Raw genomic sequence first — 57,671 nt, forward strand, 5'->3', positions numbered from 1 at the left:
GGGCCAGCCGCTGGCGGACCCTGTGGCATCTGCGTGTGCCCGCCGCCCTGCCCGCCTTTGGCGCTGGTTTGCGGGTGGCGGCCGCCGTCGCCCCCATCGGGGCGGTGGTGGGTGAATGGGTGGGGGCTTCCGCCGGGCTGGGCTATCTGATGCTGCATGCCACGGCGCGGGTGCAAACCGATCTGACCTTTGCCGCCCTGCTGCTGCTGGCACTGATGGCGGTCTGTCTTTGGCTGCTGGTTGATGCGGGGCTGCGCCGCGCCCTGCCCTGGCTGCCCGATACCCATTTGAAGGAGGAATGAGATGAAGATGCGCCAATGGCTGGGCACAGCCGCTCTTGCCGCCGTAATCAGCCTGTCCGGCCTGCCGGCGCAGGCCGCTGACAAGGTAACCGTGCTGCTGGACTGGTTCGTCAACCCAGACCATGGCCCGCTCTATGTGGCGCAGGAACTGGGCTATTTCCGCGATGCCGGGCTGGAGGTGGAGATGATCGCCCCGGCTGATCCCAACGACCCGCCGCGTCTGGTTGCCGCCGGGCGCGGGGATATCGCCGTTTCATACCAGCCGCAGCTTCATCTGCAGGTGGATGCCGGCTTGCCGGTCGCCCGCATCGGCACCCTGGTCGCCACGCCGCTGAACACGGTGATCGTGCTGAAGGATGGGCCGATCAAGTCCCTGAAAGACCTCAAGGGCCGCAAGATCGGTTATTCCGTCGGCGGGTTCGAAGAGGCTTTGCTGGGCGGCATGCTGGAAAAGCATGGGCTCAGCCTGAAGGACGTCACGCTGGTGAATGTCAATTTTGCCCTATCCCCGGCCCTGTTTGCCGGGCGGGTAGATGCCATTGTCGGCGGCTTCCGCAATTTCGAGCTGAACCAGATGGCAATTGAAGGCAAGCCGGGCCTGGCTTTCTTCCCCGAGGAGGAGGGAGTACCTGCCTATGATGAACTGATCTTCATCGCCGCCAAGGATAAGGTGAACGATCCGCGCCTGGGCCGTTTCCTGGACGCCGTGGAACGGGGCACCGCCTATCTGATCAACCATCCCGACGATGCCTGGTCCCTGTTTATCAAGGGGCGGCCCGATCTGGACAATGCGTTGAACAAGCGCGCCTGGGCCGACAGCATCGCCCGCTTCGCCCACAGCCCCCGTGCATTGGACCGCAACCGCTATCAGCGTTTTGCCCAGTTCCTCCAGCAACAGGGCCTGATCAAGCAGGTGCCCGATGTGGCCACCTATGCGGTCGAGGTGAAGTGAGGAAAAGCCGGTGACCGCGAAGCCTGTCATCATCGCCCATACGCCCCTTTCCCCCTGGCTGCGTCGGGGGCTGGAACAAAGCTACGATTTGTGCGACGCCGGGGCGGAAATGGCCAGGGACGCGACCGTCCTGGTTACCAATGGCGCGGTGGGGGTGGACAATGCCACCCTCTCCCGCCTGCCTGCCCTGCGTCTGATCGCCATCCATGGGGTGGGGTATGAGAAGGTGGATGTCGAATTCGCGCAGGCGCGCGGCATCGCCGTCACCATAACGCCCGATGTGCTGACGGATGATGTCGCCGACATGGCCGTGGCGCTGACGCTGGCGACGGCGCGAAACATTGCCCGTAATGACCGGATGGTGCGTGCCGGCGGCTGGCAGGCCGGCAACCGTGTTCCCCTGGGTCGCCGCGTCAGCGGTGCGCGGATCGGTATTGTCGGGCTGGGCCGCATCGGCCACGCCATCGCGCAGCGGCTCGGCGCCTTCAACTGCCCCATCGCCTATCACAACCGGCGCGAAGTGCCCGACAGCCCCTATCATTATCATCCCCGCCTTATCGATCTGGCGCGGGACAGCGACGTTCTGATCAATGTCGCTGCTGGCGGGCTGGCATCCGCAAAGCTGATCAATGGCGCCATCTTGAACGCCCTGGGGTCTGAAGGGATTTTCGTGAATGTCGGGCGGGGGGCCACGGTGGATGAGGATGCCTTGATAGAAGCCCTGCGCACGGGAGCCATTGCTGGCGCCGGGCTGGATGTATACGCGGACGAACCGAACGTGCCCGCCGCCCTGATCGCCATGGATCAGGTGACGCTTCAACCCCACCAGGGCAGCGCCACCCTCCAGACCCGGATGGCGATGGCTGATCTGGTCCTGGCCAATATCGCCGCCCATTTTGCAGGGAAGCCCCTGCCCACACCGGTGAAATAGGCTGGTTCCGGCTGATGCGGGTGACCTGAACCAGCCTTCTTTCTGTCAGGTCGCCTGCTTCAGGATCACCCCCAGGCGGCTGCGCAAGGCCTGCATTTCCTGCGTCACCTGGCTGGCCTTGCGGCCCAGATCATCGGCCAGCGTCCGGGTTTCGCTGGCATCCGCGGCAACAGACTGGATACGGTCGGACACCTCAATCGTACCACCAGCAGCACTGGTCGCGCTCTGGCTGATGCTCTCTGTGGCGCTGCCCTGTTCGGTAACCGATGCGGTAATGGTGCCCGCGATTTCATCAATCCGGGCAATGACATCATGAAGCTGATGAATGTCGGCAATCACCCGATCCGTGGCCCGCTGCACCGCGCTGATCTGGGAACTGATCTCCTCCGTTGCCTGGCCGGTCTGGGTGGAGAGGTTTTTCACCTCTGCGGCCACGACGGCGAAACCACGCCCGGCCTCGCCGGCACGCGCCGCCTCAATCGTGGCATTCAGCGCCAGCAGGTTGGTTTGCCCCGAGATATCGCCGATCAATTGCGCCGCCTGACCAATATTCTGCGCCGCATCGGCAAGCTGGCTGATGATCGTCCGGGTTTGCGCGCCACGGGCCACAGCGGCATGCACCATGTCAGCCACTTCCGACACCTGGCGGCCGATCTCGCGGGAAGAAGCGGCAAGCTGCTCCGTCGCCGCCGCCACCGTCTGCACATTGCTGGTGGCATCTTGCGCCGCGCCGGCCACACCATGCGACTGTTCACCCGTGCGCTGAGCGGCTGAGGTCATACGGCCGGCCAGATCGGTGATACCGGCTGCCTGGGTCAGCACGGCCTCGACACGGGTGGTTACCTCCTGCTCCAGGGCATCGGCCAGCCCGCCCAGCTTACTGGCGAATTCCTGCTTATGGGCCCGCTCGCGCTCCTGCTCTTCCACTTTCAGCCGGTCCATCTCCTCCGCATTGACGCGGAACACGTCGATGGCACGGGCCATATCGCCAATTTCATCCCGCCGGCCTGTACCGGGGATGAAGGTCAGCCGCTCGCCACGGGCCAGCGTTTCCATTGCCTGTTCGATCTGTGCCAATGGACCGGTGATGGACCGGACCAGCATCAAGGACAGGATGCAGAACAGGGAAACCAGAACGCCGCCAACGATCAGGGTGATGCGCTGGGTCTGGGTTCGGATGCGGCCTTCTGCCGTACGGGCCTCCTCCAAACCCGTGCGGGTATAAGCGAACAACTCGTCGATCAGCGGAGTGGTCTCGGCAAAGACCTTGGTGAAGGCGGCAACAGCCTGGGTCTGTTTGGCCGTGGCGTCGCCAAGGGCCGCCATATCCTGACGATATTGCCGCGACAGCGCATCCAGGGCCGTCTTCGTCTCCCCATCAAGCTGCGATTCCGGGATGAAGAAGGAGAATTCATTATAGGCCTTGCGGTGCTGGCCCAGATATTTGTCCTCCCCCGTCAACAGGAAGGATTTCTCGGCGTTACGCATCTCCGCCATGCCGATGAACAGGGGCGCCGCCATGGCCGCAGGCCATTTCTTCAATTCCGCTTCCGCTGCGGTCACAGATTTGAACATCTGGCCGCGCAATCCGTCCTCGTCGGTAAAGCCAACGGCCCTGGTTGCTGTCGACACATTCTCAAAAGCAGCGGCCAATTGGGTCAGCCGGTCACTGATGGCCTGGACCGTTTCCACCTTTGCCGCTGCGGCGGGATGCGAGAGCAGCGCCTCGGCTGTCCGTTCCACCTCTGCCAGATTGGCGCGGAACGCCTCCCCTTCTGCTGGCGCGCGATCACGCAGAAAACGGGTGGCGTGGAGTTGCAGGGCCGATGTCCGGCGATTGAGATCCGCCGCCATTTCGGAAAAGGCTGACAAACCGCTCATGGATTGCGACGCATCTTCCCGCCGCACATCCCCCAGCAGGAAAAGGCCGGCCGTCATGAAAACGGTGATCAGGGCCGCCCCCACCAGCAGCCCGATACGGGTGACGATGGAAAATTTTGCCAGCCACCCGCCATCCCCATGCGGCTGATCATTACCATCATCGCCCTTCAACAACCGGGCGAGCCATCCTGGCGCCCGCCATCCCACGTTACGCGCGCCGCCATTCAATAGGTCCGTGCCCGGTATTACATCAACGGGCATCGTCGCGTCGGTCATGTGCCGTCTTCCCAGTTGCTAACAGGGGCCTATACAAAATGCATAGAAGACGGCATCTCTGAAATTTACGTCTCACTTTGATGAATGTTTCGTGAAACGCAAATACCCCTCGCTCTTATTGACAAATCGTATCAATAACTTGGGGATATACACCCCTTTGACCACATGGCTGTATCGCCCTGTTGCAGGATGAAAATACCCCCATACCGTAGCAGTGCATGCGGCCAAGGACGGCGGGATTAGGCATCTGGCAGCAAAGTGAAGAAGGTTGCCTGCTTGAACATTTGCCCAAAGGCCGGGAATTGCTATCGTCAACTACGGATCATCCGCCGCAACGATTGGGAATCATGCCCCTGTTAACGCCGGACCTGCTGTTGCGTGCCTATGCCAATGGGGTTTTTCCCATGGCCGAGAGCGCTGAATCAGAAGAATTGATGTGGTTCGATCCCCCACATCGAGGAGTGCTGCCGCTCGACAGGTTCCATGTTCCCCGCCGGTTGCGCAAAACGCTGCGGCATTTTCCATTCGATGTCCGCGTCGACAGCGATTTTCATCAAACAATGGAACGGTGTGCCGCCGCCACGCCAAACCGCCCCAGCACCTGGATCAATAGCGAGATCGTGGAGGCTTATTGCCAGCTCTATGAACTGGGATTCGCCCATAGTGTGGAATGCTGGACGGGTCAGGGGGCCGACAGCACCATGGTTGGCGGGTTATATGGCGTGTCGCTGGGCGGCGCCTTTTTCGGGGAAAGCATGTTCTCCACCATCACAGATGCCAGCAAGGTAGCGCTGGTCCATCTGGTGGCCCGCCTGATGCGTAACGGCTTCACCCTTCTGGACACGCAGTTTATCACCACGCATCTGGCCCAGTTCGGCGCAATGGAAATTCCCCGTCACCGATACCGGGCGCAACTGGCTAAGGCCATTGCGCTGGAACCGGATTTTCAAGGCGGGGAAGAGGATGAGCGGGCATTGGTGACTGCCTTTTTACAGTCCTTGACCCAGATATCATAGACCGGGTGTTCCATCGCCGACAAAGCCGGGCTGGAAGCAAACATCCAGCCCACAAAGACGGGAACCGGGGCCGCCCCTTCCGAGGTCGGATTCTCGACAACATCCAGAAAGGCTGCGGATTCAGGGGTATCGATTGGCGGCGCCTTCCGGCATGCCTTCACATGGATGGCAAGCTGGCCGAAACTCGCCGTTTCCCCCACCTTCACTTCAAAAGTGGACGTACGGGCCGTGACCTTGTCCAGCCCCTGAAGGACCACGACAGGCATCGCGTCGAATGTACGATCAGGCGGCGGCGGCGGGGCCGGGCGCTGAACAACGCCGCTGCGCACCGGGTCTTCCACCGCTGGCACGCCCAATTCTGCCTGGGCGTGTGCGCCAGCAACCCCGATCAGGATTGATGCCGGCAAAATGACGGATGCCAGAAACAGGCGATGCAGGGGCGGCATTGCACGCATGGAAATCAACCCCGTCTGAAAATCTGTAAACCCATCAAAGGAATAAGGGGAAGATGATGGCCGCCATATGGCGCCGGTCATCTTCCCCCATTATCGCCCCAGCAGCGCAGGGACACCTTACCGATCACTGACCGCCCAGCAGCCCGCCACCATTGGCGGGAGGGGCCTCACCGGAGGCCGGCGGGGACGCCGCCTGACCGCCACCATTGCCACCCTGCCCACCACCGGAAGAGCTGAAAATGAAGCGGCCCAGCAGCTCCTCCAGATTGACGGCGGACTGGGTATATTCAATCACGTCGCCTTCCTTCAGCTTGTCTTCCTCGCCACCCGGCTCAAGCTGCAGGTAGCGCCCGCCCAGCAGGCTCTCGCTGGCGATCGAAGCCGAGGTATCACGCGGAAGCTGGATATTGCGGTCGATTTCCATCCGCACCACAGCCTGGAAGGTCTGCTTGTCCAGGAACTGCTCCGTCACCGTGCCGACCTTGACGCCGCTGATGCGGACATCGGAACCGGCAGACAGGCCACCCGTGCTGCTGAACCGCGCTTCCAGCTTGTAGCCGCTGACCGGGCGTACAGAGCTGCTGGTATAGGCGAAGAACAGGAAAAACCCGGCCACAACCAGCACAACCGCACCCAGCACGGTTTCAATCACGTTCCTGCGCATGGACAGAACCACTCCCGATGTGAACCCTTAAAACAACGATGGCGGCGTGCGAGCGACGCCGCCATGCGATGTAACGCTAAATGGTGCCGATCAGTTCGGCGTCCAGGCCTCATAATCGCCGGTAGCCTTGTCACGCTTGCCACCTTCGAACAAATGGCCCGGCGGACGATAGGCTTCCAGCGTCCCTGTCGGGTTCGGCTGGTGTTCCTTGATCCAGGGCTTATGGAAAGCCGATTGCTCCGGCAGCGGCTCCGCCATGGTGTAATGCAGCCAGCCGTGCCATTCCGGCGGCACATTGGTTGCCTCCGGCTCGCCGTTATAGATCACCCAGCGGCGGGCTTTCAGGCCTTTGCGGGCCTTCTTCTCCTGATAATATTTGTTGCCCTGCTTATCCGTACCGACCAGCTGGCCAGCCCGGGCAGTGAAGATATTGATCTGGATATTGGCCATCCAAGTGACCAGGGAGATGCTTTTTCTCATGATGGTCCGATCAGGACTGAAGGAACGGTACCCCCGGTGGGGAGGCAGGCAACGCGGCGACTATGGCACCGCAATATCTTAAAATCCACCCTCGCGCGCGGGTCAAGCCGGCCATGGCGGTAATTCCGGCCTTGCCGAAATTGCAGCCGGCCCCATCAGTCCGGCGGGCCGGCTTTCCCGGCCGGTGGTTCGTGCCCGCGCAACCTGTCCGCGGCACGGCCGATGCGCCCCGTATGGTGCCGGATCTCCCAAATGGCGATGGCAATGCCGGCCAGCAGCAGCGGCAGGATATAATAGATGAAACGATAGGCGAGCATGGCCCCCAGCAACGCCTCTGTCGACACCTTGTCCGACAAGCCAAGGATGATGATGGTTTCGAACACGCCGATCCCACCGGGCACATGGCTGAAGATCGCCACGACCAGGGCAGCACAGTAGATGCCCAAAAAAGCAGTGAAGCTGATGGGATGATCGACTGGCATCAAGGACCAGAGGACGCCCGCCGCCAGCATGATCTCGACCGATCCGATCGTTATCTGCGAGACGACACCCAGCGGCGACGGCAACTGGATCGACCAGCGCCAAATCCGCACAGGGCGCCGCGTCACGCCGGTGACGATGCAAACCGCAAGCAGGATCAGCAAGGTCAACACGGCCAGACCCTGGACCAGCCAGAGCGGCGCGTTCAGCATATCGGCTACCGGCTCCGGCCCCACCAGCACCCCGACGGCGCCGGTAAAGCTGACGCCAAGCGTGAAGGTGGTGGTGGAAAAGACCACCACACGGGCAACATCGGCGGGCGTCAGCCCCACCGCCCCGTAGGTGCGCAAGCGCACACCAGCACCGCTGATCACAGCCCAGCCGATATTGTTGGAAAATGCATAGCCGCAGGAGGCCGCAAAAGCCGTCGTGCGATAAGGCACCTTCTTTTTCAGATAGATAAGGGCTGACACATCATAGAGGGTCAATACCCAGTATCCCAGCGCCGTAATGGCAACCGCTTTCAGCAAGCTGGTGTAAGGGAGCGCCTTTAAATAGGCCCATACATGCTCGAACTCGACTTCCGACAGAACATGCCGGAGAGCAACCACGAGAAGGATTGCCATGAACAGCGCCGTGGCGATGCCCAGCCATTTTTTCCGCCTGCTGGCGGCTTTATCTTTCTCGGACATGGTCGCTCGGGAGAGATCGGGAAGCTCTGTCATTCACAATAGTTCGACAACGCTGCGGAAGCCGGATCGGACCACAAGCCCGCCCTAGCGCGCGCACCCTGCCACTGATCCAGTGCAATGGAAACCCCCTGTCCGAATAGGGTACGGGGCCAACCCAATCGTGATATGATCTGAGCCTCCATTTTCTGCACCAACGCCTGGAACGACTCATTCATCGCAGCCGGGATGGCGGAATCCAGCCATTTCCACACCATGGCAAAGGCTGCTAACAGAATCGCGTCAACCACAATAAGCAGTACCCGGCGCCGAACCGACAACAAAATATGGGTTGATGACCGGCGCTTCGTGGCCTAGCCTTCGTCCCGTCGCCATATATTGTCCAACAGGCACCCGCTATCGGCTTCTTGTGTCGGGCGGGATTGGTTTTGTGTGCCCCATCAAGGCGGCCCAGACCTTGCCACCGACAGGAGAAGGGCCGGTTCCATGCGTATCGAACGCCGTTTCACTAAAGAGGGCCAGGACGCTTACGCGGACATTCCCTTCCGAACGGCGACGAGCGAGATTCGCAATCCCGATGGCTCTGTCGTCTTCCAGGCCAAGGATATCGAGGTACCGGCGGAATGGAGCCAGGTTGCCTGCGATATCCTGGCGCAGAAATATTTCCGGCGGGCCGGCGTGCCTAAGGCCTTGAAGGCAGTGGAAGAACATGACGTTCCTCCCTTCCTGTGGCGCCACAGCGCTGACGAGACGCAGCTTTCCGCCCTGCCTGAGACGGAACGCCGCGCCGGCGAAACCTCCGCCCGACAGGTTTTCGACCGGCTGGCCGGCACCTGGGCCTATTGGGGGTGGAAAGGCGGCTATTTCGACGCCGAATCGGATGCTGCCGCCTTCTATGACGAAATGCGCTTCATGCTGGCCCGCCAGATGGCGGCACCCAACAGCCCGCAATGGTTCAATACCGGCCTGCACTGGGCCTATGGCATCGACGGCCCCAGCCAAGGCCATTTCTATGTCGATCCGAAAACCGGTGCGCTGGTGGCGTCCAACAGCGCCTATGAACATCCCCAGCCCCATGCCTGCTTCATCCAGTCCGTCGCCGACGATCTGGTGAATGAGGGCGGGATCATGGACCTGTGGGTGCGTGAGGCCCGGCTGTTCAAATATGGTTCCGGCAGCGGAACCAACTTCTCCCGCCTGCGCGGCGAAAGTGAGAAGCTGGCTGGCGGCGGTAAATCGTCGGGCTTGATGAGCTTCCTGAAGATCGGCGACCGCGCGGCGGGCGCCATCAAATCCGGCGGCACCACCCGCCGGGCCGCCAAGATGGTGACGGTCGATCTCGATCACCCGGATATTGAGGCCTATATCGACTGGAAGGTGGTGGAGGAGCAGAAGGTTGCCAGCCTCGTCACCGGTTCCAAACAGGTGTCACGCCACCTGAACATCATCATGGCCGCCTGCAATGAAGGGATTGGACCGGATGCAGAACGGTTGGATCCGACGCAGAACCGGGCCCTGAAGCGGGCCATCATCGCCGCAAGGCGCGATCTGGTGCCGGAAAACTACATCCAGCGCGCCATCCAGATGGCCGGCCAGGGCTTCACCAGCTTTGATATGAAGAGCTTCGATACGGATTGGGATTCGGAGGCGTATCTCACCGTTTCGGGCCAGAATTCCAATAATTCCGTGCGCGTGCCCGATGCCTTCCTGAACGCGGTGGAGAATGACGGCCCCTGGAACCTGATCCGCCGCACCGATGGCAAGGTGGCCAAGACGCTGCGCGCCCGCGACCTGTGGGACAAGATCGGGCTGGCCTCCTGGCAATCGGCTGACCCCGGCGTGCAGTTCGACACCACCATCAATGACTGGCACACCTGCCCGGCGGCGGGGCGCATCAATGCGTCCAACCCCTGCTCTGAATATATGTTCCTGGACGATACGGCCTGTAACCTGGCGTCCCTGAACCTGATGGAATTCCGCCGGCCCGACGGTCGTTTCGATATCGAAAGCTTCAGCCATGCCTGCCGGCTGTGGACGCTGGTGCTGGAAATCTCCGTCCTGATGGCGCAGTTCCCGAGCCGGGAGATCGCCCGGCTATCTTATGAATACCGCACGCTGGGCCTGGGCTTTGCCAATATCGGCGGCCTGCTGATGGCCGCCGGCCTGCCCTATGACAGCGAGGCCGGGCGGTCGCTGACCGGGGCCATCACGGCGCTGATGACGGGCGTGTCATACGCCACCTCGGCGGAGATGGCGGGGGAACTGGGCCCCTTCCCTGGCTTTGCCCCCAACCGCGACCATATGCTGCGCGTCATCCGCAACCATCGCCGTGCCGCCCATGGTGCCGCCACGGGCTATGAGGGTCTGTCGGTTTCGCCGGTGCCGCTGAAGGCCGCCGAGTGCCCCGATGCCGATCTGGTGGAGGCGGCACGCGCCGCCTGGGACCGGGCTTTGGCGCTGGGTGAAGAACATGGCTATCGCAATGCCCAAGCCACGGTGATCGCCCCCACCGGCACCATCGGGCTGGTGATGGATTGCGACACCACCGGCATCGAACCGGACTTCGCACTGGTGAAGTTCAAGAAGCTGGCCGGCGGCGGCTATTTCAAGATCATCAACCGCGTGGTGCCAGAGGCGCTGTCCCGCTTGGGATATAGCGACGAACAGATCACCCAGATCGAACGCTATGCCGTGGGCCATGGCACGCTGGTGGGTGCGCCGGGCGTCACCCATGCCCGCCTGCGCACCAAGGGCTTCACCGACACGGAGATCGAGAAGGTAGAAGGCGCCCTCGCCTCGGCCTTCGATATCAAGTTCGTCTTTAATAAATGGACCTTGGGCGTCGATTTCTGCCGCGATGTGCTGGGCGTATCGGAACAGGATCTGGATGCCTTCAGCTTCGACCTGCTGGCCCATCTGGGCTTCAGCCGGAAGGAGATTGAGGCCGCCAATGTCTATGTCTGCGGCGCCATGACCCTGGAAGGGGCGCCGGGCCTGCGCGACGAACATCTGCCGGTGTTCGATTGCGCCAGCCCCTGCGGCAAGATCGGCAAGCGCTACCTGTCGGCGGAAGCCCATATCCGCATGATGGCCGCCGCCCAGCCCTTCATTTCCGGTGCCATCTCCAAAACCATCAACATGCCCAACCAGGCCCCGGTGGAGGCCTGCAAGGAAGCCTATATGCTGTCCTGGCGGCTGGGCGTGAAAGCCAATGCGCTCTACCGCGACGGCTCCAAACTCTCCCAGCCGCTGAATGCCCAGGTGCTGGAGGAGGATGAGGAGAGCTTCGACAGCGACGAACAGACGCTGGTGGAGAAGATTGTCGAAGCCCCCGCCGCCGCCCGTGTGCCGCTGGTCGCGGAAAAAGTGGTTGAGAAGGTGATCGAAAAGGTCATCCGGATCAGCGACCGGGAAAAACTGCCCCATCGCCGCAAGGGTTATACCCAGAAGGCCATGGTGGGCGGACACAAGGTGTATCTGCGTACCGGCGAATATGAGGATGGGCGCATCGGCGAGATCTTCATCGACATGCATAAGGAAGGCGCTGCCTTTCGGTCGATGATGAACAACTTCGCCATCGCCGTGTCGCTGGGCCTGCAATATGGCGTGCCGCTGGAAGAATATGTCGAAGCCTTCACCTTCACCCGGTTCGAACCGTCGGGCATGGTGACGGGCAATGACGCCATCAAGATGTCCACCTCCATCCTGGATTATGTGTTCCGGGAACTGGCCATCTCCTATCTGGGCCGCAACGATCTGGCCCACGCCACGCCGGAGGATCTGCTGCCCGACACGATGGGTCGGGGCGATGCCCAGGCCGATCTGGCCGGCGTGCCGGAAGCCGCCAACCGGGCGCCGGAACTCCCCGACAATGCCGCGCGCATGACGCAGGAAACACTGGCTGCCGTGGCCCGCATCGCGTCGACCGGCTATGTCCGCTCCAACCTGCGCGTGGTGCCGGGTGGCCAGCAGGGCCGTATCGTCAGTGGCTTCCAGACGGCCACCACAGCTTACGCCGCCACCGGGACGGATGCGCCGACAGGCTATAGCGGTGGTTCCGTCCATGCCGACGCGCTATCCGGCACCAGCCTTCGCAGCGGCACGGTTGGCCGCGGTGATGCGCGGTTTGAACGGATAAAGGAAGCCCGCGCGCGCGGCTATGAGGGCGACCCCTGCCCCGAATGCGGCAACATGACCATGGTGCGCAACGGCACCTGCCTGAAATGCGACACCTGCGGCGGCACGACCGGGTGTAGCTAAACCCGGTCGGCGGGCTTATATTGTCCTTATGGATGGAGCTGCCGCCGATTGGATGATTGTTCCGGCGGATTACCCGGAACTGTCGCTTCTGGTCTGGAATCGGGACGCCAAACGCCCGATTCCAGCTTCGGAGGTTTTTGCGCTTTATGAGCGTAACTGGCGGTACGTGAACAAGGCGGGCATTCAACCCGGTGAGGCCGCGTTGATCCAGCGTCTGACAGATCATTTCGGACAGGGGCGGATGCTGACACGATGAGCCCCCCAGTGGTTTTTCAGCGCCCCGAACACCGGATCATCGCCACACTGCTCCATGGCATGGATGCGGATTTCCTGTCGAAATCTTGCTGCTACTTCGGCGGTGGTACAGCCATCGTTCTGCACCATGGCGAATACCGACTTTCCATGGATGTGGATTTCCTGTGCGCCGACCGGGAGGGATATCGCGCCCTGCGTATGGCCGCAACGGAAGCAGGAGCCACCGCCTTCTTTGCCGACAGCGTGGAGACACTTCGTCCCTTCATCGCCGACCAATATGGTATCCGTGGCCTGTTCACCCTGGAGGGTCAGCGGATCAAGTTCGAGATTGTGCGAGAAGCGCGGATCGATCTGACAGGAGAAAAATCATCGCTGGTGTCGGTTCCCACCCTGACCATCGCAGACCAGTTCGCTGAAAAGCTGATGGCCAATGCCGACCGAGGGCTTGACCGTTCCGTTGCCTATCGGGACGCCATCGACCTGGGCTTTCTCAGTATGGCCGAGGGTGCCATTCCCGCCGCTGCTGTTGCGAAGGCGGAATCCGCTTATGGGCGGGATATCCAGCGTTACATGAATAATGTGCTGGAACGGCTGGGGCAGCCCGTGGAACGGGACCATGCCGCCAGGGTGTTGGCCATGATGCCTGATGACGTGGACAGGGCCATTCAACATCTGCAGCGTGCCTGTAACCATGCTTGGCCGGCCGCCTAATCCTCACGCCCGCCCGCGCATCCCCTGCAGATCACCGCACAGACGTTCATAATCCATCACCACACCGCGTGCCCATTCCAACAGCCGCTCCCCCTCCGGCGTCAGCCCCTCAAACCGGCGGCCACGGCGGACCAGGCGCGCGGAAAGGTCGGATTCCAGCCGGGCAATGGCGGCAGACAGGGTGGGCTGGCTGATGGCGCAGGCATCGGCAGCGCGGGCGAAATGCTGCTCACGCGCAAGCGCGACAAAATAGGAGAGATGGCGTACCAGCATGGTGTGATCGCTCCCCAATGAACGTTATATTCATATGGATATAGCGAATCCTATCAGCAATCCAGCTTTTCGGCATGAACCGAAAGCCAAAGAGGACCAGATGTTCGATATCGCCAAGCCGGACGCCGGCACCGACAAGCCCACGCTTTATGCCGATCTTGCCAGCATGGCCGCCGGCATCCTGACGGGGGAGCGGGATCGCGTCGCTAATTGCGCCAATGTCGCCGCCCTGATGTTCAATACCCTGCCGGACCTGAACTGGGCCGGGTTCTATCTGCTGCAGGGGACGGAACTGGTGCTGGGGCCATTCCAGGGTAAGCCGGCCTGCGTACGCATCCCGCTGGGGCGCGGTGTGTGCGGGACGGCGGGCCAGCGAATGCAAACCGTGCTGGTGCCCGATGTCCATGCCTTCCCCGGCCATATTGCCTGCGATGCGGCCTCGCGGTCTGAACTGGTGGTGCCGCTGATCCGGGATGGCCGGCTGCTGGGCGTGATCGATCTGGACAGCCCGCTGCCGAACCGGTTCGACCAAGCTGATCAGGCGGGGATTGAGGCGCTGTCCGCCCTGCTGGTTGACGGGTGCGACTGGTAAACTGGCTCAGCCTTTTTGTGCCGGCATCCTGGTCACCAGCCAGATGCCGGCACAAACCAGGACCAGGGCACTGAGATAGCTCCAGCGCAACAGCGATTCACCCAGGAAAATGGCAGAGAGCGACACGCCGAAGACCGGGATCAGGAAGTTGAAGGCCGCGATCATCCCCACCGGATTATGCTTCAACAGCAGGCTCCAGACCGAAAAGGCGACAGCGGAGAGCAATGTCAGGTAGGCGAGCAGCGCCCCCGCCTCTACCCCCATCGCTTCCAGGTGGCCGCCCCCGGCATAACCGATCCCGGTCAGCACAAGACCACCGACGAGAAGCTGCCATCCCGTCATCACCATCGCATCCATGCCGCGCGACACGCGCTTACCATAGATCGCCGCCGCCGCCAGGATGAACGCGGCGATGATCACAAAACCCTCCCCGATCAGGCTGAAATCAAAGCCGAACGCCCCTGCCCCACCCCGCCCCAGATTGACCACCACCACGCCGGCGAACCCGATCAGGCAACCCAATGCCCGCCCCCGGCTCAACCGGTCGCCGGCATAGATAAAATGCGCCAGCACCACACTGAAGAACACGCCGGTCGCGTTCATGATGGAGGCTTTGATGCCGCTGGCATGGGCGACGCCGATATAGAAAAACACATATTGCAGCGCCGTTTGCACCAGCCCCAGCAAGACAACCTGTCCCGCCTGCCGCCGGCTGACCGGCAATAGCCGCTTGCGCAGGCACAGGGAAGCCAGCAGCAGGACGAGACCCGCCAGGGTGAAGCGCCAGCCGGCAAACAGCATCTGTCCGGCCAGATCGGAAGGCGCAATCTGCAGCAGCGCATAGCCATTCTTGATGGCGGGGTAGGAACTGCCCCACAAGGCACAGCAGAGGGTGGCCAGGGCGTAAACGCCTGTCCGGGTCTGGTAAAGGGCGGGTTTCACAGGAGAAAGCACCAATCAGGCGAACGGAACCGGAGCATAGCCCCACGAACGGCCCCCTATATACGACCCGTTGGCCGTCGGCAATTACCGCCCTGGCGCCACCCGCCGGTAGGATAGGGCTTCGGCCACATGCAGCCGGCGCACACCATCGGCCCCCTCCATATCCGCCAGGGTGCGGGCGACGCGCAACACACGGTGATAACCACGGGCAGACAATTTCAGCCGTTCCGCCGCCTCCGTCAGCAGGGCGCGGCCCTGGGCATCGGGGCCGGCGACCTTTTCCAGCACCTCCCCGTCAGCCTCGGCATTGGTGCGGATGGCGGGCTGGCCGCGCGGAACCGAGGCGGCGTAACGCTCCCGCTGAATATCGCGCGCATGGGCCACGCGGGCCGCCACCTCTGCCGTGCCTTCGCGCGGCGGCGGCAGGGACAGATCGGATGCTGATACCGCCGGCACATCGACATGCAAATCGATACGGTCGAACAACGGGCCGCTGATCTTCGACTGGTAATCCGAAGCGCATTTCGGCGCCCGCCCGCAGGCGAGCGACGGATCATCCAGATGGCCGCAACGGCAGGGGTTCATCGCTGCCACCAATTGGAACCGCGCCGGATATGTCACATGATGGTTGGCGCGGCTGACGGTGGCGCGGCCGGTCTCCAGCGGCTGACGCAGCGCCTCCAGCGATCCGCGGGCAAATTCAGGCAATTCATCCAAAAACAGAACACCCTGATGCGACAGGCTGATTTCACCGGGCCTGGCCCGGTTGCCACCGCCCACCATGGCCGCGAGCGTCGCGGAATGATGGACCTCCCTAAAAGGGCGGGTGCGGATCAGCTTGCCGCCTTCCAGCGATCCGGCGATGGAATGGATCATGGAGACTTCCAGCGCTTCCGCCGCATCCAGTGGCGGCAACAGGCCCGGCAGGCGGGCGGCCAGCATGGACTTGCCCGATCCCGGCGGCCCCAGCATCAGCATGTTATGACCGCCGCTGGCGGCCACCTCCAGCACGCGCTTGGCCGTTTCCTGCCCTTTCACGTCGCGCAGGTCCTTATAGCCGCCGCCTTCTTCCGGCCCCGCCAGTCTGGGTTCGGGCCGCGTCAGCACCTGGGTGCCCTTGAAATGGTTGATCAGGGACAAAAGCGAGGAAGGCGCCAATATGTCCAGCCCATCGCCTGCCCAGGCTGCCTCCCCCCCACAGGCTGCCGGGCAGATCAGCCCCTTGCCATTGGCCGAAGCATTGATGGCCGCCGGCAGCACCCCGGCAACGGGTGCGATGGACCCATCCAGCCCCAATTCCCCCAAGGACTGGTAATCCGCCATGGCATCGCCGGGCAGGATGCCCATCATCACCAGCAAAGCCAGCGCGATGGGCAAATCGAAGTGACTTCCTTCTTTCAATACATCAGCAGGGGCCAGATTGACGGTCAGCCGCTGCGGTGGCAGGGCGATCCCCAGTGCATGCAGGGCGCCGCGTACCCGTTCCCGGCTTTCCCCCACCGCCTTGTCCGGCAGGCCCACAACGGTGAAGGCCAGGGGGCCCCCCGTCATCTGCACCTGCACATCAATGTCCAACACGTCGATGCCTTGGAAGGCCACCGTCCCCACACGCGCCGCCACTATCCAAGCCCCCACCATCACATCTTAAGGGTAGCATACAGATAAGGATATACAGTCGCATACAATTTTAATTTTGATAGAAGCCCCCGATCAAAAGGGTCAATTTCTGCAAGACGGGAATGGTTCATCCCCTTCATGATGGCCGGGATAAAGGCTCCGGCCCGGCGACCGTTGAAAAAATGGCGACGGACCGACCCCCGTTCCAAGCCTTTGCCAAAATTGGGGATGACGATGCTTCGGCTGAACATCAATGGGCAGGTCCGTGAAGTGGACGTGCCGGAAGATATGCCCCTGTTGTGGGTGCTTCGCGATGAATTGAATATGACCGGCACCAAGTTCGGCTGTGGTCAGGCGCTGTGTGGTGCCTGCACCGTGCATGTCGATGGCGTGCCCACCCGCTCCTGCCAGTTCCCGGCATCGGCTGCGGGCGATGCCAAGATCACGACCATCGAAGGCATCAGCGGCAAGGCCGCCGCCGCGGTGCAGAAGGCTTGGGCCGATCTGGACGTGGTGCAATGCGGTTATTGCCAGTCGGGCCAGGTCATGGCCGCCACGGCTTTGATCGCGGAAAATCCTGACCCCAGCGACGCCGATATCGAGGCGGCGATGGATGGCAATGTCTGCCGCTGCGCCACCTATGTGCGGATCAAGGCGGCGGTGAAGGAAGCCGCCAAGCTGGCGAGGACCTGAGCCATGAAAATGATGCTGCCGCAACTCCTGCGCCGCGCTGCCGCCAATGTGGTGGAAACCACGCCTTCGCGCCGCTCCTTCCTGAAGGGGGCCGCCGGTGCCGGCGGTGCCCTGGTCATTGGCGCCATGGTCCCGGTATCCGGGTTTGCCGCCGAAGGGGCGGCGCCTGTGGTCATGGGCCCGCCCAATCCGCTTCCCAACCTGTTCGTGCGCGTGGCGCCGGACAATAGTGTGACGGTGCTGGTCAAGCATCTGGATATGGGCCAGGGCATTGCCACCGGCCTGACCGCTATTGTGGCGGAAGAGCTGGACGCCGACTGGGCGCAGATGCGCAGCGAGTTCGCCCCCGCCGACAGCAAGCTCTATGGCAACCACGCTTTCGGCATTCAGGGCACGGGCGGCTCTACCGCTGTGTTCAATAGCTGGGACGAATTGCGCATGGCGGGCGCCGCCGCCCGGTCCATGCTGGTCAGCGCGGCCGCCGCTGAATGGAAAGTGCCGGCGTCGGAGATCACGGTTGCCAAGGGCGTGATCAGCCACAAGAAATCCGGCAAGAGCGGTCCGTTCGGCAAATTTGCAACGGCAGCATCCAAGCTGCCGGTCCCAGCCTCTGTACCGCTGAAAGACCGGGCACATTATTCCGTGATCGGAAATGAGACGCTGCATCGGCTGGACAATGTGTCCAAGACCAATGGCAGTGCCATCTTCGCCATGGATATCCGCCGCCCCGGTCAAGTGACAGCCGTGCTGGCCCGCAGCCCCCGTTTTGGCGGTACGGTGAAGGCCGTGGATGACAAGGCTACTCGCGCCATCCCCGGCGTGATTGAGGTGCTGAGCCTGCCCATCGGCGTCGCCGTTATCGCCAAGAACACCTGGGTGGCGATGCAGGGTCGCGATGCGCTGAAGATCACCTGGGATGACAGCAAGGCGGAAAAGCGCAGCACGGACGCCGTCCTGTCCGAATATCGCGAACTGGCGAAGAAGCCGGGTGGAAAGGCTGCCGCCAAGGGAGATACGGCCGCCGCCTTCAAGGCCGCCGCCAAGGTGATCGAAGCGGAATACAGCTTCCCCTATCTGGCCCATGCCCCGATGGAGCCGCTGAACGCCACCATCCTTCTGACGGATGATGGCGGGGCGGAGATCTGGGCCGGGTCCCAGTTCCAGGGGATTGAGCAGCCCGCCGTTGCCGGCGTGCTGGGCACCACCCCGGACAAGGTGAAGATCAACACCGTCTGGGCCGGCGGTAGCTTTGGCCGCCGCGCCACACCGAATGCCGATTACATGGTGGAAACCGCCATCATCGCCAAGGCGCTGGCTGCCAAGGGCCAGAAAGTGCCTGTGCATCTGGTCTGGACGCGCGAGGACGATATCAAGGGTGGTCGCTATCGCCCGATGGTGCTGCACAGGCTGCGGGCTGCCCTGGATGCCAAGGGCAATATTACCGCCTGGGAACAGCGCCTTGTCTCCCAGTCCTTCATGGCGGGAACACCCTTTGCCGCCATGATGCTGAAGGATGGCGTCGATCAGTCAGCCGTGGAAGGGGCGGCAGACCTTGCCTACACGGTCGGCAGCCTGGCGGTGGACATGCATATCGCCGATTCTCCGGTCACGACCCTGTGGTGGCGCTCTGTGGGCCATACCCATACGGCCTATGCCAAGGAAGCCTTCATCGACGAACTGGCCGCCGCCGCGGGACAGGATCAGGTCGCTTACCGCATGGAACGGCTGAAGGACCATCCGCGCCTGCAAGGGGTGCTGAAGCTGGCCGCGGAGAAGGCCGGCTGGGGCAAGCCGCTGGCCGCCGGGCCTGCCGGAACGAAGCGCGGCCGGGGTGTGGCCGTGCATGAAAGCTTCCAGTCTTATGTCGCCCATGTGGCCGAAGTGACGATCGACGCCAATGGCAAGGTCAAGATCGACCGCGTTGTCTGCGCCATTGATTGCGGCATTGCCATCAATCCGAACGTCATTAAGGCGCAGATCGAAGGCGGCACCGGCTGGGGCATCGGCCATGCGTTGCGCGATGCCATCACATTGACCGACGGGCTGGTGGATCAGGCCAATTTCGACACGTTCGAGCCGATGCGCTATTCCGACATGCCCGCAGTGGAGGTGCATATCGTGGATAGCGGCGAACGGCCGACCGGTGTGGGCGAGCCCGGCGTGCCGACGGCGGCCCCCGCCGTGGCCAATGCCATTGCGGCAGCGGGTGGCAAACGGGTCTATGACCTGCCTTTCACTAAAGCTGGTATCGTCTGACCCGATCTTTGGGATTACCTTTAACGCCGCCGCCGGATAAAGCCCCGGCGGCGGCGCTTTTTTTGCGCCGAGACGTTGAGTTGATCGTTACCCTTTGCCCACCCGCCCGTTCCCACGCCTATAAGAAGGAATATCCAAGGATGCGTTTCGGGAAATCGGTTCCGTCGATGATCGCCGCGGGCCTGCTGCTTGCCCTGCCCTCTCTCCCCGCCGCTGCCACAGTCGGCGATGCCGTGCGCGGTGAAGAAATATTCAAACGGGATTGCGCCGCGTGCCATGCCCTGACAGCCGCGACCAACACGAAGGAAGTGCGACTGAAGGGCCCCCATATGGAAGGTATCTTCGGCCGGACGGCGGGGACGCAGAAAGGCTTCAAATATTCCAAGACCATGCGGCAAAGCGCGCTGGTCTGGGATGCGATGACGCTGGACAATTACCTTTACGATCCGCCGACGACGATGAAAGGCACCAGCATGCTGATCAAGACGGCCGCAGTGCAGGACCGGGCCGACCTGATCGCTTACCTGAAAAAACTATGACCTGATCATGGGCTCACACCCCTTGGGAGCGTGAGCCCACCACGCATCAGGGGGCGCGGCTCTGCTGCTTCAGCAGGTCGCGGATTTCCTCCAGCAGGACTTCCTGCTTGGACGGTGCAGCAGGCTCCGCCGCCTTCTTCGTGTGGAAGCGGTTTACCTGCTTGACCAGGATGAAAACGGCCCAGGCAACAATGAAGAACCGGATCACGGCATTGATGAACAGGCCGTAATTGACGGTGGCGGCACCGGCCTCCTTGGCCGCAGCCAGATTGGCGTAATCACCACCTGACAGGTTGAGGAAATAATCAGAAAAATCGATGCCCCCCATCACGAAACCAAGGGGTGGCATAAGGATATCATTAACAAGCGATGTGACGATTGCCGTGAAAGCGGACCCGATGATGATACCAACCGCAAGGTCGATGACATTCCCACGGCTGATAAATTTCTTAAATTCTTCCAACATCTGTCTCTCCAAATCACCTGACACTGCCTTTTGGCGGTCGGTTATTCCCCAGAAAATGATTGGACCAGCCTAAACCTTTTATCGTCAAATTGTTTCCTTTTTGTTCCCATTAAACAGGAGGCAATAGGGATAATGGGCGGCGACGGGAATAAGGTTCTTATGCCCATCCCGTTATGGTGACAGCGCCAGCCATACAGGACTGGAGACTCCTGAAATCAGGCGGAAACCAATCCCGGCTTGAGCGTCGGCATGGCGCGGCCCATGAAAGAGTTGGCGCCTTGCGCCTGTTCATCCCCATTGTCACGCGCGCCAGACCCGGTGGACCGCCGCCGCTCCTGCTCATCCGAGGAGGGCGGAGCCAGATTGTCCAGCATCATGATGGTGTAGGTGGAGATGGGTTCGTTCCCCGACGCGGCGGACCGAAAACCGGTTAACCAGGGCTGGGACGATGTATCCTCCGGCAAGGTCTGCCCAAAAGGCCCGGACCCGGCAATTTGTGCCGGTACCTCATCATCAAATTTACCGGCGAACCGTTCAAATACCTGGCCGACGGTCCGGGGCTTGGTGCCGTTATAGAAGACGTTCAGGTTGGCACGGGCGGCTTCCGGCAGCAGGGAAGCCGCGGGTTGATTGGGGTTCTTATCCATTGCCTTCAGGAACTTGGTTGCCCCGCCCGCCCCCAGGAAATGGGCCATGTAAAGCTCCGTATTGCCCACAGGGCGGCCCAGCTCATTCTCCAGATGGGTTTTATTGTCGTTCGCCAGTTCGGCCGCAAAGAGGGCGGAAAGACGGGGATCCTTGCGCAGATTCAGGATTTCCTTGCGCAGAGCCGGGTCCGATACGCGTGCCTTGCCTTCCCCGCCTTCGATCTGTTCCGCATAAACACCCAGCCCATGCTTGGCGCCATGCTGTTTGATCATGCTGAGCCAGGTCCCCTCGGTGAACTGGAAAAGGCCTGTGGCTGAACTGGTTTTCGCTTTCACATCCGTGCGATAGCCGCTTTCGACGGAGGCCTTCTGCATCAGATATGAGAAATCAACCCCCGTCGCGCTGCTGGCCTGCTGGACAGCCCGGATGACATGGGTCGGAGCAGCGGACGAGGTTGCAGTCGAACGCTCAACGGCGTCGGCACGCTGGATCGGGCTGAAAATGCTGCTCACGGTCGGATACTCCCTCGGCACTGAACTCCATCCCAGATAAGCAATCAGCGTGCCAAGCGCTTGACGATGCCTAAAATCCTAGCATTCCGCTGCGTAACTCCGCATAAAATTCCAATAGCCGGTCTTTTCTCCCAGAAATCCAGGTTTGCTAACCTATTTTTTGAGCAAAAATAGGCCATCATTCCAGAACCGATACGAAAGGATGCGGCAAGGCTTGCCGGGCCGCTGGCTTCACGCCATGTTGTGGCCTGCGACCCTTGTCGCCAAGGAATGAGCAGGCATCGTGCCGCTGGGAAGGAAAAGGCGAAATGACCAGTTACAACGCCCCGATCCGGGATATGCGCTTCACCCTCACCCACGTTGTCGGGCTGGATCAGGTGGCCACGCTGCCAGGGTTTGACGTGGTAACGCCCGATCTGGCCGACCAGGTGCTGGAGGAAGCGGGCAAGCTGGCCCGCGATGTACTGGCGCCGTTGAACTGGGTTGGCGATCAGGAAGGGGCGACACTGGAGAATGGGGCCGTGCGCACGGCCACGGGCTTCCGTGACGCCTATTGGAAATATGTGGAAGGCGGCTGGAACGCCGTCCCCTTTGATCCGGATTATGGTGGGCAGGGCCTGCCCTGGACGCTGGCCTTGCCGATCCAGGAGATGTGGACGTCTGCCAACATGTCCTTCTCGCTCTGCCCCATGCTCAATCAGGGTGCAGTGGAACTATTGACCATCCACGGGTCTGAAGAACAGAAAAAGACCTATCTGGAAAAGCTGATCAGCGGCGAATGGACCGGCACCATGAATCTGACGGAGCCGCAGGCCGGCTCCGACGTTGGTGCGGTCCGCACCAAGGCGGTGCCGCAGGGTGATGGCACTTATCTGATCACCGGCCAGAAGATTTTCATCACGTTTGGTGAGCATGATTTCACCAACAATATCGTCCATCTGGTGCTGGCCCGGACCCCGACAGCACCAGCGGGCATCAAGGGCATCAGCCTGTTCGTCGTGCCGAAATTCATGGTGAATGCGGACGGGACCCTGGGTGACCGCAACGATCTGCGCTGCTCCGGCCTGGAACACAAGATGGGCATCCATGCCAGCCCGACCGCTGTCATGTCCTATGGTGATAATGGCGGTGCCATCGGGTATCTGGTGGGCGAGGAAAATCGCGGCATTGAGTATATGTTCACCATGATGAACAATGCCCGCCTGGGCGTTGGACTGCAGGGTGTGGCTATTGCCGAGCGCGCCTATCAACAGGCGGTGGACTATGCCAAGGGGCGTGTGCAAAGCCGGGCCTTGACAGGTAAAGACCCTGCCCCGGTCACCATCATCAACCATCCGGATGTTCGCCGGATGCTGCTGACGATGAAATCGCAGATCGAGGCGGCGCGCGCTTTGGCCTATTATACCGCCGCCGCACTGGATAATGCCCACCATAATCCCGACCGGGACGCGGCGCGTAAGGCGGCTGCCCTGAACGACCTGCTGACCCCCATCACCAAAGCCTGGTGTACCGATCTGGGTGTTGAGCTTTCCAGCCTGGGCGTACAGGTCCATGGCGGGATGGGCTTTATTGAGGAGACCGGCGCCGCCCAGCATTATCGGGACGCCCGCATTGCCCCGATTTATGAAGGCACCAACGGTATCCAGGCCAATGATCTGGTGTTCCGCAAGCTGCTGCGGGATGGCGGCAGTGCCGCGCAGACACTCATCGCGGAAATGCGGGCGGTGGCGACGGAAGCCAGGAACGGGCCGGGGGATGATCTGGAAACCATCGGCCAGCGTCTGGAAGAAGCGATCGTCGCACTGGAGACGGCCACGGCTTGGGTACTGGATACTGGTAAGTCGGATCTTTCCGCCGTTGCCGGCGGTGCTGTCCATTATCTCCGTCTATTTGGCATCACCATTGGTGGCTTCCTGACGGCCAAAGGCATGATCGCCGCGCAGGACCTTCTGCGCCAGCGGGGGGCCGATACCAGCTTCCTGGATGGTAAGATGATCACCGGCCGCTTCTATGCCGACCAGATCCTGCCATTGACCGCAGGGCTGGTTGCACCGATCACCGCAGGTCATCGCAGCATCATGGCCTTGGGCGAAGATCAGTTCTGATCACCGCCTTTAAGACATGAAAAAGCCGCCGGCCCGAATGGACCGGCGGCTTTCCTATTCACGCCAGAATGGCTGTTATTACTGCTGCTTGATCGTCCCTTCTTCCGGATCGATCATCACAGTGACCCAGTTGCCATCGCTGGTCTTTGCCTCGGTCTTATATCCATTCCCTTCGCGGGTGAATTCCTTGAATTCGGCAAAGCCCAGCGTGTTGAAGCGGTTCAGCAACTGCGTGCTGACCGCAGCCGTCTTTTGCCGCTCGCTGCCACTCACCTCGTCGGGATTGACCTCTGCCAGAACCTGCGGCTGACCGTTCGTGGTGTCAGACGCCGTGGTGCTGGTGGTGGCGTCCATGCCGCCAGATGCAGCGGTGTTCGTGCCGGGTTCCTCCGTCGCGCCCATGGTGCTGGGCTGCCCCTGATCGGCCAGACGGCCGCCGGAGTCGGGATCGGTGGGGGACGTGGTCATCCCGGTCATACCGGTATCAGCCGGCATCGGCGCGGTTGCAGGATCCCCCGGCATCACCGGCGGGGACATCGGATCGTGCGGCATTGCGCCCGGTTGGGTCATGCTGGTGTCCGTCCCGGTGGCGGACTGTGCCAACGCAGCACCGGAAAGGGCCGTGGAGCCCAGCAGCAAGCAGGCTGTGATGGCGGCAAAACGGGTTTTCATGACGTTTCTCCATCTGGTCAGCATCAAAAGCTTCGGGAAGGGAACGGCGCGCAGGCCCCATGGTTCCCCTCCCCCCCCGGCAGACCCACGAATGTCATAGACCTATTTTCTTTTTCGTCCTTACAGGCGGCTGGATGGACTTTGCCGTCAAGCCTGCCCTAATGGGCAGTGAACCAATGGCGGAGACCGGAACGATGAGTGAGTTACCCGTGGAAACCTTGCGGGCATTGGCCGTCAAGATCGCCACTTCTTACACGCGCGCGAACCCGATGCCGGTAGACGCGATACCCGGCGTTATCCAATCCGCCTATCAGGGATTGATCCGCTGCGTGCAGCCGCCAGCGCCGCCGCCCCAGCCGGCCGGCCGGACAGGACGTGGCAGGCGGCGCGCCGTGCGTTGATGTTCGGGGAAAATCAACGCCGGGGAACATCTCTATCAGGGTCTGCGTTTCTGCCGTGACGATGCCGCTGATCGCGGGCCGCATCGAACGATGGGAGGCATGACATGCTGTATTGGGCGTTGATATTCTTCATCGTGGCCCTGGTGGCCGGTGTACTGGGTTTTGGCGGTATCTCTTCCGCATCTGCGGGTATCGCCCAGATCCTGTTCTTTATTTTCCTGGTGATCTTCATTGTGTCGCTGATCATGGGCGCCGTCCGCCGGCGTTGATCCACACACAAGAAGCACAGGAAAAGGGCGGGCCCGGATCACATCCGGCCCGCCCTTTTCACATCTGCCCTGTCCTTCCAGCCCTGGGCCACGGCGGAATAGAAAATGGGTGGCAGCCAGAGGCCACCACCCATTCGCTTACATGAAATTTTTTGAAGTTTAGATGCGGGCTCAGGCGGTGCCGCGCACATCATCCTCGTCATCCGCCATGCCGCCTTCCATAAGGGCACGCAGGGCGCGGCGGCCACGGGACAGGCGGGACTTCACCGTACCGATGGACACTTTCATGATATCGGCGGCTTCGGCATAGGAAATACCTTCCAGGCCGATCAGCAGCACCACCTCGCGCTGTTCACGCGGCAGCTTCGACAGGGCGCGGCGCAGGTCCCGTACTTCCAGGCGAGAGAACTGTGACCCATGGGCGCTGCCCAGACCCGCCTGCGCCTCGCCATCAATATCCACGAAGGTTTGCTTGCGGCGGACACCATTGATGTGAAGGTTGCGCAGGATGGTGAACAACCATGCGCGCAGATTGGTGCCAGGCTGCCACAAGTGCAGACGGGTCAGTGCACGCTCCAGGCATTCCTGCACCAGATCATCGGCCAGCGACATGTCGCGGACCATGCCCCGGGCAAACCGGCGCAGACGGGGAATTTCCTGTTCGATCTGCGCGATCACCGCCGCATGATTCTGCTGCTCACGGGAAGCGGCAGGCGCTTCGGCCACCGTGTCCAGAGCGCCGATGCCCACGGACATCACCTTATCTTCCATCGTTTGCATCTGGCGAGACATCGCTGTTCTCCCTTTGATATCCCGTTGTTCATGAAACCAAGTATAGGGAAGAGATGATCGGATTGCAGACACGATTAAGTTACATCCGATCAATCAATCGTCATATGGACGGATAGGTTCGGAAATATGACCTCCGGTCCTTCAGTCACATATCGGTCTTAAAACCGGGAGACGATCACCTTCACTACCGTATGGATCAGTGGATAGCCCCGATAATCCCAAGCGTTATTGTCATGAATGTGGCACCAATCCTTGAATTAACAGACTATTAAGCATATTTCACTCGACCTACCCCCCATCCGCCTGGCCGTAGAACGGTCTATGACAGGCGCCCGACACCTGTTCAGAGGTGTAATCCCCACTTCTGAGAAGCGCTTTTCCCCATACGTCCGCATAGGCAAAAATTAACCATTTACTCTTCACTTGCAGCTTAGGATCGAACGGCGAATAACAATCAGCGCCCGCGCTAAATTGGCGGGCATCCGTCCGAGGATTTGGTTTATGGTGCCGCCCTCATTTGACAGCATCCGTCCGGTGACCCTGCGCCCGCAGAACGAGGCCACCGTCCTTTCCATTGTGCTGCCCATGTTCAACGAGGCGGCCAACATCCAGCCTTTATTCGCCCGGTTGCAGCCGGTGCTGGAGAAGTTGGGTGTACCTTATGAAGTCGTATGCGTTGATGATGGATCACGCGATGACACCTGGGCCGTTCTGCAGGCCACCCAGGTGGCCAATCCGCGTGTCCGCGCTGTGCGTTTCAGCCGGAATTTCGGTAAGGAAATGGCCATGACAGCCGGCCTGCGCCACGCCTCTGGGCGGGCGGTCGTGCTGATGGACAGCGATCTCCAGCACCCGCCAGAAGTGATCGAGGAATTTTACGCCCAATGGCAGGCCGGCGCGCAGGTGGTCTATGGCGTCCGCCGCAGCCGGGATACAGACCCGCCCCTGCGGCGTTGGTTTACCCGCCGCTTCTATTCCCTGCTGGACAGTATGTCGGAGGTACCCCTGCCCCGCGATGCCGGTGATTTCCGCCTGATGGATCGCGCCGTCATTGATGTGCTGAACCAGATGGACGAGCGGACGCGGTTCATGAAAGGGCTTTATAGCTGGGTTGGTTTCCGCCAGGTGGCCGTCCCATTTGACACGGCGGCGCGCCATGCCGGGGAAACCAGTTTCAGCCCCTGGCGCCTGTTCCGCTTCGCCCTGGATGGTATCGTCTCTTTCTCCACGCTACCCCTGCGCGTCTGGTCCTGGCTAGGGCTTGCCGTGGCGTTGATCGCAGTGCTTTATGGCACGGTTATTCTGGTAAAGACGTTATTGTTTGGCATCGACGTGCCGGGCTATGCCTCTTTGATGCTGGCGACGCTGTTCCTGGGGGGCGTGCAATTGATTTGCCTTGGTGTGCTTGGGGATTATCTGGGCCGCGTTTTCACTGAAGTGAAGCGGCGTCCGCTTTATCTGGTGGCTGAACAGATCGGTTTCCCGGCCGAGGAGGCACGGGCTGAAAATAACAGCCAGCCGCCGGTGACAGAATTCCGTTCCTGCGCCTCTTGACCACGCCACCCGTGACCATCACCGAAAACAAGGCGCGCCGCGTGTCATCCGGTCATTTCTGGGACGGTGTGTCCCAATGGCTGGTGATTGCGGCGTTGCTGCTGGTTGCCGTCAGTTTCAAACATTACGGCATCACCTGGGATGAACCGCTGCACCTGGAAAATGGCTGGCGGGCGTTGGACTGGTATTTGTCCATGGGCAAAGACCAGTCGGTTCTCACCTTCCAGAATCTCTATCTCTATGGCGCGCTCTATGATGTCCTCGTCTCCCTGGCGGGGATCGCGCTGCCCTTCGATATCTATGAAAGTCGCCGGCTGATTGGCGGCCTGATCGGGGTCTTGGGTTTGATCGCGGTCCACCGTCAAGCCCGCGCGCTGGCAGGCCCCCGTGCCGGGGCTTTGGCCATCCTGCTGCTGTTGCTGACACCGGAATGGATGGGGCAGGCCTTTGCCAATCCCAAGGATATACCCTTTGCCACCGCCGCCGCCTGGGCCGGGCTGGCGCAGATCCGCCTGCTGCGGGAACTGCCGCGGCCATCGGCGGGGGCGTTGTTCGGCTATGGGCTGGCTGTTGGCTGTGCGTTGGGCATAAGGGTAGGCGGGGTCATCCTGTTCATGCCCCTGGCCATCGGCGCCCTGGTCTGGCTGTATCAGCGCTGCAGGCTGGAAGGACTGTCCGATGGCGGACGCCAGGGGCTTGGTGCAGCGGCGCGGCTGCTGCCGGCTTTCCTGCTGGCCTGGATGGTCATGATCGCCGCCTGGCCCTGGGCACAGATGGCCCCCTTCACCCGACCATTTGAGGCATTGGCCAGCTTTTCCCATTTCCCGCTGCGGTTCAGCTTCCTGTTCGCAGGCCAGACGCTGGTTACCACCGACCTGCCCTGGTGGTATGTGCCGACAGCCTTCGCCGTCAAACTGCCCGAAGTGACCCTTCTGGGCTTGGCCGCAGCGCTGGTGCTGGGCGGCCGGGCCCTGATACGGGAAAAAAGTGCGGCCCTGACACCGGAGCGCACCGGCCTCGCCGCCTTTATCCTGCTGCCGCCACTGGTCGTCATCATAACTGGCGCCGTGCTTTATGACGGTATCCGCCATCTGCTGTTCATCATGCCAATGCTGACCGTCGCCGCCGCCCTGGGGCTGGACAAGGCTGTCGCGGTCATGGAAGGGCGTTTACAGGGGCGGACACGCGAGACAAAGGCCGCGCTGGCCGGGCTACTGGCCCTCTGGGCTGGCTGGCAGGGGTCGGTCATGGTCCGCCTGCACCCCTATGAAGCGATCTGGTATAATAGCTTGGCAGGTGGAGTATCAGGCGCCAAGGACCGGTTCGAATTGGATTATTGGGGCACGGCCCTCTCGGAAGCCGCTTCCCGTCTGCGTGACCGGATTGTGACGGAGGAAGGCTCCCCAGCTTTGGCTTGGCCTTACCGGGTCCGCATCTGCGGTCCTTCGGAATCAGCGCTCTATTACCTGCCGCCCCGCTGGCAGGCACCGCCGGATGGCAAGGGCGGCGCCGATTTTTATATTTCCTTCACCCGCCATGCCTGCGCCGACGCACCGGCCGGAAAGGAATTGCTGCGGGTGGAACGGATGGGGGCGACCCTGGCCTATGTACTGGATTTGCGGGCGACGCGGAACAGGGTGGCACCATAATGCCACCCCTGCCCCACAACACCAACCAGCCGCCGGCCAATCAGGCCAGCGCGATCTGAGGCCGGTAAGGTACCCGGTCGCCATTCTCGTCCGACTGCAAGTGCAAAAGCGGCGCATCCACACGGCCCATGACCCGCGCCCCAGCAGGGGACAGGCGGATCAGTTCCGCTTCTTCCGTCACCAGGGCCGCCTCGCAGCCCGCAGCGCGGGCCAGACGCGCATGGGCGGTCAGGTGCATTTCCGTGCCATGGACCGGCAGGGCAAAGCGCGGCCGCACCAGGGCATAAAGCTCCCTCAGCTCATTGGCGCCAGGATGGCCGGAGACATGCAGCGGCATGCCGCCCATCAACTCGTGCCCCATCAGCACTTCCACGCCGCGCGCCCGCAACTGGGAAACGACCTTATCGACCGCCTCCTCATTACCGGGAATGACGCGGGCGGAGATCACGACCGTATCACCAGCCCCGAAGGACGGGAAACGACGGTCGCCGCGGGCGAGGCGGGCCAATGCCGCCCGTTCCTCACCCTGACCGCCGGTGCAGATCATGGCCACTTCCTTGCGGTCCAAACCGCGCAGATGCGACGGCTCCGACAGGAATTCCGGCACACCCTCCAGCAGGCCCAGCGACCGGGCCACCGCCTCGGAATTGCGCATGGAGCGACCGGCGAGCGCCACCTTGCGGCCAGCCCCAACCGCGGCCACGGCTGCCGAAGCAACGCGGGCAACATTGGTGGCAAAGCAGCAGATGGCAATCTGCCCCTTACGGGTGGCGAACAGTTTCTGGAATGCCTGACGCACCTGCCCTTCGGAGGTGACCGGCAAATCCTTGTGCGCATTGGTACTGTCGCACAGCATGGCCAGCACACCGGCATCACCAATGCGGCGCAGCTTGTCGAAATCCGTCGGCTGGCCGATCATCGGCTCCGGGTCGAACTTCCAGTCGCCGGTATGCAGCACGGTGCCAGCCGTCGTCGTCACGGCCAGGGCCACCGGCTCCGGCACGGAGTGGGTCAGGCGCACCGTCTCGATGGCGAAGGGGCCGATGCTGAAGCTGGAGCCGACATCAAACCGGTTCAGCGTCACCGCATCCAGCGTGTCCTGCTCCGCCAGCCGGCGGGAAATCATCCCCAGCGCGAAAGGCGTGGCCCAGATGGGGGCATTCAGCGCATGCGGCCATAACCGGTCGATAGCACCGATATGGTCTTCATGGGCGTGCGTGATGACAAGGCCCAGCAGCCGATCCTGGATCGGGGCGAGGAAGCCCGGATCGGGGACAATGGCGTCCACACCCTCATGCCCCTCATCGGGGAAGGAGATACCGGCATCCACCAGTATCCAGGCGCCGGCATGGCCATAGAGGGTCCAGTTCATGCCAATGCGACCAAGGCCGCCCAAAGGCACAACCAGGATTTCCGCCTCGCCCGGAACAGGCCAGCGGGAGCCGAATTCGTTATATCGTTGGAAAGGGATGACGTTGCCGCCACCCGGCTTCTTGTCCGTCACGGGGCCTGAAGGGGCGGTGGCGGTTGCGTCCGCATGTGCGGCGCCGATCAAATCTTCTTTCATAGGTGGTTGAGATATGATCGGCGCCGGCCCTTCTGTCAACCACCATACTGCACCTGCGAATGCAGGGCAGCCAAACGGCTGGAACAGCCTGTTTTACCAGTCCCCGGTGAGTAGCACTCACCGGGAACTGGCTCGGCAGCGTAGCCAAACCAGCGGATGCTGGCGCCGGCGATTGAGGCGCAGGAAAGATTGACCAACGGTCAAGATTTCATGCCCCTGGCATTAAGCAGGCGTGCTGGCCAGGGACCAGGTCACGCCGAACGGATCGCGGACCTGACCATACCGGTCACCCCAGAACTGCTGCTCCAGCTTCATCACCACTTCCGCCCCGGCGGCCACAGCCCTGTCCCACCAGGCATCCACATCCGCCACATGCAGGTGCAGGGTGAAGCTTTGCGGGGCTTGCAGCGGATAGCCAAATTCGGGAAAGGCATCGCACAGCATCAATGACCCGCCATTGATGGAAAGATGGCAGTGCATCAGCTTTTTTCCATCCTGCGCCGGCATCCGCAGCACCTCTTCGGCGCCGAAGGCCCGCTTATAGAACTCCGCTGCCGCGCTGGCGTCGCTCACAACGATATGGGGAATGACCCCGCTGTTTAAGGGAACTTTCTGCTGGTCTGACATGGATGCTCTCCCTCTATGGCGTGAACAGTCACGATAGGCCCTGTGCCCCAAGGACGACCGGCAAGGGATAGAACCGACACGCTCGATAAGAATTAATCAGCCAGTCCGGCTTTCTGCTCCAGCAGGTCCAGATGCTGGCGGATATGGGCGGCCTCCGCCGCTGTACGGGCGCAGGCGATGGCACGGTCAAACGCCACCCGCGCCTCCCTCAGCCGGCCAAGCTGACGCAGATAGGCACCGCGGGCGCCATGATAATGGAAATAGCCATCCAGGCGCGTCGCCAGCGGTTCAATCAACGCCAGCGCCGCTTCCGGCCCCTTGACCTTGGCCAGCACAACCGACCGGTTGAGCGTGACGATGGGGGATGGTTCGGCCTGTTCAAGCGAGGCATAGAACAGGTCGATCTGCGTCCAGTCCGTATCCTGGGCCCGTCGTGCCCGCGCGTGCAGGGCTGCGATGGCGGCCTGGAGTTGATAGCTGCCCGGCCGGTGATGGCGGAAAGCCTTGTCGATCAAGGCCATACCTTCCGCGATCATGGACGGGTTCCACCGGCTCCGGTCCTGATCTTCCAGCAGCACGATATTACCCGCCGCATCAAAGCGTGCCGGGTGGCGGGCATGCTGAAGCAGCATCAGGGCCAGCAGGCCCATGATCTCCGGCTCTGCCGGGAACAGGCGCAGCAGCAATCGCACCAGCCTTATGGCCTCATCGCAGAAAGGCAGGCGGTCAGCCACCGCCTCCCCTGTGGCGGAATAGCCTTCATTAAACAGCAGATAAAGCATGGCGGCGACCACGCCCAGCCGCTCAAGCCGCTCTACGGCACCCGGCGGCTCGAACGGCAGACGGTCGGCACTGATGCGGGCCTTGGCGCGGGTGATGCGCTGTTCCATGGCGCTGTCGCCCACCAGGAAGGCGCGGGCAATCTGGGGTACGGTCAGGCCACAGACGATGCGCAGCGCCAAGGCAATCTGCTGCGTGGCTGGTAATTCCGGATGGCAGCAGATGAACAGCAGCCGCAGCACATCATCGCGATATTCCCCGGCATCCAGCCTTTCCGCCATCGGCCCCTCGGCATCCTCCAGGTCCGACAGGCTGTCCTCATCGGGCAATGGCTGCTGCCGGCTGGTGCGGCGCACTTGATCCAGCGTCACATTGCGCCCCACCATGATCAGCCACGCCGCCGGGTCGCGCGGCGGGCCATTGCGTGGCCAATGGGACAGGGCACGCAGGCAAGCCTCCTGATAGGCTTCCTCCGCCATGTCCAGGTCGCGGAAATAGCGCAGGAGCGCCCCCACGACCTGTGGGCGGGCACCGACCAGGGCGTGATCGATCCAGACCAGATCGGTCATGGCGCCGCCGGCGCCTGGGGCAGATAGAGCGATAAGGGCCGCAATTCATAACAACCATGGCTGCTGCTGGCGCGGGCGAGATCCTTGGCGGTTTCCACCGCCTCCTCCAGATCCTCGCAATCCACGATATAGACGCCCAGCAACTGCTCTTTCGTCTCTGCAAACGGGCCGTCAATGACCAGCGCGTCCTTGCCCTTGCGCACGGTCGTGGCCGCCGTCGTGGGCAGCAGGCGGAAAACCGGGCCCAGACGGCCGGCCTGTTGCAGCTTTTCCGTCACCACTGACAATTTGGCGATGACGGCATCGTCCTCCTCCTGCGTCCAGGCGGTGACGATATCTTCATTGTCGTAACAGAGAATGGCGTACAGCATGGGTCATCTCCTTCCTGCCTGATCCAAGGACGAAGGATTATGCCCAATGCCGACATCAGGTTTCAGAAATTCCGCCTGCGTAAGAAATGGCTTGTACCGATGCTTACCCTTCCCCCGTCCCCAGTCCCGGCAGGCTGGGCATCGGGGCCGCACGGTCCAGAAGGCCGGCGGCACGCAGATCATCCACCCCTGGCAGGTCGCGCAGCGAACCAAGGCCGAAATGGTCCAGGAAATGCGGGGTGGTGATCCAGGTCAGCGGCCGGCCCGGTGTTTCCCGCCGCCGGCCAGGCTGCACCCAGCCGGCTTCCATCAGGATATCCAATGTGCCTTTGGATGTGGCAACACCGCGGATCGCCTCAATCTCCGCCCGCGTCACGGGCTGGTGATAGGCAATGATGGACAGGGTCTCCACCGCCGCGCGGGACAGCTTGGCGGTCACCTCAATCTCCACCCGCAGCTTGTCCCCCAGATCCGCTGCTGTGCGGAAGGCCCACCGACCTCCCGACGCCACCAGATTGACACCGCGATGGCGGTAGAGATTTTCAAGCTGGGCCAGCAGGGGCCGCACCGGCACAGCACCGACGCGGGATTGCAGCACGCCCTCCGGCACCGGATCGGCAGAAGCGAACAGGATTGCTTCCAGCAGACGGACAAGCTGGAAATCACTGTCAAAAAGATCGCTCATCCCTCACCCCGTCGCGCCCGCAGGAAGATTGGCGCATAGGCCCCTTCCTGGCGCAATTCCAATTGCCCGGCCTTAGCCAGTTCCAGTGCGGCCACAAAGCTGCTGGCCAGCAGCGACCGTGCCTTCACGCCCCGTCCGCGCCAGCCGGCCGGCAACAGCGCATCCAGATGCGACCAGTCCGGCAGCTTGCCCAGCATGGCTTCCAGCCGCGCCACCGCTTCCTCGATTGAGTAAAGCTCCGTCACCGGGATGGTGAAAGGCGTGACACGCGCCTGCCGGCTGCCAATATCGCCATAGGCTTTCAACAGGTCGTAAAGGCCCAGATCATGTCGGCTTTTGGCAAAGATCGGCAAATCCTCCGGCGCGCCGCGCGCAAATCGGTCTCGCCCCAGCCGGGGCTGGGCCAGCAGCCGGGCCGCCGCCGCCTGCATCGCCTCCAGCCGCTGAAGCTGCAAGGTCAGGGCCGCCGCCAGCATCTCAGCCGATGGTTCATCGGGCTGCGGGTCTGGCAGAAGCAGGCGGGATTTCAGGTAGGCGAGCCACGCTGCCATCACCAGATAATCCGCCGCCAGTTCCAGCCGCAGGCGCCGGGCCTCCGCCACGAAAGCCAGATATTGTTCGGCAAGCTGCAGGATGGAAATGCGGGTCAGATCCACCTTCTGGTCGCGGGCAAGCGACAGCAAAAGGTCAATCGGTCCTTCATAACCGTCAATATCCAGCAGCAGCGCTTCGTCCACCGCCTCGTCCCCGGCGGTGGCCATGCCCTCTGCCATCATGCCCCCCAGAAACTCAGCCTATCAAACCGGTAATGCGGGCGATCAAATCGACCACGAAATCGACCGCCGGCAGCAGGACCATTGCCAGGGGATGGAAGGAATAGCCCAACTGCCCCGACACGAACGGGATCAGGAACACAAAAGCCAGCAGGATCAGCATGCCATACCGTTCCAGCCGCGCCAGCGGAAAGGCCAGCGCATCGGGCAACAGACCCACGGCCACACGGCCGCCATCCAGCGGCGGCAGAGGTATCATATTAAAAAGGGCCAGCAAGACGTTGAATTGCAAAGAAACCGTCAGGTTATTGGCCCACCATTCCGACATGAAGCCCGGCATCATGCTGGCAGTATGGAGCAGAAGGGCAGAGACCAGCGCCAGCGCGATATTCACGCCCGGACCGGCCAGCGCCACCCACACCATGTCGCGGCGGGGATTGCGCAGATTACGGAAATCCACCGGCACCGGCTTAGCCCAGCCGAACATGAAGCCGGACAGCACGAACATGGTGATGGGCAGGATGACGGTGCCCAGCGGGTCGATATGGCGCAGCGGATTCAGGCTCAACCGCCCTTCCCGCTTGGCCGTGTGATCGCCAAAACGCAGGGCGGCATAACCGTGGGCGGCCTCGTGCAGCGTGATCGCCAACAGGGCCGGCAGCGCCATGATGGAAATCTGCAGCAGAACATTCTCAATATCGGGCATGGTGGCCTATGCCATCCTTCCAGCAAGGATCAGATCGAATTCGCGGCGAAGGGCCGCGACATCCGCCTGTTCCAGATGGGAAGCCCGGCAGGCCGTCGCAATCTCCCATCGTTCAAGGGCCGTCATGCCCATGGGCCGCGCATGGGCGACAGCATCTTCCATCTCTGCCATCACGCCATTGCAATGCAGGGCGACATCGCAGCCAGCAGCCAGAACGGCAGCCGTACGCTGCCCCAGCGTGCCGGACAGGGCCTGCATCGACAGATCGTCGCTGAACAACAGGCCGTCGAAGCCGATTTCTCCCCGCACGATATCCTTGATGATCCGGGCAGAGGTGCTGGATGGATGATCGGCATCAATGGCGGTGTAGATGATATGCGCCACCATCGCCAAGGGCAGGCCTGACAGGGCCTTGAAGGGAGCGAAATCCCAAGCCTGCAATTCTGCCAGCGGGGCCGTCACCACCGGCAATTCCTTATGGCTGTCCGCAAAGGCCCGGCCATGGCCGGGAAGATGCTTGACCACCGGCAGCACGCCACCGGCCAACAGACCCTTGGCCTGTTCACCCGCCAGCAGGGCAACGCGGGTTGGATCACCGGCAAAGGCCCGGTCCCCGATCACATCATGCGCACCAGATACCGGCACATCGGCCACCGGGGCGCAATCCACGTCGATCCCCAGATCGGACAGCATCGCCGCCAGCAATCTTCCATGCAACCACGCGGCTCGCGGCGCTGCGGGCCCGAGGGCGCCGACATGGCCGGCCGCCGGCAGTTCCGGCCAATGGGGTGCACGCAACCGCGCCACCCTTCCCCCTTCCTGATCAATCAGGACAGGGGCTTCCCGACCGACCGCACCCCGCAGATCGGCAACCAGCGCCCGAACCTGGGCCGGGTCAGCAATATTGCGGCGGAAAAGAATAAAGCCAAACGGGTTGGCGGCATGGAAAAATGCCTTTTCCGCCGTCGACAATACCGTCCCTTCGCACCCCAGAACCAGGGCCAGGGGGGCCTGACCCTGGGACCCGGCGGAAAGGGGCTTATCGGACGAGGACACAACCAGCCCCCTGCGCCGCCAGCGCGGCACAAATCTGCTTGGCCCGCGCTTCGTCCACCGGACCACCCTGGATCCGGTAGAAGATGCCCTTGGCGCCCAGATCGGCACGGACGGTCCGCATGGAAAGACCAGCCAGTTCAGGGAACTTGCGCTGCAAGCGTCCCCATTCTGCTGCCGCTTTTCCTTCCGCATCCACAGCCGCCACCTGCACACGCACCGTACCTGTCGTGGGCTTGGGCGCCGTGGTTGCGGCGGCAGGCGGGGGGGCCGCCGGAACGGGGGCCGGCGCAGGCGTCGGCCGTGCGGCCGCGGGCGGGGGCGTCAGGTTCTGCGGTTGCGGTTGCTGCTGCGGCCGGGTCTGCTGCACGGGCGGTGCGGCCGCCGGTGCCTGCTGCTGCGGCTGGTATTGCGGCGGCGGTGCCGCAGGCGTTGTCGGCTGATAGGCCGGCTGCTGCTGCTGTGGTACCGCAGCCGGCTGCTGAGGCGGCGGATAAAGCGGCTGCGGCGGGGCACTGGCCGTAACCTGCGCTTCACCCGCTTCCGCCATCGGCATGCCTCCATCCTCCGGCAATTCCGGCGGCAAGGCAGGTTCAGCCTGCGGGCGCTGCATCGGTGCTTCGGGCGGCGGCAACAGTCGCTCCACCTGCCCGCCTTCACCGGCACCAGGGTTCAAACGATCATAGATCAGCTTGTCCTGGTTGGGCACTTCCAGCCCACCGGGATTTTCCGGCTTGATCTTGGTCGGGCTGTTATCGGCACGCAGGATCGGGGCGACACTCTCCGTCCCGGCACGCATGCCCTGATTATAGGCGTAAAAAATGATACCGCCAAAAACAGCCAGACCACCGGCGACAATGGCGGCATTGAGGATCCCCCGACGACGAGGGGGCGCTTCCTCATATCCGGCCTCATACCCCTCATACTGGCTGTCTTGCGCCGTGTAGGGATCGTAATAAGGGTCCGGGGCCGGCGCACGATAGCCAGCGGCGACCGGCTCCGGGTCCACATAGGGATCGGGCTGATCAGCATAGGGATCATGCGGCACATGGGGGGGCTGGTACCCAGGCTGCGGGGCCTGATCCTGTGGCTGACGCGGCTGATAGGACGCACGCGGGCTCAAACCCGGGTCGGCACGGAAATCGGCCCGCAGACCCGCAGGGCGACCCTGCTGCCCCTGGCCACCCTGCGGGCGGCCCTGTTCTTCCTCGTCATCGTAATAAGACATGAGCTTTCGCCTCAGCGCATTTCCTCAGAGGGTTCAACACCCAGAACATGCAGGCCGGCCGCAATGACCAGCGCTACCGACGTGACCAGCGCCAGCCGGGCCCGCGTCAGCGCCTCATCCCCATCAATGAGGAAGCGCATGGTGGCATCGTCCTTGCCCTGGTTCCAAAGGCCATGGAAAGCGGATGCCAGATCATAAAGATAGAATGCGACGCGATGGGGTTCATGCGCGTCCGCCGCCGCCTCGATCATACGTGGGAAGGACAGCATCAAGCGGATCAGGTCCAGTTCCGCCGTGCTGTCCAGGCGCGACAGGTCGGCACTGGCCAGAAAGGACGGGGACAGGTCGATACCTGCCGTCCTGGCATGACGCAGCACGGAATGGCAGCGCGCATGGGCGTACTGCACATAGAAAACCGGGTTTTCTTTCGACTGTTCGGTAACCTTCACGACGTCGAAATCAAGCGACTGATCATTACGGCGCGTCAGCATGATGAAGCGGACCACACCGGCGCCCACCTCTTCCACAATATCGCGCAGGGTGACGAAGCGCCCGGCCCGCTTGGACATCTTCACCGGCTGCCCGCCATCCAGCAGATTGACGAGCTGGCAGATCTTCACATCCAGCGCGCCCTTGCCCCCGGTAATGGCGGTAACGGCGGCCTGCATGCGCTTGACATAGCCGCCATGGTCGGCGCCCAGCACGTCGATCAGCATCTCGCCACTGCGGCGGAACTTGTCATAGTGATAGGCGATGTCGTTGGCGAAATAGGTCCAGGACCCGTCCGACTTTTTCAGCGGGCGGTCCACATCATCGCCAAACTGGCTGGCACGGAACAGGGTCTGGGGGCGCGGCTCCCAATCTTCCGGCTTCTTGCCCTTGGGCGGCTCCAGCACGCCGGTATAGATCAGGCCCTGATCTTCCAGCGTCTTCAGCGCCAGATCGACAGCACCGGCATCCACCACCGCCTTCTCCGAGGAGAAGACATCATGCTGCACTCCCAGCAGCGCCAGATCCTGGCGGATGCCTTCCATCATGCGGGCGACGGTGAATTCCCGGAAATAGGGCAGCCACTCCCCCTCTTCCGCATTCACCCAGCGGTCGCCATCTTTTTCCTTCAGCGCCTCACCCACGGCCTTCAGATAGTCGCCGGGATAAAGCCCTTCCGGGATCGTCACCGTCTCCCCCAGCGCTTCGCGGTAGCGCAGATAGGCGGACCGGGCCAGCACATCGACCTGGGCGCCAGCATCATTGATGTAATATTCGCGCGTGACGCTATAGCCGGCCTTGTCCAGCAGGCGGGCCAGCGCGTCGCCGACCACGGCGCCACGGGTGTGGCCCACATGCATGGGTCCGGTCGGGTTGGCGGAAACATATTCCACATTCACCCGGCGGCCCTGCCCCACCGTGCTCGCACCATAAGCCAAGCCGGCCTTCAGGATATCGGCCATGCGGGACTGCCAGAAGGCCGGCGCAATACGCAGATTGACGAAGCCGGGGCCGGCCACACCGGCATCCACCACCGCTTCCATGCCCTTCAACCGGGCGACCAGCGCATCGGCAATGGCACGCGGCGGCTTGCCGGCCGGCTTGGCCAGGATCATGGCGGCATTGGTGGACACGTCACCATGGCTGGGATCGCGCGGCGGCTCCACCGTGATTCGGGCGAAATCAAGCCCGGCGGGCAGGTCACCCGCCGCCACCATCTGTTCCAGCGCCGTGAGGATCTTGGCTTCGAAATCTTTGAAGACGTTCATTTTTCCAGGCTTGACTTTGGTATGCGCACGAAAAGGCCAACGGCGAACCGCGAGGGGCACCGACGGATATTGCCCCGCACCCTACACCGATCAATCCGCTACGGACAGTGTAGGAATGAGAGGGCGGGAATGTGGCAGAATGATTATCCGGCGATTAATTGCGCCTGCCGAATGGCAAAACGGTCCGTCATGCCAGCGATATAATCCAGCAAGGCACGTACCCAGCCGGCCCGGTCATAGGGGATGGCGTGGATATCGGGCACCGTTTCCAGCAGGGAGGCGAAGCGGCGCGGCAGATCACCCTCCGGCCCCGTCGCCTCCCGCGCCAGCATCGCTTCGCCATAGGCTTCCAGCAGGATGGTCACCGTGCGGGCGGCGACGATATCGGTTTCGCACCGCTGCTGGCCGCGATAGATGCGGGTATAGCTGACCTCGGAAATATCTTTCAGGGCGTCCTTGCGCTCAATCATGTTAAGCAGCGGGCCAACGGGCCGCCCTTCCATGATATCGGCCAGCTTCTCCTGGAAGGCGATGCCGGCATCCTGAACCAGCCGGTCAATGGCGCGGGCGCGCAGGTAGATCAGCCGCCGATCCTCGCCATCAATGGCATCATATTCGGCCCGGTCCCATTCGATCAGCGGCTCCAGCAACTCCTCCGCATCGGTGAAGGAGAGCATGCGCATCTTCACCGCATCCTCAATATCGACGATGGAATAGCAGGCATCATCCGCGGCCTCCACCAGATAGGCCAGCGGATGGCGGCACCAGGCATCGCGGCCGATGGGCAGCAGTCCCAACTCTGTCGCCACATCGGCCATCAGGGCAGTTTCCGACCCGAAGAAGCCATATTTGCGCTTATGCGGCCGCGCCTCCCCCGCCGTGGCCGGTGCGCTCCACGGATATTTTCCATAGGCGCCCAAGGTGGCGGCGGTCAGTTGCAGCCCACCGGTGGCGCGCCAGCCCTGCAGGCGCGTCAGCACCCGGAAACCCTGGGCATTGCCCTCGAAATTCCGCAACTCGTTACATTGCTGCCCGTCAAGGCCGTCCAGGATACGCGCGCCCAGCGTGCTGCCCTTGAACCAGTCGGAGATGATGTCTTCCCCGGTATGGGCAAAGCAGGGGGTACCCAGATCATGGGCCAACGCGGCAGCGGCCACGATATTACCGATATCGAAGGGCGTGGCCGGCACGGCATCCTGACCATAGCGGGCAATGATCTCCGCCCCGGCCCAACTGCCCAAGGATCGACCAACCCGCGCTGCCTCCATCGAATGGGTCAGGCGGGAGCGCACATAATCCGACCCACCAATGCCATGCACCTGCTGCTTGTCCGACAGGCGCCGGAAGCTGGTGGAGAATGTGATGCGGTCAATATCGATCTCAAACGCGCTGCGATAGGGCAATTCCGGATCGCGGCCGGGCTTCGCCAGACGCTGACGGGACAGAAGTTGGTTCCAGCGCATCTTCCTGCACCCTCCCTCGGCGCGATCCCCGCTTTGACGAGCGGGTCATGGGCGCTTACATAGGGTGTAAGCGTTTGTCCAGACGTTAACGGATCAAGGATCGTCCGCCATGTCGATTTCCCCCGCCCCCAATGCGCCCGCGGCCAATCCGCCCGCCGATGGACGGGCCATGACCCTGTCCGCCAGTGCTGCCGCCCGCATCATCAAGCTGGCGACAATGGAAGGTGATCCCAACCAGATGCTGCGCCTGACGGTTTCCGGCGGCGGCTGCTCCGGCTTCCAATATGGGTTCAGCTTCGACAATAATGTGAACGAGGATGACCATCTGTTCACCCGCGACGGTGCGCGCATGGTGGTGGATGACACCTCGTTGGACCTGCTGGCCGGGGCGGAAGTGGATTTTGTGGAAGATCTGATGGGAAGTTACTTCAAGGTCGCCAACCCCAACGCCGCTTCCTCCTGCGGCTGCGGCAGCTCCTTTTCGCTTTAATAACGCCCCGCACGCCTGAAAGACGATGCCTTGAAGATCGCCACCTGGAACGTCAATTCCGTCAAAGCCCGGCTCGCCAATGTCACCGGCTGGCTGGGGGCCACCAGCCCCGATATCGTGCTTTTTCAGGAAATCAAAAGCGAGACGGCCTCGTTCCCCACGGCCGCATTCGAGGAACTGGGCTATCACGTCCAGGCGGTGGGGCAGAAAAGCTATAATGGCGTCGCCCTTCTGTCCAAGCTACCGGCAGAAGACATCATTACCCGCCTACCCGGTGAGCCGGAGGATAAGCAGGCCCGTTATGTAGAGGCCACCGTTGGCGGCATCCGGGTCGCAAGCCTCTATCTGCCAAACGGCAATCCGGTGGGGACGGAAAAATATCCCTACAAGCTGCGCTGGATGGAACGGCTGCGCCTGCACGCCGCCACCCTGCTGGAAAGTGGCATGCCGGTTGTGCTGGGCGGCGACTATAATGTCATCCCCGCCCCTGCCGATGTCTATGATCCGGTGGGATGGGCGGAAGACGCGCTGTTCCGACAGGAAACACGGCTGAAATTCCAGGAAATCCTGGCGCTGGGTTACACAGAGGCATTCCGGGCCCTGCATCCGGGCCTTACCCGCGCCTATAGTTTCTGGGATTACCAGGCCGGCGCCTGGCCGCGCGACATGGGCCTGCGCATCGATCATTTCCTGCTATCTCCACAGGCGGCTGACCGGCTGGTGGCGTGCGAGATCGACAAGGGTCCGCGCGGGCAGGAGAAAGCCTCCGATCATACGCCAGTGGTTCTGGACCTGCGCGCGCCGGACTGACCCGTTCCCTTTCCCGGAACCACCCCCCTCCTGCTGCGTTCCCTTTGCATCGGCAAATGGAATAAAGCAGGAGGATGCCATGCTGGATAATGACCGTATCCGCCAACGTGCCCATGAGATATGGGAGCGCGAAGGGCGCCCCCTGGGGCGGGAAGCCCAGCATTGGGAACAGGCCCGAAACGAAATTGCCCAGCAAAAGGTTCAGGACGGCGCACGGGCAGAAAGCAACGCGACCCTGCCGCCATCCCATGAGGCCAAGCCGGGGAATCTTTTCAGTGATCCGGACAATCCCAATCGGATTGATAAAACCGACATAACACCAGGGCTCGGGATCGAGAGAACCGATGATACTCATCTCGTGTCGACCGAAACCCAGGGTGTGCCCAAAGAGCAACGCTGACCTTTTATATCGGATGGATAATACTCGCCATCCGTATGCTCACTTTAATACAATATTAACTATAAAGCCCTGCCCTAATTCGGCAGGGCTTTTTCTTTTATCTACATGATTAAAAATCATATTTTTGGCGACTGGCCCTTTTCGCCGGCAAATATCGGTAAACGCTTTAGGTGAAATACACCTGGATGAAGTTCCACCTAAACAGATCAGTGCAATAACCTTGACACAAGAAACATAATATGGAATGTTATCCCAAAATATGAAACCAAAATGAGGGAGGGCGACAGCCCGGCAGGTGCAAGGCAGGTGGTTTCCCCCTGCATGGGCTTTGCCAAATCATCTTTGAAAAATAGCAGTCCTGATGCCGACGGTGCCTGCGTGCCCGTCGGCCTGTCTGTCCCCCGTGACGACAGACGAAGATATGGGAGAGAATCATGGGAAGTGTTGAGTTCCAGCGCCGCCAGCGCCTGCGTAACAGTGTTTCGTCCACCGCCCTGGCGATTGGCAGCGTCGTCCTTCTGCTGGGTGCCACCCCCGCACTTGCGCAGTCGAACCCGCCGCCGGCCGATAGTGGCGAAGTTGAATCGCTTGACGAAATTATCGTTACCGGCATCCGCCGTTCGCTGGAGCAGGCGTTGAGCGCCAAGCGCGACGCCACCCAGGTGCTGGACGCCATCTCGGCAGAAGATATCGGCAAGTTCCCGGACAAGAATATCGGCGAGGCGCTTCAGCGCGTCACCGGTGTGCAGATTTCGCGCAACGCCGGTGAGGGCTCCACGGTCAGCATCCGTGGTGCAGACCCGTCCCTGAACCGCGTTGAAGTCAACGGCACCTCTGCCCTGTCGACCACGGTCGGCGGCGGCCGCGACGTCGATTTCCGCGATATGCCGGTTGAATTCGTCAATCGCCTGGAAGTCGTGAAGTCGGTTACGCCTGATATGACCGAAGGCGGTCTTGGCGGCACCGTGCGCATTATCACGCGCCGTCCGTTCGACAGCGATGAGCCGTTCATTGCCGGCTCTTTGCAGGGTATCTGGGGCGAGACGTCTGAAAAGACCGATCCGAAGGCTGCCATCATCGGCGCCACCCAGCTTGCCAACGGCACGATCGGCGTGTTGCTGGGCGCCACGTATGAGAACCGCAACATTTCCAACCACGAAGCCCGTACCACCGGCTGGCGTCAGATCGCTGACCAGAATGGTGATGGCGTGCGTGAGTTCGCGCCCGATATTCCGCGCTATGCCATCAACCGTCTGGAAACCGAGCGTATCGCGCTGAACGGCATCGCCGAATGGCGTCCGACCGATCGGTTCAATCTGGCGCTGGAAGGCAATTATTCCCGCGGCAAGCAGGATGTGGACTCCCAGTTCTTCCAGCTTTCCACCACCGGCAGCGGCGTGATCATCGACAGCGCCAACACGACTGTCGGGCCGGATAACACTGTCTCCCATATCGAATTCACCAACAATCCGGCCGCCGCTCCCGGCCAGCAGTTGGCAGCAACCTACCGTAATATCCTGGGCAGCCTGACCCGCACCCAGTGGAACACGTCCCTGTCGGGCAAGTGGGAAGCAACCGACAATCTGACCCTGTCGGCCCGTGGTTCCTATGCCCATGCCCGCGCCTTTAACAACGAAATCAACGCCGTCGCCGACGTTATCGGCTTCGACCGTCTGATCGTTGACTACAACAACAAGGAGCAGGCGCCGGATATCCGCGTGTCGTTCGATCCGACCAAGGCCGATGGCATTGATCAGCTCAACGCCCGCTGGCGTCCGCGCTACAATGACCAGGATGAGTGGGATGGCAAGTTCGACGCCGAATATAAGTTCGACGAAGGCTTCCTGACCGCGCTGAAGGCCGGTGTGCAGGTTCGTCGCCTCACCGCCGACAGCCGTTTCTACACCTCCGACAATATCATCAACGGCATCACCAATCCGGCGGACCTGCCGCGCATCCAGCAGATTGTGAACAACAACGCCACGCTGGGCGATGTGAAGTTCTTCAAGACCGGTACGCTCGGCTTCAACCCCAGCATCCCGTACTGGCTGAATCTGGGTGACGATGTTGTGAACGCGATCGGCCTGGTCGATCCGTACAACAACCCGTCTTACCTGGAGACCTGGAAGGTCGTCGACAAGAACCTCGCTGGCTATGTCCAGGCTGCGTTTGAGTTCGATATCGGTATCCCGGTGTCCGGCGTTGCCGGTGTCCGCGCCGTGAACACCAAGACCGTATCGTCGGGCTATAGCCAGACCACCCAGACCGGCGGTGTGGTGCGCTATGATCCGGTGGAATATTCTGGTGAATATACCAAGTACCTGCCGGCCCTGAACCTGAAGTTCGACATCATCCCGAACGAGCTGCAGGGCCGTCTGACGGCAACCAAGGTGCTGGCTCGTCCGACCCCGCAGCAGTTGGCCCCGCGTCGTTCGCTGGACGCCGTCGGTTTCACCGGCTCGCGTGGCAACCCGGACCTGCAGCCGTTCGAAGCCACGCAGTATGACGCTGGTTTTGAATATTACATCAACCGGACCAGCTTCCTGTCGGCAACCTATTTCCGCAAGGAAATCGGTTCCTTCATCCAGAACACCACGGTTCCGGAAGTGGTGGACGGCATCACCTATGCGGTGGTTGTGCCCACCAATGGCTCGGAAAAAGTGACGGTCAATGGCCTGGAAGCCGGTGTTCAATATGGCTTCGATTTCCTGCCGGCCCCGTTCAACAATATGGGTATGATCGCCAACTACACCTACTCCAAGGATAGTGGCTACGAGGGGACGGACCGCTTCACCGGTGAAGGGCTGAGCTTCCCTGGCCTGTCCAAGAACAGCTACAACCTGTCCGGCTATTACGAGGATGAGAAGTTCAGCATCCGCGCCTCGTATAACTGGCGTTCCAAGTACCTGATCACGGCCAGCGGCCGTGGCGGCAATCCGGAGTTTGGTGAGGCGTTCGGCCAGCTCGACGCCTCGGCCAGCTACAATATCGACGACAATTACTCCGTGTTCCTGGAGGCTGTTAACATCCTTGATGCAACCCGCATCGAGAATGCCAACAGCGAATATCGTCGTACGATCCTGGATACGTTTGGTCGCCGCGTCTATGCTGGCGTTCGCGCCAGCTTCTGATCCGGTATCCATTCCAGTATCTGTAAAAATGGCGTGGGGGGAGCGATCCTCCCACGCTTTTTCTTTTCGCCCCCGTGTCTTCGCCATGCTGATATCAACGCAGAAGCGACCGACCGGAGAGAACCGTGACCAGCCACCGCCGCGCCCCGCCCGCCGCCATCCTGTTACTGTCCCTGGCCCTTGCCGGTTGCACGGCATCACGCCAAGTCGCCCCCGCTGCGCAGGCAACAACATCCGGTTGGGCGCTTGCGATCCATGGGGGTGCCGGCGTCATGGACCGGGAAACCATGTCGGCGGATACCCAGGCCGCGTATCGCGCAGCACTTCAAGCCGCGCTGGATAAAGGGGCAAGCGTTCTGAACCAGGGTGGGTCCGCCCTGGATGCGGCAGAAAATGTTGTCCGCACGCTGGAGGATGATCCTCTGTTCAATGCCGGGCGCGGGGCGGTGTTCACGGCAGCGGGGCGGAACGAGTTGGACGCTGCCATCATGGATGGCGCGACAGTGAAGGCAGGTGCTGTTGCCGGTATCACGGGCACCCGCAACCCGATCAGCCTGGCCCGCGCCGTGATGGAAAAATCGCCCCATGTCATGTTGATCGGCGCCGGGGCGGAAACATTCGGTCAGCAGAACGGCGTGGAACAGGCTGCCCCCGCCTGGTTCTTCACCGAACGGCGCTGGCAGTCCTTGAAACGCACGCTCGCCGAGCGCGGCCTGCCTGTGCCTGCCCGCCCACCGGGCGTCGGACCGGAACCGGTGCCGGTGGCAAAAACCGACCAGATGCCCGAAGATCGCAAGTTCGGCACCGTCGGCGTTGTCGTCCGTGATCGTGCCGGTCATCTCGCTGCCGCCACCTCCACCGGGGGAACGACGGCGAAATTATGGGGCCGTGTCGGCGATGTGCCGATCATTGGCGCCGGCACCTATGCCAATGATGAAAGCTGTGCAGTATCGGCCACCGGGACGGGGGAATATTTCATCCGTCTCGGGGTGGCGCGGGAAATCTGCAATCTTGTGACCTATAAAGGCTTGAGCCTGCAACAGGCCGCCGACGAGGTGATACAGAAGCGCCTGACCGCCCTGGGCGGTGATGGCGGGATCATTGCCGTAGCCCCGGATGGCACCCTGGCCTGGAGTTTCAATACATCCGGCATGTACCGCGCCCGCCAGTCAGAAGGACAGGCACCGGTTATCGGCATTTTCAGGAATGAGCCGTGATGGTGACATCAAGCAAACATGGAGGAAGTCACCTCCCCATGTTTGCCTGATGCCGTGGGATCGTTACTTTGCCGTCATTTCCATCAGATCCAACCGGGTCTTGAAAGGATCGGCAGTGAAGCGCGGACCTTCATTGGCAAGGTCCATGATCATGTCCTTGTTCGGATTATATGCCTGCCACGCCGGCAGCCCTTCGCCAGCAGGATTTCCATCGCGGGCAAACGACACGAAATAATCGTGATAGGCTTTTGACATGGCCTGATCAGCCGGGGTGACCGCCCCAGGATAGCGGACATCAATGGTGCGGAAGGCATAGGGGATTTCGCTGGCATGGGTCGCGCCAAACATCTGGCCCCGCTGGCTTTCCGCGACATAGGAGAAACGATAGGCAAAGGTTGGCAGCCCTGCCTTGGACCATTGCCGCGCCAGATGGCGTGCCGGTTCAATGAAAATGCGGTCGCCGACAATCTTCCAGGTGGTCAGCATCGGCACCGGGCTGGCATAGGCGTCGCGCGCCGCCGCCTCATTGGCCCCGAAACCCTTGAACATCGCTTCCAGATCCCCAATGGGGAAACCATCCAGGCCGGTCGCGCCAATCATCAGCGGCATGTGCTGGAACCGGCCGGCAGCCACGCTATCCGCCGGCTCCTCCGTCAGGAATTTGCCGTCCTTCATGGGGCCGGCATAATGATCGACGCCGGCACCCATGATCGCCCGCATATTCAGCCCATCCACGATACGATCGGCTGGAAGGGCACGCAGGGCGGCCAGACCCGCCGGCCCTGTATCCTCAACCCCGGCATTGCGGGCGAAAGTCACGCCGCGCTTTTCCGCCTCTTCCAGCGACACAAGGCCCAGCCCCGTGGCGCGGCCGCCGCCCGACATGATGATTGCCTTGTCGAACAGGCCCTTGGCGGCAGGAGCCGTCAGCATCACATGCACGGACCGACCGCCAGCGCTCTCCCCGAACAGGGTGACATTGGCCGGGTCGCCGCCAAAGGCTTCAATGTTGCGGCGGACCCATTTCAGGGCCGCCACCTGATCCATGAAGCCGAAATTGCCGGTCGGCGCTGATCCTGCCTGGGCGGTGAGCGCCGGATGGGCGAAGAAGCCGAAGCGCCCCACCCGGTAATTGAGGCTGACCAGCACCACGCCGCTCTGCGCAAAGGCCGATCCGTCATAAACCCCCGGCGAGGAGCCGCCATTGACGAAACCGCCGCCATAAATCCACACCATCACCGGGCGCTTCACGCCCGGTTGCGGCTTGGGGGCCCAGACATTGACATAGAGGCAATCCTCCGCCATCGGCCCGCCCAGGGGAGCGGCATCACCGGGGAACGGGTTCTGCAGGCAGTCATAGCCATAGGTCGCGGCTTTGCGAACCCCCTCCCATGGCACAACCGGGGCCGGCGGCTGCCAGCGCAGCTCTCCCACCGGAGGGGCCGCATAGGGGATGCCCTTGAAGGCGATGATATCACCCTGCTCCACCCCTTCCACCTTGCCGCCATCGACCGTGACCGGGGCGGCAAAAGCGGCGGGTGCCAGCAACAGCAGGGCAGCGACAAACAGATGGCGCATCGGAAATCCCTTCTTCAACGGCCAAAGCCAACAGGATAGAGCGGATCGGCACTGTCATGCGGCAGGGCCGGCGATTGTGCCCGCACGGCGGCCATGGTGGCCGGCAGTTCGAAAGGCAATTTACCCATAGGCGCCACTTTACCGGTCAGCGCATCGAACAGGGCGGCATCGGTGATGCCGAATTCCCCAATCAAGGTGGCGGCATGGGGCTTGATGTTGGTCAGGATGGCGGGCCGGTCGAGATAGATGGTCAGGATGACCGGCACCTTTGCCGCCGCTTGGCGAACCAGCGTCAGCCCGGCATCGCCTTCCTTGAAATCCAGGTCCCCCTCATGCTGCATCCGACCGAAGAAGAAGCCCGGATGCAGGGTCTGGAAGGGGGCCTTTAACCGGATCAAGGCGATATCCGCCTCATCCAGACTGGCGGCGATGGTGAAACCGGCGGCTTTAGCCGTCGCCGCATCCACCCCATAGATGAACAGGCGCTTGCCACCCCCCGCCGGCAGCGGGGCCGGCCCCAGCCGGTTTTCCAGCATCACCAGCGACTTGGCCTGCGTGGCGCGGCCCTCCGCCACGACATCGGCGCGGCCGACGATGGTGGCAGCGGCAGCCGGATCGACGAACGGATTTTCAAACAATCCCTGTTCGAACTTCAAGGTCATGATGGTGGCCACCGCCTCGTTGAGGCGGGCTTCAGGCAGTAATTTCTGCTCCACCGCCGCCAGCAGCGGCAACCCATCATTGACGCCGCCGAACTGGTCGATCCCGGCCAGCATCCCCTTGGCAAAGCGTTGCGGCTGGGTCAGATCCTCCACCCCCCAGGGGGTAGCGATATCCTTGGGCTGCTGCGGCGGGTTGCCGGTACGGCAGCTTTCATTGCAGTCATTGGTGATGGCCCAGTCCGACAGGATCAGGCCCTTGAATTTATGGGTGCCGCGCAGCAGGTCGATCAGCATCTGCTTGTTATAGCCGCCGCTGACCGGCTCCACCGGTTTGCCTTCCAGGCTCAACCCTTTCTGGATGGTATAGGTGGGCATGATGCCGGTGGCCCCGGCCTCAAACGCGCCCTGGAAGGCGGCGACGTGGCGGTCGAAACCGCCTTTGGTGAAATCGGTGAAGCGGCCATAGTAATTATGCCCGTCATAGCCATCGATCTGGGCGCCATAGCCGACCCAGTGCTTCACCACCGTGGCGACACCGCCCGGTGCCAGCCCCGTATCGGCCCCCTGCATCCCCTGCACATAGGCCTTCACCTGGGCGCTGACACGGGCCGGGTCTTCTCCGAACGTGCCATTGATGCGCGACCAGCGCGGCTCGGTCGCCAGATCGGCCTGGGGCGAGAGCGCCATCTGGATACCGACCGCACGATATTCCGCCCGGACCAGATCGGCAAAGCGCCGGGTCAGTGCCGGATCGTTCAGCGCGCCGAAGCCCAGCGTCTCCGGCCATTGCGAAAAGCCGCTGGCCGCGACGCTGGCCCCACCCAGCACCTGGAAGTGGTTGCGCGGATCGGTGCTGATGGTCAGCGGAATGCCAAGGCGCGTACCGGCGGCGATCCCCTGCAGGCGGTTATTCTCCGCCGCAAAATCAGCCGGCGCGATGGCCATGCGGGTGATCAGGGAGTTGAGATGCTGGTCCCGGATGATAGCTTGTGCCGCCGTCATATCATAGGCGGGACCGGATGCCATGGGGCCACCCTGGATGGGGGCGGTGCCATGCACCCCCGCCCCCGCCTTTTCTGCCAGCGTCATTCGCGCCACCAGATCGGCAGCGCGAACCTCAGGCGACAGGCGCCAATCCTCATAAGGATTAAGCGTGCCATCGCGGTTCAGATCGCGGAAGGAAAGTCCCTCCACGGTCAGGAGCGGTTGCCCTTCGGGCAGGGCCGGCTGTTGCGGGGCGGCAAGTGCCGTGCCCGAATACAGCATCAGGGCCAGCAAGGACAGGTGGGGGAGACGGCGCATGGTGTCGCTCCTTCTTATGGCTTCAAGGTACGCTGGCTGACGCGGGCCTTGCCCGACAGCACAGTCATGGTCGCCGACCGGCCGACCACCACGTCATAATCACCGCCGTCGATCCGCCATTGGTGGCCCTGCTCGTCAAAGCGGGCCAGCAGGCGCGGATCGGCCTTGATGGTCACGGTGCGGCGTTCGCCCGGCTTCAGGTCGATTTTCTCGAACCCGATCAGGCGCTGCAGCTTCTGGCCATTGGCGCCCGCCAGATAAATCTGCGGCGCATCCTTACCCTGCAGCTTGCCGGTATTGGTGACCTGGAAGCTGACTTCCAGCGTCTCCCCGCCTTTCACCTTCAGCTTGTCATAGGCAAAGGTGGTGTAGGACAGGCCATGACCAAACGGGAATAGCGGCTTCATGCCCTTGGCCGCAAAACGACGATAGCCCACGTCGGACCCCTCCTCGTAAACGACATCGAACTGCTGTTTTTCCGGCAGGTTCCAGCCCGGCACTTCGGGGTGGGGATATTGGTCAGCGCTCGCCGGGAAGGTCAACGGCAGGCGGCCCGACGGGTTGGTCTTGCCAACTAGAATATCGGCAATCGCCTCCCCGCCCTTCTGCCCGCTATACCAGGCAGAGACAATGGCCCCCACCTTGTCCTTCCACGGCATCAGCACCGGCCCGCCGGTCTGCAGCACGATGACGGCATTGGGGTTGGCCTCTGCCACCGCCTCAATCAGCGCATCCTGGCCCTGGGGAAGCTTCAGATCATAGGCATCCATCCCTTCCGACATCCACTGGTTGGCGAAAAGGATGACGATATCGGACTGTCTGGCCAGCGCGGCGGCGGCAGCCGGATAACGACCATCATTGAAGCGGATGGTGGCGTTGGGCAACCTTTCCTTCAGCGCCTTCAGCGGCGAGGAATTATGGTAGGCTTGGCGCAGAAACGCGGCGAGCATCCCCTCACCCCCGACCGGGATGACAACCGGATTGCCGCCGACGCTGGTAACCTGGGACGAACCGGCACCCGACAGCACACCCTGATCGGCAAAGCCGCCGATGACCGCGATCTTCTGTGACCCTGCTGCAAGCGGCAGCAGCCCCTTGTCATTGGCCAGCAGCACGATGCCTTCGTCGGCTACCTGTTTGGCAATGGCCGCATGGGCATCCAGATCGACCACCGGCTTGCCGGGCTTGCCGTCGAAAAAGCCGGCGGCGAACATGGATCGCAAGATGCGGCGGGACATGTCGGACAGGCGCTCTGCCGGGATAGTGCCCGCGGCGGCCGCCTCTTTCAACAGGTCACCGAACCAGATTTTCTCGTCAAGCTGCTGGCCGGACTGCTGGTCCAGGCCTTTCAGGGCGAAATCGGTGGCGCGGACGGCGCCCCAATCCGACATGACCCAACCCTTATAGCCCCAATCCCCCTTCAGCACCTTGTTCAGCAAATGGTCATTGCCGCAGGAATAGGCGCCATTCACCAGATTATAGGCGCACATGACGGAGCCAGGCTGGCCACGTTCAATGGCAATCTGGAAGGCCAGCAGGTCGCTTTCCCTGTGTGCTGCCTCATCAATCACCGAATTGGCCCAATGGCGATTGGTCTCCTGACCGTTCAGGCTGAAATGCTTGACGGTGGAGATGATGTTCTGGCTTTGGATGCCGCGGATGCTCTCCCCGGCCAGGATGCCGGCCAGCAGCGGATCTTCGCCCAGATATTCAAAATTGCGGCCGTTGCGCGGGTCGCGCGCCAGATTGGCGCCACCGGCCAGCAGCACGTTGAAACCCTTGGAGGCCGCTTCCTTGGCGATGGCGGCACCGCCATCGTAGGAGAGTTTGGGATTGAAGGTGGATGCCAGTGCCAGACCGGATGGCAAGGCGGTAGCCGTATCGCCCGGCCGTACATTCATGGGATTGGTCACGCCCAGGCTGGCGTCGGTTTCCTTCAGCGCCGGGATGCCCAGACGCGGCACGCCGGGAATATAACCGGCACCAGGGATGGCCCCTTCCGGGATGGGCGGGCTGCCGGGAAAGGGCAACGGCATCGGGCCATGCAGAAGGCTGATCCGTTCATCCAATGTCAGTTCCGCATCCAACAGACGGGCGCGCTCATCCGGGGAAAGGGACGTGTTTTGCCAAGCCCCTTTTGCCTGCGCCATGGCACCACCGGCAAAAGCTGTCAGACAGAGACTGGTGGCCAGGGCCGCCTTGAATAATTGATGAACCTTCATCGTCGATCTCTCCTGTCGCGTCTTTTAAAAATTTGCGCGGCGGGTTTCTGCCGGCGGCGATGCGCAGGCAGAAACCCGCCACATGAAGCGGCGTTTAAAAATCGATGCTGAGGCGGGCACCATAGGTACGCGGCGGGGCATAGAAATCGCCACTGCCATTGGTCGCGAAGCCGGTGGTTGCGTTGGGGTTGGAATTGGTCAGGACGTTCTCATCCTCCAGATTGCGGACATAGGCCATTACGGTCCATCCGCCCTCGGCAGGCGCATAGGTCAGGGTCAGGTCAGTCTTGGTGAAGGCGTCCTGCTTGTTCTGTTCAAATCCATGATATTCAAGGTACTTTGCGCTTTCGATATGGGTCTGAACCCGACCGGTCAGGCTGGCCCCGTTATCGAACTCGAACTTATGCTGGTATCCCAGATTGATCGACCATTCCGGCGTACGGGCCATCTTGCAGCCAGAGAAATCGGCCGCACGCGGTGGCGCGCTGCTGTAATCGGCGGTGTAGCAACGCGCGATATTGGCGTTGGCATTGTTGTTGGCAAAGGCATCACCCCGCGGCAGCAGGAAATCCTTGTACCGCGCATGCAGCCAGGAAACGCTGGCATCAAAGCGATCCTGCTCCGTCAGCAGGAAATCGCCTTCCAGTTCAAGCCCGTAAATCTCCGCCTTATCGGCGTTCAGGGTGACGGTAGCATCCTGGCCGGCAATGGTGCCGATGGCCGAAATCTGGAAGTCCCGGTAATCATAATAGAAGCCCGCCAGATTGAGCTGGAGGCGGTTATCCATGAAGCGGTTCTTCACCCCCACCTCATAAGAGGTGATGCTTTCCGGCTTGTAATCATTGGGCGGCAGGCCGTCATAGTAACCGCCTGCCTTGTAACCGGTGGCGACATTGGCGTAGGCCATGCTGCCCTCGGCCAGGTCATAATCAACGCCGGCCCGCCAATTGACCTTGTTCCACTTATTGTCGGATACGTTCAGCGTCACGGTCCCCGTGATCGCCCCGCTATTATTGGTAAAGAAGGTGCCGCCCGTGCGGCCTTTCTTATCTTCCGTGTAGCGCAGGCCGCCAGTCAGGCGCAGAGCCTCGGTCACCGACCATGTTGCCTGGCCGAAAACAGCGGTCGTTTCCGACGTTACTTCCGGCTGGATGAAGGACAGGTAATTATTATCGGCAAGGAAGATACGGAAATCGACATCATTATCTTCCTTGAAGTGATAGGCACCGATTACCCATTTCAGGCTTTCGGTATCACCGCCCAGCCGCAATTCGTTCGATGTTGTCTTATCGACACCATAAAAATAATTTGGCGCCCCGGTGACAACATTTTCAGCATTCCGATCTTCATTGGCGTAATTGTAACTGAAAATGTAGGTCAGCTCCGCCCAATCGAGATCAAGGTTCACCTCCGCGCCGGTGCTCCAATACGTATTGTCGCGGGAGGTATTGACGGTGGACAGGCTGGTCCAGGGGCTGCTGGTCCGGGCCGGATACCCGACCTCACCGCCCCCGGCGCCACCACGATGCAGATAATCCCCCCGCAGATTGACGGAAAGCCGCTCGGTCGGTGTCCAGAGGGCCTGAAGGCGGCCCGACTTGTCATCCTGATCGTACTTGTCATTGCCGGCCAGGGGACCGGTTGTGATGACCTTCTGATAGCCATCATGGCGCGTGGTCTGGAAAGCGCCGCGGATGGCGAGATCCTCTTTGATCGGGACGTTCAGCACACCTGAGGTGGTCAAGGCATTGTAATTGCCATATTCGATCGCCGCGGAGCCCCCAAGCTCCTGCGTCGGCTTTTTGGTGATGACATTGATGGCACCGGCCGTGGCGTTACGGCCATAGAGCGTCCCCTGCGGCCCGCGCAGCACCTCCACCCGGTCAATGTCATAGAACAGGGCGCCCGTGGATGTGGCACGGGCAATATAAATGCCGTCAATATGATAGGCGATAGCCGGGTCACCCACCTCGGTGACGTTGGAACTGCCAATACCACGCATGAAGACCTGTGACGCACCGGAACCGCTGCTGGTGATCTGCAGGCTGGGTACCTGGGCCGACAGGTCGACGACGCTTTTGATACCCTGGCTCGCCAGCCCCTCGCCGGTGATGGCGGAAACCGCCAGCGGCGTTTCCTGCAGGTTCTCAGCCCGGCGCTGGGCGGTCACGACAATCTCATCCAATTGCAGTGTATCGGCCTGCTGCGCCAGAACGGGCAGCGCCGGAAGCAGGGTTGCGATAGCCGCACCGGCCATCAGACTGGATTTCCGCATTTGTCTCACTCCCACTATCGTTTTTGCTGTTTTTGGGAAGCGCGCGCACCTTTCCATTCGCCGACCTGCCATGGGTCGAACGGCCAAACAAAGACGCCAAAGGGAACCGGGAAAGGGACTATTCCCGGATCAACTGGACGTCAGATATGGAGACGCAACCTCGCAAGAGGCGCGCCCTTTGGACGGCGAAATGGTAACAAGAACGCTCACTCCCCTGCCTGGTCCCGTTATCGGGATCTCATGCATGTGACAGAACACCACTTGTGACAGCGTTGTCCCCCACTATATGTTTGCCGGAAACTGTCCGGAATTGTTACGTAACATAATTTGTGGTGCCGAACAACACGAAATGTCCAACGTTGTCCCCTTCCTTTTTTCTGATAATTTCTCAGAAATCCAGCAGGGGGTAATTTTAAGCCGGAAAATATCGCAAATAAGCGGCTTGGCAGGGGGAACAGGCGTTGAGCAAACCTACCATTCATGATGTGGCCCGGGTGGCCGGTTATTCCATCAAAACCGTGTCGCGCGTGCTGAATGGCGAACCCAAGGCCAGCCCCGCCACGCGGGAAAAAGTCATGGCCGCCGTGGCAGCCTTGAATTATTCGCCCAACCTGTCGGCCCGCAGCCTGTCCGGCTTGCGCAATTACATGATGGCTTTCGTCCTGGGCAGCAATTTGGACAACCCTTCGGAATCGCTGCAAAACGAATATATCTCGGCTTTGCAGGTGGGCGCCGTCATGGCGGCACGGGAAGCGGGATATCACCTGCTGGTGGAACCGCTGGGCATGGCGGCGGAAGGTTTTGAGGAGCGGACGCGGCGCCTGATCGCCATGCCGGCGGTGGATGGTTTCATCTTCATGCCCGGGCTGGCGGATAATCCGGTTCTGCTGGAATTGCTGGTGCAGCGGCCGGGAACCTATGTCCGCGTCAGCCCCGGCCGGGAGGTGCCATCGCTGCCCGCCATGGTCCGTATTGACGATTATCAGGCCGCGTTCGACATGACGCGCCATCTGCTGGACCTGGGGCATCGTCGTATCGCCTTCATCCAGGGCCTGCCCGATTTCGGATCGGCTGAGGCCCGGTTCAACGCATTCTGCGCAGCAATGGCCCCCCATGGCGGCCATGATCCGGCGCTGCTGCGAAGCGGCGATTATCGTTTGGCAAGCGGCAGGGAAGCGGCAGAGAGCTTGCTCTCCCTCCCCGAACCGCCCACCGCGATCTTTGCCGCCAATGATGCGATGGCGCTGGGCGCGATGGCGGTGGCCCATCACCGGGGGATACGGGTGCCCGATGATCTTTCCATCGCCGGTATCGACGATATCCCCATGGCCGCCGCCGTCTGGCCCTCCCTCACCACGGTCCGCCAGCCGCTGGTCGCGATGGGAAAGGCAGCGGCGCATTATATCATCGCCCGCTCCGAAGGACGGCATGACGCCCCCCTGCCGGGCACGTTCCGTCATGAGGTAGTGATGCGGGAATCCACCGCCCCGCCAAGAGGCTGACCAGCTCCCGGTTAAAAGGACAGGCGGATTACCCCATTATCTGCAGGTTGGATCCGCGCGATAATCCCGCTCCTGATAATCAAACCAGTCGAAATCAGCGCTTACACCGCTGCCGGCCATATCCTGGCAGGCCATGCCAATGAAGGCGCCGGTGAAGTTCGGCGCGCCGGGGCTTGTCGCCTCATCCGACAGGATGCTGGCATCAAAGATCCGGGGCAGCCAGACCCAATCCCCGTCCGGAAGCCGGAAGGCGAAGCGCAGCCGTTCATAGTCGAGCTCTGCCCGCAGGATGATCGGCCCCTCCGGGATCGGGATCATCTCGGTAAAAGCATCGGCCTGGGTTGAATCCGGCAGGGCCGACATGACACGGATATGGCGGCCCCGCGCCTCGTCGTGGCTGACATAAAGATAATGGAATTTGCTGCCGCCATAATAGCAGACAAGCCCGGCCATCTGCTGGAAGTGGCGGGGATGGAAATCCATAAAGGTCGCTACGGACACACAGAAAGCCTGTTGCCGCCTTGCGACCAGCGCCTGACGGAACTGGCTGCCGATCGTCTCCCGCCCATAAAGCCGCAACCAGCCTGGCCGGGCGAACAGGCTGAACAGCTCTTCCGGATGGGGAGAGCGCAGCCATTGGAAATCCAGCGGCAGGCTTGGATCATCAAAGTCCGACCGGGCGGGAGCCGTCGGGAAAGGATGTGCCGGCAGGCCAGGCGAGGGCGTGGTCAGGCTTGGCAGGCCCTGCCCGTCCATGGTCCGCAGCCAGCCATCATCACCCCAGACCATGCGCTGGATTGCCGTTTCCCGCCCCAGCACACAGCGGCCCCGGTTGGGCAAGGGGCGGCCACACAGATAGACGGCATAGGTTTCCCCCTCTGCCGTTTCCACCAGATCGGCATGGCCGGCGCGTTGCAGCGGCGCATCGGGCCGGTTGAAGGATGTGAGGATATGGGTGTCAGGATGCAGTTCGTAAGGGCCGTCAATCGACCGGGACCGGGCCATGGTCACCGCATGGTTCCAGCCCGTACCGCCTTCCGCCGTCAGCAGATAGTACCAGCCGTCGCGCTTATAGAGATGGGGGGCTTCTGTCAGGCCCAGGGCCGTGCCGGGGAAGATCACCCGCCGCTCCCCCACCAAAGCGCGGGCTTGTGGGGAATATTCCTGCAGG

Annotated in this window: 50 protein-coding genes (2 of these 50 running past the window's edge); 22 read left to right on the forward strand and 28 right to left on the reverse strand. The window is 61.9% G+C overall.

The window, feature by feature from the left end; all coding sequences use genetic code 11:
• The 3 genes in view from G473_RS0119215 to G473_RS0119225 are tightly spaced (at most 10 nt apart) and all read left to right on the forward strand, a layout consistent with a single transcriptional unit that may run on beyond the window.
• Positions 1–302, forward strand: the 3' end of a protein-coding gene (locus G473_RS0119215; RefSeq protein WP_029014436.1) for an ABC transporter permease. It extends 457 nt beyond the left edge of the window; only the last 302 of its 759 coding nucleotides appear in the window; its start codon lies off the left edge, out of view; its stop codon occupies positions 300–302.
• A 1-nt stretch (position 303) separates the two neighbouring features.
• Complete coding sequence (locus G473_RS0119220; protein ID WP_035708359.1) at positions 304–1,254, forward strand: ABC transporter substrate-binding protein; 951 nt, start codon at positions 304–306, stop codon at positions 1,252–1,254.
• Between the two features lie 10 nt (positions 1,255–1,264).
• Complete coding sequence (locus G473_RS0119225) at positions 1,265–2,185, forward strand: 2-hydroxyacid dehydrogenase (RefSeq protein ID WP_029014438.1); 921 nt, start codon at positions 1,265–1,267, stop codon at positions 2,183–2,185.
• A 45-nt stretch (positions 2,186–2,230) separates the two neighbouring features.
• On the opposite strand, the gene G473_RS0119230 is transcribed toward G473_RS0119225, so the two are convergent.
• Positions 2,231–4,342, reverse strand: coding sequence for a methyl-accepting chemotaxis protein (locus G473_RS0119230; protein WP_084438370.1), 2,112 nt, complete (start codon positions 4,340–4,342; stop codon positions 2,231–2,233).
• Between the two features lie 347 nt (positions 4,343–4,689).
• On the opposite strand from G473_RS0119230, the gene aat reads away from it, so the two are divergent.
• Positions 4,690–5,358 (forward strand): leucyl/phenylalanyl-tRNA--protein transferase, encoded by a 669-nt coding sequence (gene aat / locus G473_RS0119235; RefSeq protein ID WP_029014440.1) that lies wholly within the window; start codon positions 4,690–4,692, stop codon positions 5,356–5,358.
• Here aat and G473_RS31040 read toward each other — a convergent pair.
• The 4 genes from G473_RS31040 to G473_RS27890 form a co-directional block, all read right to left on the reverse strand.
• Entirely contained in the window at positions 5,289–5,813 is a 525-nt protein-coding gene (locus tag G473_RS31040; RefSeq protein ID WP_245580180.1) for a DUF2155 domain-containing protein, read from the reverse strand. The two genes, aat and G473_RS31040, sit on opposite strands and share 70 nt — an antisense overlap.
• Before the next feature lie 124 nt (positions 5,814–5,937).
• On the reverse strand, positions 5,938–6,477 hold the full coding sequence (gene mlaD / locus G473_RS0119240) for an outer membrane lipid asymmetry maintenance protein MlaD (RefSeq protein WP_029014441.1): 540 nt from the start codon (positions 6,475–6,477) through the stop codon (positions 5,938–5,940).
• Positions 6,478–6,567: 90 nt separating this feature from the next.
• Complete coding sequence (locus G473_RS0119245; RefSeq protein WP_029014442.1) at positions 6,568–6,957, reverse strand: NADH:ubiquinone oxidoreductase subunit NDUFA12; 390 nt, start codon at positions 6,955–6,957, stop codon at positions 6,568–6,570.
• A gap of 155 nt (positions 6,958–7,112) precedes the next feature.
• Positions 7,113–8,129, reverse strand: a complete 1,017-nt coding sequence (locus G473_RS27890; protein WP_051330487.1) for a lysylphosphatidylglycerol synthase domain-containing protein — start codon at positions 8,127–8,129, stop codon at positions 7,113–7,115.
• Positions 8,130–8,612: 483 nt separating this feature from the next.
• Here G473_RS27890 and G473_RS0119260 point away from each other — a divergent pair, with 483 nt between their 5' ends.
• The 3 genes from G473_RS0119260 to G473_RS0119270 are packed head-to-tail and all read left to right on the forward strand — an operon-like array spanning position 8,613 to position 13,352.
• A complete protein-coding gene (locus tag G473_RS0119260; protein ID WP_029014444.1) occupies positions 8,613–12,386 on the forward strand; it encodes a vitamin B12-dependent ribonucleotide reductase in 3,774 nt (1,257 codons plus the stop codon).
• A gap of 28 nt (positions 12,387–12,414) precedes the next feature.
• Positions 12,415–12,642, forward strand: a complete 228-nt coding sequence (locus tag G473_RS0119265; protein WP_029014445.1) for a hypothetical protein — start codon at positions 12,415–12,417, stop codon at positions 12,640–12,642.
• On the forward strand, positions 12,639–13,352 hold the full coding sequence (locus G473_RS0119270) for a nucleotidyl transferase AbiEii/AbiGii toxin family protein (RefSeq protein WP_210163369.1): 714 nt from the start codon (positions 12,639–12,641) through the stop codon (positions 13,350–13,352). The genes G473_RS0119265 and G473_RS0119270 overlap by 4 nt, the downstream gene beginning before the upstream one ends.
• Before the next feature lie 3 nt (positions 13,353–13,355).
• Here G473_RS0119270 and G473_RS0119275 read toward each other — a convergent pair whose 3' ends face one another.
• The gene (locus tag G473_RS0119275; protein WP_029014447.1) at positions 13,356–13,625 is read right to left on the reverse strand and encodes a LysR family transcriptional regulator; all 270 of its coding nucleotides are present in this window, start codon (positions 13,623–13,625) and stop codon (positions 13,356–13,358) included.
• Positions 13,626–13,725: 100 nt separating this feature from the next.
• Between G473_RS0119275 and G473_RS0119280 the strand changes: the two genes are divergently transcribed.
• A complete protein-coding gene (locus G473_RS0119280) occupies positions 13,726–14,217 on the forward strand; it encodes a GAF domain-containing protein (RefSeq protein WP_029014448.1) in 492 nt (163 codons plus the stop codon).
• A gap of 6 nt (positions 14,218–14,223) precedes the next feature.
• On the opposite strand, the gene G473_RS0119285 is transcribed toward G473_RS0119280, so the two are convergent.
• Both G473_RS0119285 and G473_RS0119290 read right to left on the reverse strand, forming a co-directional pair.
• Complete coding sequence (locus G473_RS0119285) at positions 14,224–15,159, reverse strand: DMT family transporter (RefSeq protein WP_029014449.1); 936 nt, start codon at positions 15,157–15,159, stop codon at positions 14,224–14,226.
• Positions 15,160–15,243: 84 nt separating this feature from the next.
• On the reverse strand, positions 15,244–16,779 hold the full coding sequence (locus G473_RS0119290) for a YifB family Mg chelatase-like AAA ATPase (protein WP_029014450.1): 1,536 nt from the start codon (positions 16,777–16,779) through the stop codon (positions 15,244–15,246).
• A gap of 231 nt (positions 16,780–17,010) precedes the next feature.
• Between G473_RS0119290 and G473_RS0119295 the strand changes: the two genes are divergently transcribed.
• The 3 genes from G473_RS0119295 to G473_RS0119305 all read left to right on the forward strand — a co-directional run bounded on the left by G473_RS0119295 (position 17,011) and on the right by G473_RS0119305 (position 20,264).
• Positions 17,011–17,469: a (2Fe-2S)-binding protein gene (locus tag G473_RS0119295; protein WP_029014451.1), complete on the forward strand. Its 459-nt coding sequence runs from the start codon at positions 17,011–17,013 to the stop codon at positions 17,467–17,469.
• A 3-nt stretch (positions 17,470–17,472) separates the two neighbouring features.
• Positions 17,473–19,725, forward strand: coding sequence for a xanthine dehydrogenase family protein molybdopterin-binding subunit (locus G473_RS0119300; RefSeq protein ID WP_035708370.1), 2,253 nt, complete (start codon positions 17,473–17,475; stop codon positions 19,723–19,725).
• Positions 19,726–19,865: 140 nt separating this feature from the next.
• Positions 19,866–20,264: a c-type cytochrome gene (locus G473_RS0119305; protein ID WP_029014453.1), complete on the forward strand. Its 399-nt coding sequence runs from the start codon at positions 19,866–19,868 to the stop codon at positions 20,262–20,264.
• A gap of 46 nt (positions 20,265–20,310) precedes the next feature.
• On the opposite strand, the gene mscL is transcribed toward G473_RS0119305, so the two are convergent.
• Complete coding sequence (gene mscL, locus G473_RS0119310) at positions 20,311–20,730, reverse strand: large conductance mechanosensitive channel protein MscL (protein WP_029014454.1); 420 nt, start codon at positions 20,728–20,730, stop codon at positions 20,311–20,313.
• Positions 20,731–20,945: 215 nt separating this feature from the next.
• On the reverse strand, positions 20,946–21,890 hold the full coding sequence (locus G473_RS27895; RefSeq protein WP_051330488.1) for a hypothetical protein: 945 nt from the start codon (positions 21,888–21,890) through the stop codon (positions 20,946–20,948).
• Positions 21,891–22,198: 308 nt separating this feature from the next.
• Here G473_RS27895 and G473_RS0119320 point away from each other — a divergent pair, with 308 nt between their 5' ends.
• Entirely contained in the window at positions 22,199–23,995 is a 1,797-nt protein-coding gene (locus G473_RS0119320; RefSeq protein WP_029014455.1) for an acyl-CoA dehydrogenase, read from the forward strand.
• Between the two features lie 78 nt (positions 23,996–24,073).
• Here the strand turns inward: G473_RS0119320 and G473_RS0119325 are convergent, their stop codons facing one another.
• A complete protein-coding gene (locus tag G473_RS0119325; protein ID WP_029014456.1) occupies positions 24,074–24,667 on the reverse strand; it encodes a hypothetical protein in 594 nt (197 codons plus the stop codon).
• Positions 24,668–24,861: 194 nt separating this feature from the next.
• Between G473_RS0119325 and G473_RS30455 the strand changes: the two genes are divergently transcribed.
• A complete protein-coding gene (locus G473_RS30455) occupies positions 24,862–25,068 on the forward strand; it encodes a hypothetical protein (protein WP_154667488.1) in 207 nt (68 codons plus the stop codon).
• Positions 25,069–25,172: 104 nt separating this feature from the next.
• On the forward strand, positions 25,173–25,337 hold the full coding sequence (locus G473_RS30015; RefSeq protein ID WP_029014458.1) for a DUF1328 domain-containing protein: 165 nt from the start codon (positions 25,173–25,175) through the stop codon (positions 25,335–25,337).
• Between the two features lie 171 nt (positions 25,338–25,508).
• Here G473_RS30015 and G473_RS27900 read toward each other — a convergent pair whose 3' ends face one another.
• On the reverse strand, positions 25,509–26,129 hold the full coding sequence (locus G473_RS27900) for a sigma-70 family RNA polymerase sigma factor (protein ID WP_245580183.1): 621 nt from the start codon (positions 26,127–26,129) through the stop codon (positions 25,509–25,511).
• 501 nt (positions 26,130–26,630) lie between these two features.
• On the opposite strand from G473_RS27900, the gene G473_RS27905 reads away from it, so the two are divergent.
• Both G473_RS27905 and G473_RS27910 read left to right on the forward strand, forming a co-directional pair.
• Positions 26,631–27,683, forward strand: coding sequence for a glycosyltransferase family 2 protein (locus G473_RS27905; RefSeq protein ID WP_051330489.1), 1,053 nt, complete (start codon positions 26,631–26,633; stop codon positions 27,681–27,683).
• An 11-nt stretch (positions 27,684–27,694) separates the two neighbouring features.
• Positions 27,695–29,332, forward strand: a complete 1,638-nt coding sequence (locus G473_RS27910) for a glycosyltransferase family 39 protein (protein WP_154667489.1) — start codon at positions 27,695–27,697, stop codon at positions 29,330–29,332.
• Between the two features lie 40 nt (positions 29,333–29,372).
• On the opposite strand, the gene G473_RS27915 is transcribed toward G473_RS27910, so the two are convergent.
• The 11 genes from G473_RS27915 to dgt form a co-directional block, all read right to left on the reverse strand.
• The gene (locus G473_RS27915; RefSeq protein ID WP_161631015.1) at positions 29,373–30,887 is read right to left on the reverse strand and encodes a ribonuclease J; all 1,515 of its coding nucleotides are present in this window, start codon (positions 30,885–30,887) and stop codon (positions 29,373–29,375) included.
• A gap of 234 nt (positions 30,888–31,121) precedes the next feature.
• Positions 31,122–31,526, reverse strand: a complete 405-nt coding sequence (locus G473_RS0119365) for a VOC family protein (protein ID WP_029014459.1) — start codon at positions 31,524–31,526, stop codon at positions 31,122–31,124.
• 92 nt (positions 31,527–31,618) lie between these two features.
• The gene (locus G473_RS0119370; protein WP_029014460.1) at positions 31,619–32,875 is read right to left on the reverse strand and encodes an RNA polymerase sigma factor; all 1,257 of its coding nucleotides are present in this window, start codon (positions 32,873–32,875) and stop codon (positions 31,619–31,621) included.
• Positions 32,872–33,246, reverse strand: coding sequence for a YciI family protein (locus tag G473_RS0119375; RefSeq protein WP_029014461.1), 375 nt, complete (start codon positions 33,244–33,246; stop codon positions 32,872–32,874). The genes G473_RS0119370 and G473_RS0119375 overlap by 4 nt, the downstream gene beginning before the upstream one ends.
• 103 nt (positions 33,247–33,349) lie before the next feature.
• A complete protein-coding gene (gene scpB / locus G473_RS27920; RefSeq protein ID WP_035708377.1) occupies positions 33,350–33,931 on the reverse strand; it encodes an SMC-Scp complex subunit ScpB in 582 nt (193 codons plus the stop codon).
• A complete protein-coding gene (locus G473_RS0119385) occupies positions 33,928–34,692 on the reverse strand; it encodes a segregation and condensation protein A (protein ID WP_035708689.1) in 765 nt (254 codons plus the stop codon). The genes scpB and G473_RS0119385 overlap by 4 nt, the downstream gene beginning before the upstream one ends.
• A gap of 28 nt (positions 34,693–34,720) precedes the next feature.
• Entirely contained in the window at positions 34,721–35,410 is a 690-nt protein-coding gene (locus G473_RS0119390; RefSeq protein ID WP_029014463.1) for a site-2 protease family protein, read from the reverse strand.
• A 6-nt stretch (positions 35,411–35,416) separates the two neighbouring features.
• On the reverse strand, positions 35,417–36,466 hold the full coding sequence (nagZ, locus tag G473_RS27925) for a beta-N-acetylhexosaminidase (protein WP_051330578.1): 1,050 nt from the start codon (positions 36,464–36,466) through the stop codon (positions 35,417–35,419).
• Positions 36,450–37,691 (reverse strand): SPOR domain-containing protein, encoded by a 1,242-nt coding sequence (locus G473_RS30460; protein ID WP_051330492.1) that lies wholly within the window; start codon positions 37,689–37,691, stop codon positions 36,450–36,452. Before G473_RS30460 ends, nagZ begins: the two co-directional genes overlap by 17 nt.
• An 11-nt stretch (positions 37,692–37,702) precedes the next feature.
• Positions 37,703–39,448: an arginine--tRNA ligase gene (gene argS / locus G473_RS0119405; RefSeq protein WP_029014464.1), complete on the reverse strand. Its 1,746-nt coding sequence runs from the start codon at positions 39,446–39,448 to the stop codon at positions 37,703–37,705.
• A gap of 143 nt (positions 39,449–39,591) precedes the next feature.
• Positions 39,592–40,911 (reverse strand): dGTP triphosphohydrolase, encoded by a 1,320-nt coding sequence (gene dgt, locus G473_RS0119410; protein WP_029014465.1) that lies wholly within the window; start codon positions 40,909–40,911, stop codon positions 39,592–39,594.
• Between the two features lie 109 nt (positions 40,912–41,020).
• Here dgt and erpA point away from each other — a divergent pair, with 109 nt between their 5' ends.
• From erpA to G473_RS0119435, 5 genes are all read left to right on the forward strand, one after another.
• The gene (gene erpA, locus G473_RS0119415) at positions 41,021–41,401 is read left to right on the forward strand and encodes an iron-sulfur cluster insertion protein ErpA (protein ID WP_084438375.1); all 381 of its coding nucleotides are present in this window, start codon (positions 41,021–41,023) and stop codon (positions 41,399–41,401) included.
• A gap of 30 nt (positions 41,402–41,431) precedes the next feature.
• A complete protein-coding gene (gene xth / locus G473_RS0119420) occupies positions 41,432–42,211 on the forward strand; it encodes an exodeoxyribonuclease III (protein ID WP_029014467.1) in 780 nt (259 codons plus the stop codon).
• 79 nt (positions 42,212–42,290) lie between these two features.
• Positions 42,291–42,611 carry a DUF2934 domain-containing protein gene (locus tag G473_RS27935; protein ID WP_035708379.1) on the forward strand — a complete coding sequence of 107 codons (321 nt, stop codon included), beginning with the start codon at positions 42,291–42,293 and terminating at the stop codon, positions 42,609–42,611.
• A 434-nt stretch (positions 42,612–43,045) separates the two neighbouring features.
• The gene (locus tag G473_RS0119430) at positions 43,046–45,742 is read left to right on the forward strand and encodes a TonB-dependent receptor (protein ID WP_051330493.1); all 2,697 of its coding nucleotides are present in this window, start codon (positions 43,046–43,048) and stop codon (positions 45,740–45,742) included.
• A gap of 125 nt (positions 45,743–45,867) precedes the next feature.
• Entirely contained in the window at positions 45,868–46,959 is a 1,092-nt protein-coding gene (locus tag G473_RS0119435; RefSeq protein ID WP_245580184.1) for an isoaspartyl peptidase/L-asparaginase family protein, read from the forward strand.
• Positions 46,960–47,022: 63 nt separating this feature from the next.
• Here G473_RS0119435 and G473_RS0119440 read toward each other — a convergent pair whose 3' ends face one another.
• The 4 genes from G473_RS0119440 to G473_RS0119455 form a co-directional block, all read right to left on the reverse strand.
• Complete coding sequence (locus G473_RS0119440) at positions 47,023–48,537, reverse strand: carboxylesterase/lipase family protein (protein WP_029014470.1); 1,515 nt, start codon at positions 48,535–48,537, stop codon at positions 47,023–47,025.
• Between the two features lie 14 nt (positions 48,538–48,551).
• Positions 48,552–50,501, reverse strand: a complete 1,950-nt coding sequence (locus tag G473_RS0119445) for a glycoside hydrolase family 3 protein (RefSeq protein ID WP_029014471.1) — start codon at positions 50,499–50,501, stop codon at positions 48,552–48,554.
• A gap of 14 nt (positions 50,502–50,515) precedes the next feature.
• A complete protein-coding gene (locus G473_RS0119450) occupies positions 50,516–52,723 on the reverse strand; it encodes a beta-glucosidase (protein ID WP_029014472.1) in 2,208 nt (735 codons plus the stop codon).
• 94 nt (positions 52,724–52,817) lie between these two features.
• Positions 52,818–54,998, reverse strand: coding sequence for a TonB-dependent receptor (locus G473_RS0119455; RefSeq protein WP_029014473.1), 2,181 nt, complete (start codon positions 54,996–54,998; stop codon positions 52,818–52,820).
• 461 nt (positions 54,999–55,459) lie between these two features.
• On the opposite strand from G473_RS0119455, the gene G473_RS0119460 reads away from it, so the two are divergent.
• Entirely contained in the window at positions 55,460–56,500 is a 1,041-nt protein-coding gene (locus tag G473_RS0119460; RefSeq protein WP_029014474.1) for a LacI family DNA-binding transcriptional regulator, read from the forward strand.
• A gap of 36 nt (positions 56,501–56,536) precedes the next feature.
• Here the strand turns inward: G473_RS0119460 and G473_RS0119465 are convergent, their stop codons facing one another.
• Positions 56,537–57,671: the 3' portion of a glycoside hydrolase family 43 protein gene (locus G473_RS0119465; RefSeq protein ID WP_029014475.1), read on the reverse strand. The gene runs 497 nt beyond the window's last position; only the last 1,135 of its 1,632 coding nucleotides appear in the window; the start codon falls outside the window, past its right edge; the stop codon is at positions 56,537–56,539.

Source organism: Niveispirillum irakense DSM 11586, assembly GCF_000429645.1.
Classification (GTDB): domain Bacteria; phylum Pseudomonadota; class Alphaproteobacteria; order Azospirillales; family Azospirillaceae; genus Niveispirillum; species Niveispirillum irakense.

What these genes read in the sequence shown, in the direction of transcription:
- G473_RS0119445 (WP_029014471.1), bottom strand. Translation starts at nt 50,501, where the DNA reads ATGCGCCGTCTCCCCCACCTGTCCTTGCTGGCCCTGATGCTGTATTCG.
- G473_RS0119390 (WP_029014463.1), bottom strand. Translation starts at nt 35,410, where the DNA reads ATGCCCGATATTGAGAATGTTCTGCTGCAGATTTCCATCATGGCGCTG.
- G473_RS0119305 (WP_029014453.1), top strand. Translation starts at nt 19,866, where the DNA reads ATGCGTTTCGGGAAATCGGTTCCGTCGATGATCGCCGCGGGCCTGCTG.
- G473_RS27935 (WP_035708379.1), top strand. Translation starts at nt 42,291, where the DNA reads ATGCTGGATAATGACCGTATCCGCCAACGTGCCCATGAGATATGGGAG.
- G473_RS0119450 (WP_029014472.1), bottom strand. Translation starts at nt 52,723, where the DNA reads ATGAAGGTTCATCAATTATTCAAGGCGGCCCTGGCCACCAGTCTCTGT.
- G473_RS0119300 (WP_035708370.1), top strand. Translation starts at nt 17,473, where the DNA reads ATGAAAATGATGCTGCCGCAACTCCTGCGCCGCGCTGCCGCCAATGTG.
- dgt (WP_029014465.1), bottom strand. Translation starts at nt 40,911, where the DNA reads ATGCGCTGGAACCAACTTCTGTCCCGTCAGCGTCTGGCGAAGCCCGGC.
- G473_RS0119265 (WP_029014445.1), top strand. Translation starts at nt 12,415, where the DNA reads ATGGATGGAGCTGCCGCCGATTGGATGATTGTTCCGGCGGATTACCCG.
- G473_RS30015 (WP_029014458.1), top strand. Translation starts at nt 25,173, where the DNA reads ATGCTGTATTGGGCGTTGATATTCTTCATCGTGGCCCTGGTGGCCGGT.
- G473_RS0119440 (WP_029014470.1), bottom strand. Translation starts at nt 48,537, where the DNA reads ATGCGCCATCTGTTTGTCGCTGCCCTGCTGTTGCTGGCACCCGCCGCT.
- G473_RS0119220 (WP_035708359.1), top strand. Translation starts at nt 304, where the DNA reads ATGAAGATGCGCCAATGGCTGGGCACAGCCGCTCTTGCCGCCGTAATC.
- G473_RS0119260 (WP_029014444.1), top strand. Translation starts at nt 8,613, where the DNA reads ATGCGTATCGAACGCCGTTTCACTAAAGAGGGCCAGGACGCTTACGCG.
- G473_RS0119455 (WP_029014473.1), bottom strand. Translation starts at nt 54,998, where the DNA reads ATGCGGAAATCCAGTCTGATGGCCGGTGCGGCTATCGCAACCCTGCTT.
- argS (WP_029014464.1), bottom strand. Translation starts at nt 39,448, where the DNA reads ATGAACGTCTTCAAAGATTTCGAAGCCAAGATCCTCACGGCGCTGGAA.
- G473_RS27905 (WP_051330489.1), top strand. Translation starts at nt 26,631, where the DNA reads ATGGTGCCGCCCTCATTTGACAGCATCCGTCCGGTGACCCTGCGCCCG.
- G473_RS0119245 (WP_029014442.1), bottom strand. Translation starts at nt 6,957, where the DNA reads ATGAGAAAAAGCATCTCCCTGGTCACTTGGATGGCCAATATCCAGATC.
- G473_RS0119385 (WP_035708689.1), bottom strand. Translation starts at nt 34,692, where the DNA reads ATGGCCACCGCCGGGGACGAGGCGGTGGACGAAGCGCTGCTGCTGGAT.
- erpA (WP_084438375.1), top strand. Translation starts at nt 41,021, where the DNA reads ATGTCGATTTCCCCCGCCCCCAATGCGCCCGCGGCCAATCCGCCCGCC.
- G473_RS0119280 (WP_029014448.1), top strand. Translation starts at nt 13,726, where the DNA reads ATGTTCGATATCGCCAAGCCGGACGCCGGCACCGACAAGCCCACGCTT.
- G473_RS0119230 (WP_084438370.1), bottom strand. Translation starts at nt 4,342, where the DNA reads ATGACCGACGCGACGATGCCCGTTGATGTAATACCGGGCACGGACCTA.
- mlaD (WP_029014441.1), bottom strand. Translation starts at nt 6,477, where the DNA reads ATGCGCAGGAACGTGATTGAAACCGTGCTGGGTGCGGTTGTGCTGGTT.
- G473_RS0119375 (WP_029014461.1), bottom strand. Translation starts at nt 33,246, where the DNA reads ATGCTGTACGCCATTCTCTGTTACGACAATGAAGATATCGTCACCGCC.
- G473_RS0119295 (WP_029014451.1), top strand. Translation starts at nt 17,011, where the DNA reads ATGCTTCGGCTGAACATCAATGGGCAGGTCCGTGAAGTGGACGTGCCG.
- mscL (WP_029014454.1), bottom strand. Translation starts at nt 20,730, where the DNA reads ATGTTGGAAGAATTTAAGAAATTTATCAGCCGTGGGAATGTCATCGAC.
- aat (WP_029014440.1), top strand. Translation starts at nt 4,690, where the DNA reads ATGCCCCTGTTAACGCCGGACCTGCTGTTGCGTGCCTATGCCAATGGG.
- G473_RS31040 (WP_245580180.1), bottom strand. Translation starts at nt 5,813, where the DNA reads ATGCGTGCAATGCCGCCCCTGCATCGCCTGTTTCTGGCATCCGTCATT.
- G473_RS0119370 (WP_029014460.1), bottom strand. Translation starts at nt 32,875, where the DNA reads ATGACCGATCTGGTCTGGATCGATCACGCCCTGGTCGGTGCCCGCCCA.
- G473_RS0119325 (WP_029014456.1), bottom strand. Translation starts at nt 24,667, where the DNA reads ATGAAAACCCGTTTTGCCGCCATCACAGCCTGCTTGCTGCTGGGCTCC.
- G473_RS0119365 (WP_029014459.1), bottom strand. Translation starts at nt 31,526, where the DNA reads ATGTCAGACCAGCAGAAAGTTCCCTTAAACAGCGGGGTCATTCCCCAT.
- G473_RS0119430 (WP_051330493.1), top strand. Translation starts at nt 43,046, where the DNA reads ATGGGAAGTGTTGAGTTCCAGCGCCGCCAGCGCCTGCGTAACAGTGTT.
- G473_RS0119320 (WP_029014455.1), top strand. Translation starts at nt 22,199, where the DNA reads ATGACCAGTTACAACGCCCCGATCCGGGATATGCGCTTCACCCTCACC.
- G473_RS27900 (WP_245580183.1), bottom strand. Translation starts at nt 26,129, where the DNA reads ATGTCTCGCCAGATGCAAACGATGGAAGATAAGGTGATGTCCGTGGGC.
- G473_RS0119275 (WP_029014447.1), bottom strand. Translation starts at nt 13,625, where the DNA reads ATGCTGGTACGCCATCTCTCCTATTTTGTCGCGCTTGCGCGTGAGCAG.
- G473_RS30455 (WP_154667488.1), top strand. Translation starts at nt 24,862, where the DNA reads ATGAGTGAGTTACCCGTGGAAACCTTGCGGGCATTGGCCGTCAAGATC.
- G473_RS0119270 (WP_210163369.1), top strand. Translation starts at nt 12,639, where the DNA reads ATGAGCCCCCCAGTGGTTTTTCAGCGCCCCGAACACCGGATCATCGCC.
- G473_RS27890 (WP_051330487.1), bottom strand. Translation starts at nt 8,129, where the DNA reads ATGTCCGAGAAAGATAAAGCCGCCAGCAGGCGGAAAAAATGGCTGGGC.
- G473_RS30460 (WP_051330492.1), bottom strand. Translation starts at nt 37,691, where the DNA reads ATGTCTTATTACGATGACGAGGAAGAACAGGGCCGCCCGCAGGGTGGC.
- scpB (WP_035708377.1), bottom strand. Translation starts at nt 33,931, where the DNA reads ATGAGCGATCTTTTTGACAGTGATTTCCAGCTTGTCCGTCTGCTGGAA.